We start from the raw sequence: 57,289 nt of genomic DNA, 5'->3' as shown, positions 1-57,289 counted from the left end.
CGAATCGGTTCAAATAAGCAAAAACAAATTTAAGGATAAGTTAGTGCGCACATCAGGCGTGTTATTGTTTATTGCTTACTTAGGATTTATCAGTTTAGGATTGCCGGATGCGGCCCATGGGATTAACTGGCCCTTTGTGCGAACGGCTTTTGCTGTCCCAATGGGGTGGTTAGGCTTGGTGATTGCCGCTGGAGGTATCGGTTATCTGATATCGAGTTTTTCGGTTGGTTATCTAATGAACCGCTTTGGTGTCGGTTGGTTGCTGGTGGTGAGCAGCTTGCTGGTGAGCAGTGGTTTATGCGGGTTTTATTTCAGCCCTGCTTTTTGGGTTTTTGCTTTGTTTTCTGTGGTGATTGGCATGGGGTCCGGTGCCATTGACGCAGGATTAAATGCCTATGCCGCAGAGCATTTCTCTACAAAACATATGAACTGGTTACACGCCGCATTTGGCGTAGGGGCGACCGCAGGCCCGGTTATTGTTACCAGTGTTTTAGTGAGTTTTTCGCAAAATTGGCGTCTCGGTTATGCTGTGATCGCTATCATCTTATTTACCATGACGCTGGTGTTTTTGTTTAGTCGCCACCTGTGGGAAAGTGACAAGCATGCGCCTAAAAAAGCCGAGGTTTCTTCAGAAGCTCTTGTACCTGTGACGCAACTCCAGGCTTTAAAACACCCAGTGATTCGCTTCCAGATTGTCTTTTTCTTTCTGTACTCAGGGGTAGAGGTCGGAGTGGGGCAATGGGCATTCACTGTGATGACAGAGTCTCGTGGTATTTCCCTTGCCAGCGCGGGTACTTGGGTGGCGGTATATTGGGGGGCTTTGGCATTTGGCCGCGCTATTTTTGGTTTCTTGGTTGAGCGTTTTTCGGTTGATCAGTTATTACGTCTTTGTTTGGCTGGTATGGCGTTCGGTGCGCTCTTCTTTACCTTCAGTATGACACCTTACGCTAGCTATTTGGGATTAGCGCTTATGGGATTTTGTGCCGCCCCCATCTTTCCTTGTATGATTTCGCAAACAGCTGCACGGGTTGGTAAACATTACTCAGTACACGCCATCGGTTTTCAGATGAGTGCCGCTGTCTTGGGGGCAATGACGCTACCATTTTTGAGTGGGCTAATAGGTGGACAGTTTGGGCTGACGTCATTGAGTATCAGCTTTTTAGCTTACGCTCTGGCTTTATTTGGTCTTTTTCATAGTATTTTGAAGCGTTCGCTTTCATCGTCAGTGTAGCAAGGTTACTCATTTGCTTTGTCTAAGGTGTGGCGCTTTAGCAAATCTGGAAACAGATACATCCACAGACCAACCACGGCAATCGTTCCGGCTCCACCAATAACAATGGCTGGAACCACGCCAAACCAAGCCGCTGTCACACCAGATTCGAATTCTCCTAATTGGTTTGAACTGCCAATAAACACAGAGTTGGCTGCGCTGACGCGCCCACGCATATCATCAGGTGTTTCTAATTGTACTAACGTGGAACGAATGACCACGCTGATCATGTCTGAAGCGCCTAAAAGGACCAGTGCTAGCATAGAGAGAATAAGGTTTTCAGATAAGCCAAAGATGATGGTCGCGACACCAAAGATTGCGACGGCAGCGAACATGATTTTTCCCACACTATGAGTCAAAGGGTGGCGTGCTAAATAGACGGACATTAATAACGCACCTAAAGCCGGAGCGCAGCGTAGTAAACCTAAGCCCCAAGGTCCTGTATGAAGAATGTCTTTTGCGACGATTGGCAACAATGCCGTGGCGCCACCCAGTAGCACAGCAAACATATCCAATGAGACTGATCCCAAGATGACTTTATTGCCACGTATAAAGGTTAATCCACCAAACAGATGTTCGATACTAATAGGGGATTTGCTTTTTACCGTAAAGTTATAACGTAAGAAAAACATGATAATGCAGGAGATGAGAAAACAACTCATGCTGGATAAATACAGTGTAGTCGGTCCTAAAAGATAAATGAGCTCCACCCAGTGCTGGACCCGCTATAACGGATATCTCGCGTGCTGAAGCCATGGCGCTAACAGCACGTGAAAGCAGAACATTTGGGATCAGGTTGGGTAAGATCGCTTGATTTGCAGGCATTTCGAAGGCCCTTGCGGTGCCAAGAAGCGCAGCACAGGCGTAAATCATATTGGCCGAAATCGTGGCTGTAATATTGCCATACGCTAGGATGGCCACCGTCATTGCCATCGTTAAGCGTGTGCAAACACAGATAAGCCTTCGATTATAGCGATCTGCAACGTGCCCTACGACTAAGGTCAATAATAATTGCGGGAGAAATTGACACAGTCCTACTAAGCCTAGTGCCATCGGACTGTTGGTTAAGTCGTACATTTGCCAGCCAATACCGACACTCAACATTTGGAAGGCGAAAGAAGAGGCTATTTGGCCGATCCAGAAATGAAGAAAATTCGGGTGTTGAAAGAGTGACGGCATGGTGTTTGGTCGATTTTGAGTAAAAATAAAATTTAAGCATTTTTATTTCTTTCTTGATAGTCATTATTTTTATCTAAATCGTCGTTTAGCTCTAAGCGTAACCAGAAAAATAGAGAGAACTATGTTAGATTATTGGCCTATTTGTCAGGATGATAACTAGCCTCCTAATACCGATTCCCCCGACGGTTTTTTGTCAGCCTGTTTACTGCATAAGCATAAGGCTATTTGATGATAAGGATTCACATTGACTTTTTCTGATACATATTCTTTGTTTCATGAGCGTTTGTCTCGCTGGCTATTGTTGTCTTGTTTAATGGCAGTGGGAATTGGGCAATCGTTTATTTTTACCTCTTTACCCCCTATCGGTCGTGAGATTGGTCTGGCGGATGTGCGAATTAGCACACTGATTACCGCTGGGGCGGCAACCTTTGTGGTGGCGGCATTTCTATGGGGAGGAATCATTAATCGAATTGGCCGCGTACGTTCGGTGATTATTGGCATGAGTAGCTATGCCATGACTATTGGGCTGACAGGCTTTGTACTGCAAGAAGCCTTGGTTAAGCATTTATCAGCAGAGCAAACCTATTATTTAGTATTTACTTTGCGCATTGTTTTTTCGCTTGGGATTGCTGGTGTTTTACCTTCTATTCAGACCTATTTAATCGCACACACCGACGTTAAGCATCGTAGTTCTACTATTGCGATGATCGGCGCTTCTTTTAGTATTGGTATGATTTTAGGTCCAGCTTTCGCGTCTTTATTGAGTAGTTTAGGATTGACTGCGCCTTTCTATATCATTGCTTTCTTGGCGGGTAGCATCGCTTTACTGGTGGTATTTTTTGTAAAAGATACTAAGCATGTGCGTCAATTTGTGAAACCACCTAAGATCAATTGGCTTACTCAGCCTGTGATGCCATTTTTATGTATGTCTTCGTTGTCGATTCTATCGATGACGGGGGTGCAACAAATTATGAGCTTTCTGATCCAAGATAGGTTTCAGCTAGATGTGGCGCAGACGACCCATCAGTTAGGCTTTGCCATGATGACCATGTCTTGTTTTAGTATTTTGGTGCAAATGATCTTGGTGCCTAGGTTTCAGTTGGGCGTGGTGACTTTAATCTTCAGCGGTGTTGGGGTAGGAGTGCTCGCTCAGTTTGCGTTTATTTTCTTAGATTCCTACGCAGGGGTGTTGTTGGCAATGGGGTTATTTGGGGCTGGATTTGGCTTTTTATTCCCTGGGATAGTGACGGCACAAACCTTATTGGTCAAAGACAGTCAGCAAAGCCGCTTAGCCAGTATCAATGCTTCTATGCAAGGGGTTGGTGCTGCAGTAGGGCCGGTGATTTTGGCGTCACTTTATCAACTTGGTCAATTGGTTCCATTCTTTGCTTTGATGTGCAGTTTGATTTTTATGCAGGGGGTGTTCATCTACTGCCACTCTAAATTAAGGCACGTGTTTTAGATCGTGATGAGTCGGCCTTTTTATGAATGGAGTTTGCTTTGAGCGATCTGACGAGGCGACACGCCAAAGTGTTGGTGAAAGCGTCGGCTAAAATGGCTCAAACTTAAATATCCCAGCTCGTAACTCACTTCGGTGACTGAGCATTTTTCTTGTAAACGTTGGTAGGCACGACTCATTCGACGTTGATGTTGATATTCCACCGGCGTACAGCCTAGCTGGCGTTTGAAGCTTTCAAAGAAACGGCTGCGGCTCATGCAAGCCATTTTAGCCAGCTGGCAGATGTCTAGTGGTTGCGCGAGATTGTGTTCTATCCATTGAATAACGCAAGTGAGGCCATTTGCATCGGGCGAATGTTGTGTAAAACGTAATAGGGCGTCTCGACCATGATGTCTTAGAATGCGCGTGACCAGTTCACTGACTCCAAAGTCAACCAGCAAGTCTCGATCTGGATCATTACGCAGAAAATCACTGGTGAGCCGATCTATGACTTGCTGTGTTGCCTGCGTATGCAAGGTGTGAAGGTGTTGATTTGGGTCCAGTACGACGCCTGAAGGCAAAGACTCGATCATAATATCATTCATGCGATCACAAATTTGCGCGACCCTTTCTTGCGAAATGGCAATGGTTAGACACGTCGTTGGATTGTGAAACTGAGCTTCAGGGAAGTCGATAAATACTTCTTCTTTGGGAGCCAATATAAAAGATTCATGTGGAAGAAAAGGGATGTTGTCATGATGTTTAGTGTGCATGACTTTGGCACCCGTTACCATACCGCAATACAGCAGTGAATCGGCTTTCAAACTGACTTTTTGGGCTTGTTCATAGGTATCGTAAATACTGAGGCTCAGAATTTGGGCCTGCAAAGCACACGCGATTTTCGACCAACTGAATGGGCGCGCGCTTATGTTTTAATAACGCTTTTTCTGTCGAGATTGAGCGACTCATTAACACACCTCTTTTGTTTTAATATTTTTATTTCAATAGTGTGGCGTGGTGAATTTTCTTTTCTCATCATCGCTCTTGCTTTACTACGGGTCAATATAAAAGCAAAACAGAAATGGATCGCGAGACAAGTTTCATGGACTCACAGGCAAGTTTTCTTCTCGCTTTCTTTCTACTCTTAATATCAATGTTAAAACCTGACATAAAAACAACAAGAATGGAGAAGCTTTATGATCTACGCTCAACCTGGTACGAACGGTAGTCTTATTACATTTGAGGCTCAGTATGGTAATTTCATTGGTGGTAAATGGGTTGCTCCAGTAAAGGGGCAATACTTTGATAACATTAGCCCTGTAAATGGCGAAGTTTTTTGCCAAATTCCTCGCTCTACTGAAGAAGATATCAACCTTGCTCTAGATGCAGCGCATGCTGCCCGCGCGGCTTGGGGTAAAACATCTGTCACTAATCGTTCCAACATATTGCTAAAAATTGCTGATCGCATTGAGCAAAACTTAGAAGCTCTTGCCGTGGCCGAAACTTGGGACAATGGTAAAGCGGTTCGTGAAACCTTAAATGCTGATATTCCTCTGGCTGCTGATCATTTTCGTTACTTTGCGGGCTGTTTGCGAGCGCAAGAAGGCAGTACCGCTGAGCTAGATGAGCATACTGTAGCTTATCATTTTCATGAGCCATTAGGGGTAGTTGGTCAAATCATTCCTTGGAACTTCCCCATCTTGATGGCAGCATGGAAACTCGCGCCAGCACTTGCTGCGGGCAACTGTGTGGTACTCAAACCGGCAGAACAAACGCCAGCGTCGATTCTAGAATTGGTTAAAGTGATTCAAGATCTGTTACCTCCAGGTGTACTGAATATTGTTAACGGCTACGGCAAAGAAGCCGGTGAAGCGCTGGCAACCAGTAAGCGCATTGCTAAGATTGCTTTTACTGGATCAACGCCAGTTGGCTCGCATATTTTAAAATGCGCGGCTGAGAACATTATTCCTTCAACTGTCGAATTAGGTGGCAAATCGCCCAATATTTATTTTGCTGACGTCATGCAGCAAGAAGACGCTTTTATCAGCAAATGTGTGGAAGGTTTGGTATTGGCTTTCTTCAACCAAGGTGAAGTCTGTACTTGTCCATCTCGGGCCTTGATTCACGAATCCATCTATGACGATTTTATGGCCTTGGTGATCGAGCGAACGAAGACCATTAAACGTGGTAATCCTTTGGATACAGATGTGCAAGTGGGAGCTCAAGCATCAAAACAACAGTTCGACAAAATTATGAGCTACATTGATATTGGTAAGAAAGAGGGCGCAGAGTTATTAATTGGAGGGGGGATTGAATCGGTTGATGGTTTAGGTAAAGGGTTTTATGTGCAGCCGACCTTATTCAAAGGCTCTAACGAAATGCGTATCTTCCAAGAAGAAATTTTTGGACCAGTCGTGAGTGTGACGACCTTTAAAGACGAAGCCGAAGCACTGGCGATTGCCAATGACAGTGAGTTTGGTTTGGGCGCTGGGGTTTGGACAAGGGATACGAACCTTGCTTATCGTATGGGGCGTAATCTTGAAGCAGGTCGTGTTTGGATGAACTGTTATCACCAGTATCCTGCCCACTCCGCTTTTGGTGGTTATAAAAAATCCGGTGTTGGTCGTGAGACGCATAAAATTGCGTTAGAGCACTATCAGCAAACGAAAAACATGTTAGTCAGCTATGATATTAATCCGCTCGGGTTCTTTTGATCTAACCTAAGACGCCGGTATAAAAGGGAAAAGCCAAAAGATACTATATGTCTTTTGGCTTTGTTTTATTGTGTAACTTGTTTAGATCTCAGCTTGGTACCAGCTGATTTGTAATGGTCCTGAAGCGCCAAAAAATTGCCTTTTTTCCGAAATTACGTACAAATATCTGCTTTCCTTCTTGTTTCCTATTGGAAACTTTGTCTCATAAGTGATAATTTCACTTTATAGAGATCTTGCGTTATATATTGTCAGGATCAATGGTCTTATCAGTATTCGTCACATAGGAAACGGTTATGGCAATCAGTTTATTTGACCTTTTTAAGGTAGGGATTGGACCTTCCAGTTCACACACTGTTGGTCCTATGGTCGCGGCCAACCAATTTGCTCATCAATTGCAAGATCGTCATTTATTATCCAAGGTCAAGCGTTTAAAGATTGATTTATATGGTTCCCTTGGCGCAACTGGAAAAGGGCACGGTACAGGAACGGCTGTGCTAATGGGGCTTGAAGGTGAGTTGCCAGACAGTATTGATCCCAGTAGTGTCAAAGAGCGAATTGAGCACATAGAAGCCTCATCTGAGCTGAATTTATTGTCAAAGCAGCCGCTTCACATTGAGGTTGCTACCGATTTAATTTATCACCGTATTGATCGTTTAGATTTTCATGCCAATGGCATGGTGTTGGTGGCGTTTGATGCCGATGAGCAGAGAGTTCATCAGGCGACCTTTTATTCGGTTGGCGGTGGTTTTATTGTGCAAGAGGACGAACAAGGGAACGTTTCGATAGTAGAAGACACAACGGAGCTTCCTTATGTCTTTCATAATGCCGAAACCCTCATTCAGCTTTGCCGCGAGCACGACAAGAGCATTGCGCAAATCATGATGGAAAACGAAAAGACATGGCGCACAGAAGAAGAAATTAAACAGGGTATTCTTTCTATTTGGGCTGTGATGCGGGCGTGTGTTCAGCAAGGTATTCGTAATGAAGGCATATTACCTGGTGGCTTAAAAGTAAAACGCAGAGCCGCCAGTTTGTATCGAGATCTTACCAGTAAAACGCGCATGGATATGATCACGCCGTCTTTAGGTGCGATGGACTGGGTTAATTTGTATGCGCTTGCAGTGAATGAAGAAAATGCCGCAGGCGGAAGAGTTGTGACGGCACCAACCAATGGTGCAGCAGGGATCATTCCAGCGGTATTACATTATTACTGGGAGTTTTGCCCTCGTTCTTGTGAGGAAGGAGTGATTAATTTTTTCCTTACAGCGGCGGCGATAGGCTTATTATTTAAAGAGAATGCGTCTATTTCTGGGGCCGAAGTGGGTTGTCAAGGTGAAGTCGGGTCAGCGTGTGCGATGGCGGCTGCTGGATTAGCCGCAGCGACAGGGGGAACGCCTGAGCAAATAGAAAATGCCGCAGAAATTGGTATGGAGCATAATTTAGGTTTGACCTGTGACCCGATTGGTGGCTTGGTTCAAGTGCCTTGTATTGAACGTAATGCAATGGCATCCATTAAAGCAATTAACTCTGCGAGTATGGCCCTACGTGGTGATGGCACCCACTATGTGTCTCTCGATAAGGTGATTCGCACTATGCGAGATACTGGGAGAGACATGAACGATAAGTACAAAGAAACATCTCGCGGTGGTTTGGCTGTTAATGTCATCGAGTGCTAATAAATAGCGGGTGTGAAAAAAACATCTTGTAATAAAACGGTCATATTTATGTAGTATTTTTGTCATCAGTGCCTTTTGGGGCACTTTTTTTAGCCTTGTCTAAGCAAAAGACACAGGGGTTTTTATCTGCACAAACCCAGTGTAGAATGGCGCCGATTTGATAGTTTACAGATATATGACAGGCATACCGTATTTGCCTTCATAAACAAGATGTTCGATAGGATGAATTGAGAGCCGAATTTATAACTGTGCTGGGAAGGCACCTTGTTGAATAACGTAAGGTTTACCTTAGTTTATCAAGAGTTTGGCATAGATTAATCATAAATGAAGAGCCCCATATGGATCTTACAAATAACCCGAAAGAAGAATCCACTTTATTGAGTGGTCATGAGTTTATTCGAGTATTGATCGCTTTAGCTTTTGTTTTAGCGTCTGGTTTTTATGCAACCAATAATGGTGTTGGTGTTTCTAACTTGTCAATATTAGCCATTGCTGCTGCAATAGGTGCCTACATGGCTGTCAATATTGGTGCCAACGATGTGGCGAACAACGTTGGTCCTGCGGTCGGGTCAAAAGCTCTGTCTATGACTGGTGCGATTTTGATCGCCGCTGTGTTTGAGGCCGCGGGGGCGCTAATTGCTGGTGGAACCGTGGTGGGGACCATTAAGAATGGCATCATTAATCCCAATGCCATCGGCAATGCAGAAACCTTTATATGGGTCATGATGGCGGCTTTGCTTGCAGGAGCTATTTGGCTTAATTTAGCGACATACCTTGGTGCGCCAGTATCAACGACGCATTCTATTGTTGGTGGTGTGCTTGGTGCCGGTATTGCGGCTGGTGGTTGGGATATTGCTAACTGGGATAAAATGATTGCCATTGTTGCCAGCTGGGTGATTTCTCCTCTTATGGGCGGCATAATTGCTGCGCTTTTCCTTATGTATATCAAACGCTCTATTACTTATAAAAGTGATATGATTGATGCTGCAAGAAAAGTGGTTCCTTTGTTAGTCGGTATCATGGTGTGGTCTTTTTCGACCTACTTAATTCTGAAAGGTCTTAGCAAACTTTGGAAACTCGATTTTATTACGGCGGCTATGATCGCTTTGGCGATTGCTTTAACCGTGTATTTTATCGTTCGTCCTATCGTAGATAAAGCAGCTGTAGCCTTAGCCAATGACAAAGATGCGGTAAACAGTTTGTTTACTATTCCGTTAATTGTTTCGGCTGCTTTATTAAGCTTTGCTCATGGTGCCAATGATGTCGCCAATGCCATTGGGCCTTTGGCAGCGATAAATGATGCTTTGTTGACGGGAGCTGTGTCAGGTTCTGCTGCTATTCCTTTGTGGATCATGATGGTTGGCGGTATTGGTATTGCAGTTGGTTTAGCGTTGTTTGGTCCTAAATTGATTAAAACGGTGGGCTCTGAAATCACCGAGCTGGATAAGACTAGAGCTTTTTGTGTCGCTATGGCGGCGGCTATTACGGTGATTATTGCTTCTCAACTTGGTTTGCCTGTTAGTTCTACTCATATTGCCGTAGGTGGTATTTTTGGTGTCGGGTTCTTGCGTGAATACCTGAAACAATCTTATGAGAAAAAGTTAGCTTCTATTATTTCTCACTCTGCGTCAGCGGGCCATAATGGTGAACAAACGAAAGAGTTTGTTAAGCGTTTCAAATTGGCGGATGTAGAAGAAAAGCGTATGATTCTAAAAGAGCTAAAAGCGGCACAGGCCTCTTCTCCAATCTCTTCTGAAGAGCGTAAAGGATTGAAGAAAGCGACGAAAAAAGAATTGGTCAAGCGTTCTGCTTTGTTACGTATTGCCGCGGCATGGGTTATAACTGTTCCTGCTTCAGCTTTACTCTCTGCATTGATTTTTTATATGTTACTTGGTTTTTCTATCTCCCGATAATGGAAGTGGCAACGCAACAAAAAAGATCAGTCTATCTGGTCTTTTTTTGTTTTTAATGTGCGGTCTGTGTTATATAGATAGGTTATGTGTATTTAGTGTTTTAATCTCTCGGGTAACTATTAACAAATGAAATCAAGTATGTTGGTCTTAGTGGCTGTTACCCTAATTGTTGTGTGCTGCTCTTTGCCGGCTTTGTTTCGATGGCGAAAACAGCAACGCGAGTTAAGAGAAAAACAGCTTGCTTCTTTATCTAATCGTAGTGATCGCTTACTTTATGCGTTAGAGACGCTTTCCGACCGTTACTTAGCGAAAGAAACGAAAGTATTTATCTTAGAGTATTTATTATCAGCGATAGAACAGCTCATCACAGCCAATTTTCAATCAAGTTTTGTGACTAAAAAAACGTATTTAATACGGTTATTAACAGAAGTGAAGCTTGGAAAGAGCGTTATGGTTAAAGATAGAGTGGCCAGTCAGCAGCAACTTGAACAAATCCAAAATGCGCTACAGGTAATGCTTAGGGAGTTGAGACACCTGACAGAGCAATATGGTGTGAGTCGAACCATAATTCGGCATCATATTGTACTCATACGATACGCACACGCTTTGGCTCATCGTGATTTGCTGGTTCGTCAAGCTAGGCACGATTTAGATAATGATAAAAAAGGCCGTGCACTTGAGAAATATCGTGCTGCACTGTCGGTAATTGAAAAAAATGCCACTGTTAGTGGGGCGCAAAGAGAGGCAGTTCGTCTACGAAATATGATACAAGATGTTGAAAAAGTTTTATTTGCTAAAAGAAATAAAACGGAATCCGAGCTAAAGTAAGTTGATGTATTTTACCGCTTACTTTACGAGAAAAACGGCTATTCAGCTACAACACGACTAAGGTAAATAACCTATTATATGACCGCTGTTACCATCACTGTGCTTTTGCTTGTTATCGGTGGATTTATCGCGTTTGCTATTTTTCTACAGTTGAAAGAGCAAGCTCGTATAGAAAAATTACGTAAAGTGGCCACACTGAATAATCAGTTGCGCCAAGTGCGTCGTTATTTAGATGATATGCCGCCACAATATCAACCTAAAGATATGCGTTTGTGGTTATTTTCTCGAATGATCGCTATTTATGACCAGTTACTATTACTACAACCAGACCCTAACTTATCTCGCCGACGAAATCATTTAGCTGAAGAAATGTCAGAGTTTCAGACGAGTAAACAAAATAGACGTGCTAAGCCAATAAATGATGAGTTATTGATCATTGAGGTAAAACGCTTGTTTGATTCTCTCAAATCCTTTTTGATTCAGTCTCAGAAAGAAAAAACAATCGATCAAGACAATGTTCATCGTTACAGTAAATTGTTGAACTTTTATCACTACAAGGTCAACGCGGACTACCATGGATACCTTGCCCGTAAAGCGTTTTTAAGTGGACAAATGCAATCTGCTATTGATATGTACAAGGAAGCTTTAACGCAACTCACTCCCATAAAAGATATGATAGAGGCACAGTCTACAGTACAAAAATATCAAGAGTTGTTGCAAGAGATTGAAGACGATATGGCATTGCAGAAAGCCGAAGAAGAAATTAACAAAAATATGTCTAGTGAGGCCGAAGAAGAGTTAGATGATGAATGGAGTAAATTTATAGAAGAATCCACATTTAAAAGCAAAAAGCGCTTTTAAATATTCTTTTTTAGATCTTCGTTGTGATAGATCGTGTATATCACGGTTGTTCATTTGTTCTTTTCGGCACATAAACATTTTTATTATATTCTCTTGCTAGTTATGATAAATAATGCGATTTTTCTCCTCCTCCATGCCATGTTTAATAAGGACTTTTTGTGAATTTAGCGCTGCTTTCGGCATTTGTGCCGACTTTCTTTTTTGTTTCTATTACACCAGGTATGTGCATGACATTAGCCATGACGCTGGGCATGACCATTGGTGTCAAACGAGCGCTCTGGATGATGTTGGGTGAACTTGTTGGCGTGGCAACGGTGGCTATTTTGTCAGCCATTGGGGTGGCGGCTTTGTTGCTGAACTATCCTAGTGTTTTTATGGCATTAAAGTACATTGGTGGTGCTTATTTGGCTTTTATTGGTCTGCAAATGTGGCTTTCTAAAGGCAAGATGGCGATCAAAATGGACGCTGTTGGGAGCAAGCCAGCATCACAGTTAGATTTAATATCACAAGGTTTTGTGACGGCTATTGCAAACCCGAAAGGATGGGCTTTTTTTGTCGCCTTGTTACCACCATTCTTGGATGCAAGTCGTCCATTAGCCAGTCAGCTGGCAGTGTTAATCGCCATTATTTTGACGCTTGAATTTATCTGTTTGTTAATTTATGCCGCTGGCGGTAGAACTCTAAAAGCCATACTTATGCAGAGTGGAAATGTGCGAATTATGAATCGTATTGCTGGTTCTTTGATGATTGGTGTCGGCGTTTGGCTTGCTATTGGCTAATACTGCTAATGGTTGATATCGCAAATGATTAGAGAGCTGATTGCGCCATTGTTATGATGAAGACGCCTTAGGGCGTCTTTTTGTTTGTGAGTGCGTTGTGTCTGATCCTTGGGATTTTCTTGCTCCTGTTGATTTTCTTGTCCCTGTACTTCTGCGTTTTGCAAAAGGCTTTTTGGTTGGTGCGGGTAAATGTTGTAGTGCGGAAATTGGCATTTCCCGTGATGCACTAAGCAGTTGATTTAAATTCACTTCTAAATTTGCCATAAATTCCTGATAGCTGGCTTCCCCTACGCTAATGCTATTCAGAGCTGATTCCCATTGGGCTGTCATATCAGGAGTGACCAGTTGCGCTGGTAGGCAGTCAATAAAGGCGCGTCCTGTCTGGCTAGCATGGATCTGCTTGCCTTGTCTTATCAAGAAATTTCTTTTGAAGAGTAGCTCAATGATACTTGCTCGAGTGGCTTCAGTTCCTACCCCATCGGTTTCTTTTAAAATCGCACGAATGTCTTTATTGGTAACAAAGCGACTAATGCCCGTCATGGCGGACAATAAAGTGGCGTCGGTAAATGCGGCCGGTGGTGTCGTCACTTTTGCTTGAACTTGACCTTGTGAACACCATAATTCGTCGCCTTTGGTCAGTTTGGGCAGTTCATTTTGGTTCTCATCATCAGGATCTTTTGTTCTGTTATGACTGGGCAACAATGTTTTCCAACCCAAAGCAATAGGTGTGTTGCCTTTGGCTTCAAATTGGCCTCCGGCAATGTCTAATTTGATGTAGGACGATAGGTAATCGTATTCTGGGTAAAATTGCATTAAGTATTGGCGAGCAATCAGGTTGAATACCAAAGCTTCCGTTTTCGAAAGAGATGATGCTTTATAAGCCAGAGTGGTTGGAATAATCGCATGATGAGCCGTGACTTGCTTGTCATTCCAAGCTTTGCTTTTTCGTGTCGCATCGGCTTTTTGGGCACCATCTTGCAGATCTCCTTCTGATCGTGCCAAGGCCGCAATAATAACAGGTGCATCTTTGTGCTGTTGAGTTGGCAAGTACCGACAATCTGATCGTGGATAAGTGATCATTTGATGGCGTTCATAAAGTGTTTGGCAAGTATCTAACACTTGTTGGGCGGACAATGAAAAAGCTTTTGCCGCGTCTATTTGTAGTGCTGACAGGCTGTAGGGGAGCGGTGCTGCTTGTTTTTTCTGCTTGTATTGAGCGTCTACAACAATAGCCGGTTTATTGGTAATGCGCTGGGCGACATTTTGTGCCAGAGGTAAACTGAGTACACGATTTTCTTCATCCATATAAGGCTGGCAAGCTTCGCTGGGCAGCCATTTTGCTTGGAACATAACGTTTTGCGGTGTTTGTATGCTGGCCCACACTTGATAGAAGTCTTTTGGGATGAAAGCTTCTCGCTCTTTATCTCTGGCGACAACAAGGCCCAACACAGGGGTTTGTACTCGTCCAATAGACAATACGCCTTGGTAGCCCGCTTGACGCCCCCTAATGGTGTAGGCTCGTGTTAAGTTCAAACCAAATAGCCAGTCTGCGCGTGCTCGTCCCAGCGCGGAGCGAGATAAGGCCGCGAACTCATTATTTAGGCGTAAATTATTCAATGCTTTTTTGATAGCTGAGGGCGTTAAGTCATTCACTAAAAGTCGTTGTGTGTTTTTAAGCTTTTGTGCGGGCACCTTGGTGTAGTGAAGCACTTCGTCGACGAGCAACTGTCCCTCGCGGTCAGGATCGCCAGCGTGAACTAGAGTGGTGGCTTTTTTGATTAGCTTTTTGAGTATACCAAGCTGCTTTTTAGTGTTGGTTTTTTCTTGCCACTGCCAGTCTGTGGGAATAATGGGTAAATGATCTAAATTCCATGTTTTATAAGCAGGATCATATTGGTGTGGTTCCGCTTGTTCAAGTAAATGTCCGATACACCAACTAATGCAGTCACCATTTGGTAGCCAAATACAGCCTTCTTCTTTTTTCTGCGGCGAAGGAAGGGCGGCGGCAATAGCGCGGGCAAGACTGGGTTTTTCGGCAATATAAAGGATCATAAATACACTTACTGTTTATATATACAGTAAGTGTATCGAACCGAGTTAAATGTGGCTAGAGCGAAACGATATTTTATCGTTCAAACGGTTATTTTATTGGTACAACAAGCACAGGTATTGAGCTGGTGTGAATAACCTTGTTCGCGGTTGAGCCAATGATCATTTGACTTAGGCGGCCATGTGTTCGGCTATTCATGACGATTAAGTCGGCATTTTTTTCTTTAGCAATACGCTGTATCGATTCGGCAGGAATGCCATTTACTATCATCGTTTCAGGTTTTTGCTCTAAGCTAGACAGTTCTTGTGAATATTTTTCCATAAACTCAGAAAGCAGTCTTTCCATACGCGTATCGATGTCTTTGATGGCGTCTTTGCGCATCGTGGCTCTTACTTCTTCAGACATGTAGTTATTAATCATATTGGCTGCTTGTGCATTAAGTGGTTCTACCGCGTGCATTAATATGACTTTTGCGCCATGAGTATTGGCTAAGCTTAATACGAGGCTCCATGGCCGCTTGTGTTTTGCCTTCTAGATCGCAAGCATAAATAATAGTGTTTATTTTAGGTAACATGGCAAGATCCTCTTTTTATGTACCTATAAGCTTAATCCTTTTAACTTTTGTTGCTCTGATCTGTGTCAATGATCGTGTTGCTTATTTTGTGGGCTGAATCCGACAAGCGGTTGGCTGCGTGTCGATCACTATGATTTGCAAATAAGAAACAGCTCATTGACGATAGAAATATAAAACCAATAAACAGCATTCCCCAATAATCCGTAGTTTTTTTACTGTTGGGACATTGTTTAGGGGATGGGATAAAGTTTTTGGATTTCATAACACGCTCCTCGTGAATCGCGATTTATTAGATGATAATGAATATCATTTAATAAATCTATGGGGATGATTAATAAATTTCTAAAGTGATGTTTTTGGTAGGTGATTGGTTTGAAAAACAAGCCCATGAGATCTGCTTATGTTATGATGTGCGTCCAATTTTTTAGTTAATTAATAAGAGAGAGTAAACATGTCAGAACTGTCGTTCGACTCTAACGAAGCTAAAATCGCTTACGGTATTGGTCGTCAAATTGGTGATCAACTCCGTGGTAGTGATCTTGGTGAATTGTCTCTAGCACATCTTTTCGCTGCGATTGAGGATGCCCTAAACGGCGCTGAAATGCGTGTTCCTGGTGCTGAGCTAGAAGCGGCTTTTGCTGAGTTACAGCAAAAAATGGAAGAAAAAAGCCGTGCAGCATCTGAAGAAAACGTAAAGGCCGGTGAAGACTTCCTTGCATCAAACAAGGCCAAAGACGGTGTTCAAACGACAGAGAGTGGTTTGCAATTTGAAGTACTTGAAGAAGGTACGGGGGCAACACCAAGCCGTGAATCAACTGTTCGTGTCCATTACGAAGGTCGTTTGATTGACGGACAAGTATTTGATAGTTCTATTGCTCGTGGAGAACCTATTGAGTTCCCTCTAACGGGTGTTATTGCAGGTTGGACCGAAGGTCTTCAGTTGATGAAAGAAGGCGCGAAGTACCGTCTTACTATTCCTGCTGAATTGGCTTACGGTGCTCAAGGCGCGGGCGCCATGATTCAACCTTTCTCTGTGTTGCAATTTGATGTTGAGCTGATTGCGGTTGTTTAATAAAACAGTTTAATAAAATGTAGGCCGGATGAGTCGAGGTACGAGGCGCTTACCTGTAAAAAATAGCGGCGAATGGTCTGAATCCAATGCCTGATTACGGTCGTTCCTCCCTCATCAGGCCTACAATTTAATGAATCACAACTAAATGTCGCGCTCCATGCGAATGTGCATTTTGCCGGCTTCTAAAAACACTTTGCCATCACTATGGAAATTTTGTTTTTCATAGAAGGTTTGTACATCAACTTGGGCATGCAAAAACACCTTACGAATGCCCATTTCTCTTGCCACTTTCACCGCTCGGGTTAATAGCATCTCGCCATATCCTTGGTGTCGATAGGCGGGCAATACTGCTAGTCGACCAATTTGACCATTCTCTGTTAAGCGACACGTTCCTGTGGGAACAGCGGTTGTACCAAAAGACACAAAGTGCACTGCGTCTTCATCAAGTTCGTCCCATTCATCCTTTGGCTCTATGCCTTGCTCGATGATAAAGACTTGTTTGCGTACAAAGGTGAGTTGATCTTTGCTACTGTTCCAGTCTGATGTTAAAACCTTCATGTGATTCCCTTAATAAATGTCCTTTTATTCTTCCGTCGCTGCTAATTCGATAAGTCCTTGCTGACGAATTAGAAAGCGTATAAGAGGCTCTAGATCTGTGTTTTGTGTCAAATCTAGCCCAGAAAAATCGAATTCAACTTGATGGCAAACCGCTTCAACAAAGCCTGTTAGTGCTGCGTCAACGAGTAGGTGTTCACCATTACAAAATACACGAATTTTGCCCTTATCTTCAGAGCCTTGTTGAACATAGTAGCAAAGGCGTGCATCGCCAGGGCGAATGAAAGCTTGGCCCTTTTTTGCACTATTAAAGGCGTTGTTTAGTTCTTTTTGATTCAGCGGCTCAAGGTATTCAGGGTATTTGCTCTCGCTCATGGTCTCACCAAGCCATTCCGCCAATACGTCTGGTTGATTAATCAGGCGTGCTAGCTGTGCTTGCAAATACTCAATATCGTCTTCGCTAATGTGCGCACTGTGCTGACGTTTTGGTGTTTCTGGTGCAGCGAAGCGGTCTTTGACGTTGTCGTTTTCACACAATTTATCACGCACACCCGTGAGAATGTCTTGCATGCTAGGTGCACGGAAGCCAATCGAGTAGGTCATACACTCATCGTCGAGGGCGCGTCCATTGTGAGCAAAGTTCGGTGGCAAATACAAAATATCGCCAGCTTCTAGTTCCCAATCCATGTCTGGATTAACCGGAAAGTTATCTAAAATATGTAATTTGATGTTCGGGATCGCCGAATCTTGGTATTCATTTGGCGCGAGAACTTGCCAGCGACGTTTGCCTGATACTTGCACTAAAAACACATCATATTGATCGTAATGAGGACCAACACTGCCGCCTTCAGTGGCGTAGCTGATCATGACATCGTCTAGGCGCCAGCTTGGTAAAAACTCAAATTGTTCTTTTAATGCTTGGACTTCAGGTACCCAATGATCCACGGCTTGAACCAGTAGCGTCCATTCTTTTTCAGGTAGGGTCGCAAAAGTATCTTCGGTAAAAGGACCTTGGCGCATTTCCCAAGGTCTGATTCCATTTTCGATGACAATACGAGATTCAATTTCTTCTTCCATTGCCATACCTGCGAGTTCATCTGCTTCTAATGGCAGAGTGAAATCAACAAGACCACCACGAATTAATAACGGTTTTTTTTGCCAATATTCGTCGATAAAGGTTTGGGCAGTCATGCCGCCAAGAATAGTCAATGGGGTGTTTAGGTCTGTCATAAATCGCTCATTAAAAGAACAAAAGAAGTGGTGATGATCTTAGAAGCTAATGGCTTAAAAGGCAAAAAGAGCCGATAAATCGGCCCTTTTAAATTTACTCATTAAATGTCTCAATGCTCGATTGAGATGTTTAACAGAGAAAATCAGTTACGAATCGCTTTTGCTTGTGCAACGGCATTACCGATATAAGTCGCAGGGGTTAGTTTTTTAAGGTCTGCTTTTGCTTGCTCAGGCATGTCTAGGGTGTCAACAAAGGCTTCAATTGTTGCTTGATCAATCGTTCGGCCACGAGTCAACTCTTTTAGCTTTTCGTATGGCGATTCAATGCCATAGCGGCGCATCACAGTTTGAATTGGCTCAGCCAATACTTCCCAAGCGGCATTCAAGTCTGCTTCAAGGCGAGGCGCGTTGATTTCTAACTTGCTGATGCCTTTTAGCGTAGCTTGGTAAGCGATTAAGCTGTGTGCTAGACCCACCCCTAGATTACGTAAAACGGTAGAGTCCGTTAGGTCACGTTGCCAGCGCGAGATAGGCAATTTAGCGCTCAAGTGCCCCATAATCGCATTGGCAATGCCCAAGTTACCTTCGGAGTTCTCGAAGTCGATTGGGTTAACCTTGTGCGGCATGGTGGAAGAGCCGATTTCGCCAGCAATGGTTTTTTGCTTAAAGAAGCCCATGGAAATGTAGCCCCACACATCACGGTCGAAGTCGATCAAAATGGTGTTGAAACGACAGATCGCATCGTACAACTCGGCAATGTAATCGTGTGGCTCAATTTGTGTTGTGTATGGGTTCCAAGTTAGACCCAAAGACGTCACAAAGGCTTCTGCGTGAGCTTGCCAGTCTACATCTGGGTAAGCCGAAAGGTGGGCATTGTAGTTACCCACTGCACCGTTGATTTTGCCTAAAAATTCAACGTTTTCGATTTGCTTTAATTGGCGCTTCAAACGTGCTGCCACGTTGGCCATTTCTTTACCAACGGTCGTAGGAGACGCTGTTTGGCCGTGCGTACGAGACAGCATGGACTGTTCAGCGTGCTCGATAGCTAAGTCTTCAATCGCCTTGATGACGTTTTTCAACTTTGGAGTAATGCCTTCTTCCAGCGCTTCACGCAACATCAAAGCATGAGATAAGTTGTTGATGTCCTCTGATGTACAAGCAAAGTGTACAAACTCAGAAATAGCGGCTAATTCAGCATTGTCGGCCATTTTGTTTTTAATGAAGTATTCAACGGCTTTGACATCGTGGTTCGTAGTTTTCTCAATGTCTTTAATCGCTTGAGCGTCAGCTTCACTGAAGTTGTCTGCTAACTGATCTAGAAAGGCGCTGGCGCCTTGGCTCAATGCGGGTACTTCAGTAATTTGTGGGTGCTTGGCAAGCGCCTGTAGCCAGCGAATTTCAACTATGACTCGCATACGCAGCAAACCATACTCGCTCACAGAGCGACGCAGTACGTTTGTTTTCGATCCGTAACGACCGTCGATAGGGGAAATTGCATTTAAGCTAGTTAATTCCATTGAGATAACGCCTCGGACATGGTTTTCAGGGAGCGCCTATTATAGGCAAAAGGGGGGCGTACTTCTATGGCGGTCTGAACATTTGCGAGTATTAGATAATTTTTATTAGTGTGGATGAGTTTGTGTTGATTGCAATGTAGGGGCATACACTTTCGTGTTTTTTTGTTAACCGGTCCGTTTATTTGTTAATTGGCAATGTTTTTATATTTTTTCATTTGTATGATGGTGGCCGGTGATGGGAATAGTCTTTTAATAAACTGTTTAGGAAAGTGCTGCACATGAAGATCAGTCGTATCATGAATTTGGTTATTGCAATTGTATTGATAGCGTTATCCGTTCTGTATTTTATTACCCAGAGAAGTTTGAGCCTTAATAAAGAGGTAATAAGTCATCAGGTTGTTATGTCAGGTGCTGTGTCTGTGATGAAAGATGCTCGCTATCATGTTGTACAAGTTCAGCAGTTTTTAACAGATATGGGAGCAACTCGTAGTAATGAGGCCTTACCTGAGGCGGAAGAAAGCCTCAATCAGGCGATGGAAAAACTTAAAGAGTTAGCCATTATCGTTCCAGCTTATAAAGATCGAGTGCTTCAGCTGGAAAGACAGTTAAAGCAGGTATATAAAGTCGGCCGAGAGATGGCTTCTTCCTATATAAATAGTGGTACAGAAGCGGGAAATGCGTTAATGAAAGGCGCTGGAGGGTTAGATGAGGAATCAGCGAATTTAGCTGCTTCATTAGAGAAAATAGCGGATGAGTTAACGACTGAGTTTGATAATAGTGCCAGCAGTTCAATTAAAACTCTTGAAGAGTCAGAGTTTTTATCGCTTATTAGTAGTTTGATATCAGGTGTTGTTATTGTCGGAGCAATCCTGATTTTGCGTCGACGTATACTTCCAGATTTAAATTCATTGCAGTCATCTTTGCATAATATATCTGTTGGCGCCCGTGATTTGACTGTTCGTCTTGATGCAGATGGTAAAGATGAACTTGCTTCCGTGGCACACAGCTTCAACGTATTTATTAAGGGAATTCAAGATCTTGTTATTACACAGCAAGGTCAGTCTTCACTATTATCCGTTGCTGGAGAACAAATGTTAGTGGCTTCGCATAAGACGAGTACAGGTATGCAGGAGTTACAGCGTGAGACTTCTGGTATTGCTGATGTCGTTGCTGAGATGCAAGAAACGGTTCGTCATGTTGCTAGTAGCGCTGATGCGGCAGCACAAGCGGCAAAACAGTCTGATAGTGTAGCGAAAGAGGTAGATGTTGTTGTTAACAATAGTGTTATGTCGATTCAGCAATTATCAGACGGTGTCGAAAAAACCTCAATGGTACTTCAGGCATTAGAAAAAGAAACATCGGATGTGGGAAGTATCTTAGACTCGATTCGTGGTATTGCAGACCAAACTAATTTACTTGCATTAAATGCGGCGATCGAGGCAGCACGAGCCGGAGAGCAAGGACGTGGTTTTGCCGTGGTGGCTGATGAAGTACGGACTCTTGCGCAGCGAACTCAAGACTCAACTGAACAGATTCAGGTAATGATTACACAGTTACAAAAAGGCTCTCATGATGCGGTACAAGTAATGGCGGCGAGCAAACAGCAAGCTGAGCAAAGTGTGATGCAATCATTAAAGGCAAAAGAAGCTTTGAACACCATTACTTCATCTATGGGAAGGATTTCTTCTATGGCGACTGAGATAGCTTCAGCGATGGAGTTGCAAACAGCGGCTGCCGAAAATATTGATATGCGTATTCGTTCTATTCGTGATGAGGCTGAGCTAACGAATGAAAATGCAGGGCAGTCGAATGTGGCTGCTAAGCAAGTTTTGGGACAATCGAAGGCGTTGTCTGATCTTATCTCTAGCTTTAAGGTTTAGTTTTAAGACTGGGTATGATTTGATGAAGAAATATGAGGGTTTATAAATAGGAGATAAGTCGCAATTAGGCAGTAAAGCAAATCAAATCAAATTGACAAAGAAAAGCCCGAGTAACTAAGTTACTCGGGCTTTTCTATCATTTACTTGGCTTTAACAAATAGATTTAAAGCGACGCTAACGCTTGGTTGAAGGTAGCGCTAGGACGCATGATCTTAGCGACTTCTTCTAGGTTAATGTGGTAATAACCTGTCAGACCTGCTGGTTTACCTTGAACCGCTGTCAGTTCCGCAACGATCGTCGCTTCTTTCTCAGTCAGTTCTTTCGCCAATGGCGCAAACTTCGCCGCCATTTCCGCATTGTCTGTTTGCACAGCAAGTTCTTGAGTCCCAGTACATTGCTAGGTAGAAGTGACTACCACGGTTATCGATTTCGCCAACTTTACGAGAAGGGGACTTGTTGGTGTCGAGCAATTTGCCAGTGGCTTTGTCTAGACATTTAGCAAGAGTTTTTGCTTTCTCGTTGTTTTGCTTGATGCCAAGCTCTTCGAAAGATACCGCTACTGCCAAGAATTCACCTAGAGAGTCCCAGCGAAGGTAGTTTTCTTCCATAAGCTGTTGAACGTGTTTAGGAGCAGAACCACCCGCGCCAGTTTCATACATGCCACCGCCATTTAGCATTGGGACGATGGACAACATTTTTGCAGATGTCCCCAATTCTAAGATGGGGAACAAGTCAGTTAGGTAATCACGTAAAATATTACCAGTAACAGAAATTGTATCTTTACCGCGAATAATGCGTTCCATAGAGAAACGGATCGCTTCGTTGTAAGACATAATGCGAATATCTAAACCGCTTGTGTCGTGATCTTTTAGGTAAGTTTCTACTTTTTTACGAAGCTCGTTATCGTGCGGACGAGCATCTTCTAACCAGAATACCGCTGGAGTATCAGATTGACGAGCACGAGTCACGCCTAGTTTTACCCAATCTTTAATAGCCGCGTCTTTGGTTTGACAAGCGCGCCAGATGTCGCCTTTCTCAACGTTGTGTTGCATTAGGATGTTGCCGTTTGCATCCACAACGCGCATCACGCCATCCGCTTTCATTTCGTATGTTTTGTCATGAGAGCCGTATTCTTCTGCTTTCTGAGCCATTAGGCCAACGTTTGGTACAGTACCCATTGTTACTGGGTTAAATGCACCATTGGTTTTGCAGAAGTTGATCGTTTCTTGGTAAATGCGAGCGTAAGTGCTGTCTGGAATAACGGCTTTTGCGTCGTGCGCTTTGCCATCACGGCCCCACATTTTGCCAGAGTTACGGATCATTGCAGGCATAGAAGCATCAACGATAACGTCGCTTGGCACGTGTAGGTTAGTGATACCTTTATCGGAGTCAACCATCGCTAATTCAGGACGAGTTTTGTAAACGTCTTGGATGGCTTGTTTGATTTCTTCTTGTTTCGCTTCAGGAAGGCTTTGGATCTTGTCGTATACGCTACCTAAACCGTTGTTTGGGTTAACGCCAATTTCTTTGAAAAGTTCGCCGTATTTTTCGAAAACGTCTTTATAGAAAACGGTTACTGCGTGACCAAATACGATTGGGTGAGAGACTTTCATCATGGTGGCTTTTAAATGCACAGACCACATGATGTTGTCTTCTTTCGCTTCTTGTAATGTTGCTTCAAAGAAAGCGCGAAGCTTTTTAGTGCTGATATTCATGCTGTCGATGATCTCGCCAGCAAGAAGCGGAAGTGATTTTTTCACTTCGACAGAACCGTCTTGACCAACAAACTCAATTTTAACGGTTTGAGCGGAATCCATAGTAACGGACTGCTCGGAAGAGTAAAAATCGCCTTCACGCATGTAATCAACGTGAGAAACAGAGGTCTTGCTCCATTTGCCCATTGAGTGAGGGTTTTTGCGAGCGAAGCCTTTAACAGCCGCTGGTGCTCGACGGTCAGAGTTGCCTTGACGTAGAACAGGGTTTACTGCGCTACCAAGTACTTTTGAGTAGCGTGCTTGAATGTCTTTTTCTTCGTCGGTTTGTGGGTTTTCAGGGTATTCTGGAAGACCGTAGCCTTCAGCGTTAAGTTCTTTGATTGCGGCGTTAAGTTGTGGCAAAGACGCACTAATGTTAGGCAGTTTTACGATGTTCGCTTGTGGGTCGGCGGTGAGATCCCCTAAAAACTTTAGGCCGTCTTCTGCTTGTTTGTCTGCAGGCAAACGATCCGAAAACGCAGAAATAATGCGGCTTGCTAAAGAAATATCGGTAAGTTTTAGTTCAATATCCGCTTCTTTTGCAAACGCGCCAAAGATTGGCAGCAAAGATGCTGTCGCAAGTGCTGGTGCTTCATCGGTCAACGTGTAATAGATGGTTTGTTTCGACATATAATTCCCCTAACATTTAAGGCTAGTTGCCTATTTGAATCGAAGATGACTTTTCGCCGCCATTCCCTTATTTAAATCTTCTCAACAGAAAACTGGTTTACAGATTTAAAAATTTGTGCCGTATAGTAACTTAAAAAACCACTTTTAAGATATTGGCCTTGAGATATACTCAAAATTGATTTCAGTTATCCTATGTTTGACTAAGATTTCCAATGTCTTGTCGGCCTAAAGGTGCGATCGACAAAACCAAAGAAAATCTATTGTGTATTCTGCGAAGGTTAATTCCGTGCGTCTAAGGCGTTTAATAAGGCTTTTCTCTTAAAGATTAAATGCCAGCGTTTGCCGCCCAGTTGTCGCCATAGCATGGCGGCACGGATGCCTGCCATGAGGATGGCTCGAACTTGATTGGCCACATGCGGCTGCTGCAAAAATCGACTGTCGCCTTGCACTTGGATTCGAAAAGGCAGTTTGCTTAATGTGTCTTGGTATAGGCCTGATATGGAGGCCAGCATATTTTCGTGTAAAACGCTTTCGTAGTGAGTTTTCTTTTGTTCTATCTGGGGGATACGTTGACCAATGATAGAGAGCATCTCAGGGGCTTTAGAAAGCTTGTTTTCAAGATGAATGAGGCTAAGAGCGTACCGTAGCGTATCTGGATTAACGCTGCTGCGTTCTTTTCCTAGCGCCTGTCGGGTAATTTTCCGGCCTAGTCCAAGGTTGCTTGAGCAATCCCATTGCCCACCATATATGTCTTCTGTAGAGGCAGCGCTAACCATTAAAATGCTGTCTAGTAATGGTTGTAAACTGGCGTTATCGACTTGCCCGGTTCTTGCTAAAATGGACACCAATTCCGCTGCCTGAAACACAGCGGACAGGGCGATGGTTTGCTCTTTTTCTCTACTACTCACGTTTTTTCTCTCAATAGTTACTTGTTAAAAGCGACATTGATGATGCCACCACCAAGACACACATCATTTAGGTAAAACACCACAGACTGACCTGGTGTGATGGCGCGTTGCGGCTCGACAAACGACACTTCAACACGACCATCGGCAAGCTCGGTGATGGTACAATCTTGGTCTGATTGGCGATAGCGGCACTTGGCTTTACAGGTGAGAGGGAAGGTGGGTTTTACCCTTGCAACCCAATCAAAATTATCGGCAATTAAGTGTGTTTTAAACAAGGATTCGTGTTGTCCACCTTGTGTCACTTTCAACACATTGCGCTCCAAGTCTTTTTCCACCACATACCAAGGATCGTCAGAATACTTCGCGAGACCACCAATACCCAAGCCTTGACGTTGTCCAATAGTGTGATACATCAAACCATGATGGCGGCCAATTTTATCCCCATCGAGGGTTTCTATATCACCAGGTTGAGCAGGCAGATATTGCTCTAGGAAGTCTTTGAAGCGGCGCTCGCCAATAAAACAAATGCCAGTACTGTCTTTTTTGTTGTGAGTCACTAGACCAAATTCTTCGGCTAAACGACGCACTTCAGGTTTTTCAAGTTCACCAACGGGAAAGAGGGTTTTGGCAATTTCATCTTTCCCAACAGCGTATAAAAAGTAGCTTTGATCTTTATTGCCATCTAAGCCCTTTAATAATAAAGGTTCGCCGTTTTTTTCGCCGCGGCGAACATAGTGGCCTGTGGCTATGTAGTCAGCGCCCAATGCTAAGGCGTATTCTAAAAAGGCTTTAAATTTAATTTCTTTGTTGCATAAAATATCTGGATTGGGTGTACGGCCAGCTTTGTACTCAGCAAGAAAGTGCTCGAAAACATTGTCCCAATATTCTGCGGCAAAGTTGGCCGTGTGCAGTTTGATGCCTAATTTATCCGATACCGCTTGTGCATCTGCAAGATCGTCTTTTGCGGTGCAATATTCTGTACCATCGTCTTCGTCCCAGTTCTTCATGAACAGACCTTCAACCTGATAGCCCTGCTGCATCAAGATAAGTGCAGACACAGAGGAATCAACACCGCCAGACATACCGACGATGACTTTTTTTGAATGGTTTGCGATGTTCGCAGTAGGGCTCTCTTTCATGCGTTGTTGTGTCTCGACTGTAATTTCGTAAGGCGAAGAGGCGTTGCCTCAAATGAATATAATATTTGCTATTGTATCACTTTCTTTGTGTCGGCATAGGCCGAAGAAACTGATCGGACAAAAAGCTTAAAGGAATAATGGGGTTATTCAATGAATCTTCAATGCAGGCGCGAATTAACGGACTACGATGAGGTAACTCGAGTATTTCTTCATAGCTGAACCAGTGGCTGGAAACGATGTCTTCATCAAGCGGCTCATTGCTTTCACTTACGGCTTCACAGACAAAGCACAGGCGATGAAAAGTGTCGGCCCCTTCATAAGGGGTGAAGGCATAAATACCCAGTAAGCCGATGGGTTTTACTAGCCAGCCAGACTCTTCTTTTGTCTCACGAATCACGGCGTCGATGACGCTCTCATTATTTTCGACGTGGCCCGCTGGTTGGTTTAGGACGAGTTGACCGTCTTGCCACTCTTTCACCATGAGAAAACGCTGGTCTTTTTTCACTAAGGCGGCGACGGTTAGATGAGGCAGCCTTTCTCTTTCTTTGTTCTTCAAAATGAGTCACCTCTTTCAATAAACTATCGGTTGGTGCTATGTAATTCCATTGGCCTACGGGAGTGTTTTCTAGGGTATAAGGACCAATAGCATAGCGAATGAGTCTAAGTGTAGGAAAGCCGACAGCGGCTGTCATTCGGCGGACTTGTCGGTTTTTTCCTTCGCGAATTTGCAATGACAACCAGCTAGTGGGAATGTTTTCCCTGTGTCTGACTGCTGGTATTCTTTCCCAAACATTAGGTTCCGCTATGCGTTCAGCATGAGCTGGTTTCGTCAGCCCATCTTTCAGTTCGACACCTTGTTTTAGTTTGTCTAACGCGTCGTCTGATATTTCTCCTTCCACTTGAACCCAGTAAGTTTTGGGCAGTTTGAAGTCTGGGGAGGCGATAATATGCTGCAGTGTCCCTTGATTCGTGAGCAGTAATAATCCTTCCGAGTCAAAGTCTAGCCGCCCAGCAGGGTAAAACTCTGGTATGTCGATATAGTCGGCTAGGGTAGATTTATCGCCTTCAGCAGAAAACTGGCTGAGTACTCGAAAGGGTTTGTTAAATAAAATTAAGTTGGAAGACATGGGTTCTATGTGTGTTTAAGGCGAACGGAAAGCGTAAAAAAAACGCGAAAAAACACGTATCTTACTCCTCAGGGTTAAGGAGTAAGATAGCAAATCCGTACGAGGATAGCGATGACGTTTTGTTTTAAGCTGGCTGCGCTTTTTTGTCGATGGAATGAGTATCCTCTTGTTTCGTTGTGATGGGATTAATCTCTATAGCGTGCAGACCCCTTTCTCCAGGCTCAACATTAAACGTTACTGTCTGTCCTGCTTTGAGGGTTTTATAGCCTTCGACATTGATTGCCGAATAATGAATAAATAAATCTTCATTAAAATCCTCTGAGACAATAAATCCGTAGCCTTTTGCGTTGTTAAACCACTTCACTGATCCGTGATGCATGAGTTACTCCTTACGACTCTGATCGTTGTAAAACGTCTAACCATATAGTTGCCTGCATCATCAAAAATGCGCCATGATGTTGCTGGACACCTTAAAAATTCAACTCGAATAGCGTAGATTTCTAAATAGGTGCAACTTGTTTGTGTTGGATCAATGCTAGAATTTTACCCATAAACATTGATTACACATTTAGTTACCCCAATAAAGAGCGTAGAAGCCCTTTTAGGATTTGTAAAATCCAAGTAGCTAAGTGTTGCGTATATAAGTCGTAATGCGTCAAGTTTGGCAAATTACGTAAAAAATTGTAGCCTCAGAGGCATGGGATGATTGTAGATCAACAAATTAGACTAATATCAGAAGACGAGCAGCACGGACACTCCAATATCGCGATTGCTCCTGAAGAAACAGAATTAAAACCGCCTTCCATGTATCAGGTGGTGTTGTTTAATGATGACTATACGCCAATGGATTTTGTCGTGTTTGTATTACAACGTTTTTTTCTATGGATGGGGAGAAGGCCAAGCAGGTAATGTTAGAAGTGCATACAAAAGGCAAGGGTGTTTGTGGTATTTACCCTTTTGATATTGCCGAAACTAAAGTCGCAATGGTACAACAGTTCGTGGAACAAAATGAGCACCCCTTAATGTGTGACCTACAAAAGGTCGACTGATTCAGAGTGAGGGAATAGCAATGTTAGATAAAGAACTAGAACAAACCCTGAATATGGCTTTTAAAGCGGCGCGTGACAAACGCCATGAATTTATGACGGTGGAGCATTTATTACTCGCTCTTATTCACAACGGCGCTGCTTCAAGCGTCCTAAAAGCGTGCGGTGTTAATTTAGAGACTTTAAGTCGGGAGCTTGAGGAATTTGTCAACAGTACAACACCTCTGATTCCAGAAAATGATGAAGAGCGTGAAGTACAGCCTACGCTAGGCTTTCAGCGTGTATTGCAGCGTGCCGTTTTTCATGTTCAATCATCAGGCAAACGAGAAGTCACTGGTGCTAACGTATTAGTGGCTATTTTTAGTGAACAAGAAAGCCAAACGGTTTATTTATTAAAACGCCACGGTGTGGCGCGTATTGATGTGGTTAACTACGTTGCTCATGGTATTTCTAAGTTAGGTGATTCTTCCTCGCATGAAGCGGAGCACGATGATGAAGCAGACGATTCTGTCGCGGCGCCGTTGCAAAAATTTGCGACCAACCTAAACGAAGAGGCGAAAGCAGGTAAAATCGATAAGCTAATTGGTCGAGAATATGAAGTCGAGCGGGTGATACAAACCCTTTCACGTCGCCGTAAAAATAACCCCTTGCTTGTTGGCGAATCCGGAGTCGGTAAAACAGCCATTGCTGAGGGGCTAGCAAAACGAATTGTAGATGGACAGGTTCCTGATGTGATTGCAGATGGCGTTGTTTATTCGCTTGATTTAGGCGCTTTACTCGCTGGCACAAAATATCGCGGAGATTTTGAAAAGCGTCTAAAGCAATTGCTAGGCGATTTGAAAAAACTGCCCAACGCTATTTTGTTTATCGACGAAATTCACACCATTATTGGTGCGGGGGCAGCCTCTGGTGGCGTGATGGATGCCTCCAATTTGCTTAAACCCGTGCTCAGCTCCGGTGGTTTGCGCTGTATTGGTTCCACCACTTTCCAAGAGTTTCGCGGTGTGTTTGAAAAAGATCACGCTTTGGCTCGTCGTTTTCAGAAAATCGATGTCAATGAGCCAAGCGTAGACGATACCTATCAAATTTTGAAAGGCATTATTGGGGCCTTTGAAGAGCATCATAAGGTGAAATATGAAGAGCCTGCTTTGTTGGCGGCGGCTGAATTGGCGCAGCGTTATGTGACAGATCGCCACATGCCAGACAAAGCCATTGATGTTATTGATGAGGCTGGGGCTTATCAGCGTTTGCAACCAGAAGGCAAGCGTAAGGCCATTATCACGGTTGCCGATATTGAAGACATTGTTTCTAAGATTGCTCGGGTGCCTGTAAGGGCGGTTAACTCTGATGATAGACAAGTATTGTCTAATTTAGAGCGTAACTTGAAAATGGTGGTGTTTGGACAAGATAAAGCCATTGATTCTTTGTCTTCAGCGATCAAGTTGTCGCGTGCGGGATTGAAAGCAGAGCAAAAACCAATTGGTTCTTTCCTTATGGCCGGGCCTACGGGTGTCGGTAAAACCGAAGTCACCAAGCAACTTGCTAAGCAGTTGGGCTTGGAGTTAATTCGTTTTGATATGTCGGAGTACATGGAGCGACATGCGGTGTCTCGATTGATTGGCGCGCCTCCAGGTTATGTGGGGTTTGATCAAGGCGGTTTGTTAACGGAAGCCGTAACTAAGAACCCACACAGTGTTGTGCTGTTGGATGAAATCGAAAAAGCGCATCCAGAAGTCTTTAACTTGCTATTGCAGGTAATGGATCACGGTACTTTGACCGACAATAATGGGCGTAAGGCGGATTTCCGCAATGTGATCTTGGTGATGACATCGAATGCGGGAGCAGAAGAATTAGCCCGACGTTCGATAGGCTTCTCTAGTCAAGATAACTCTACTGATGGTATGGAAGTGATTAATCGTACTTTTACGCCAGAATTTAGAAACCGTCTTGATGCGGTGATTCAGTTCCAGCAGTTAGATGAACGCATTATCTTTAATGTCGTGGATAAGTTCTTGGTGGAGCTACAGGCTCAGTTGGACCCTAAAGGTGTCTTGTTGGAGGTCTCAGACACCGCCAGAGGCTGGTTGGCAAACAAAGGCTACGATCGTCAAATGGGCGCACGTCCAATGGCTAGGGTCATTCAAGAGCATCTGAAAAAGCCGTTAGCGGATAAGATACTGTTTGGTGACCTACATGACGGCGGTCATGTTAAAGTGGCTCTGGATGAGAAAAGTGATGAACTGAAATTCGAAGTGATCAAAGAGGAAGTGGTTCATTAAACGGTCACAAAACGAATTCTGTTGATCTTGTAGATACCATCTCTCCTGACCAGCCTCAAGTTTTTATTTAACTAACTTGAGGCTGATATTCTGTTTGATTCTTAACAACGCCAAAACATATTTGTGACAGCTTTCTCATCGCTGCACCTAGCGCCTGCATTTTTGTTTTGCCTTGCTTTAGTAGTCTCGTCTTCTGCGCTTTTATATCGGTATTGTGTTGACCAGCTACGATTGCGGCCATATACAATTTCGCTCTGATATAGCCTGGCCCTTCCTTACTCAAGGTTGTTTTTCCTGCCCGTTTACCAGATTCGTTGTGCTTGGGGATCAAGCCTAAATAAGAAGCCAGCTGTTTCGCGCTCTTAAACCGCTTACACGCCAGCAAACAAACCATTATTCGGGATGTTACTTCACCAACACCATTTATGCTTTCAAGTAATTGGCGGTTCTTCTTCAATTGAGGATGCCTGTCAATATGCTCATCGATTTCATTTTTGAGTTTATCAATTTCAGCCTTTAACACTGCTATCATATCTTTGAGAGATTGAGCGACCCGAGCGGATGCGCCTGAAAATCCTACCGCTTCATAACGGTTTTCTTCACGCTGTAAATCTTGCTCTAGCGCTTCAAGTCTACGCATCATTGCCTTTAGTTCTCTTGCTTCTACCGGCTCTGGCTGCCAGCTTGAAAGTGAATGTTGTTGGTCATGACCATAGCGAGCTAGCATTGTGGCGTCTGATTTATCAGTCTTATGAACTAGCCCTAATGATTTTGCATATTGTTTTGCTTTTCCAGGGTTTACATGTAAAAGAGTAAATCCTTGAACATATAAAAAATACATCAAAGGTTCGCTATAAATACCAGTAGGCTCTGTCGTAATAACAATATTCTGAGCTTCTAGCCCTGTATTCTTTAGCACCCAGTCAACTAATTCTTGATAGCCTTGTTTTGTGTTCTTTAAGACCTTGGTTTTCTGCTTATTTTTGACCAAGTCGCGTAACCAACTAACATCTAACTTTTCTTTACCAACATCAATGCCAATAAAAGCCTTCATCTCTATCTACTCCCCTTGTACATGCAGCATCACCCTTACTTGGGGTGCTAGGATACCATTCAGTTTAATGGAGGTTAGGAAATCAGGACTCAATCTACAAAACAGCATCTTTGTGCTCAGGTCGCGCACGAGCCTCACCGATTTCCCGATGCGATAAGTGCTAGCTAAACACTCATCAAGAAGAGATACAAGGTCGTGCTTTAGCGCGTCAAGGTTTTTGGTTTGGTGTTATCGGGCTTTTGGCGGCCTAAAGGCCGACCTACAGGTATTAGAGACATAAAAAAACCGGACTCAGTCCGGTTTTTTTATGTCATCGATTTAAGTAGACCGATTGAGGGTTACTTAACATTAACGAGCGCGGTACACGATACGGCCTTTTGAAAGATCGTATGGTGTTAACTCAACTTTTACCTTATCGCCAGTTAAAATACGGATATAGTTTTTACGCATTTTTCCAGAGATATGAGCAATTACAACGTGTCCGTTTTCTAATTCGACACGGAACATGGTATTAGGCAACGTATCAATGATAGTGCCCTCCATTTCTAAGCCTTCTTCTTTTGCCACAATAAGTGTCCTATGGTGTTAATACTTACATTTAGAGAGCTTTGCACGACTTAACGTCCTGCAAAGCTCTCATTTAGTAGGCGCTGCTGTTACAGTGTGTCGCGCTACTTTTGTCAGTTTAGTGCTGCTCTATATCGGTTAGGCACTAATTATCACGTGCATTAAGCAACGCCTGAATTTTGATCGAGCGTATTTTGCCTAAAAACACAGCGTAAGGCAAACCTAGTTGTGCGCTTATCGCCTCTATTTTTAGTGATTCTCTTACTTAAATGCGTTGTTTTTGTGTTTTTTGCCCCAGTTGAATGAGTACCGGGTTGGTTGTTGTGGCGGGTATGAGTTGCTCTAATTGTTTTGAAAACACTTCTCGCTCGGTTAATTTTGCACCCAGTGAAAGCAAATGCTTCGATTCGACTTGGCAATCGATGAGTTCGATATGGCATTTTTGTGCGAGTTCGCAAAAGAGCTGTAGTGCCACTTTTGATGCGTTGGGAGCCAGCGAAAACATAGATTCGCCAAAGAACATATTCCCCATCGCGATGCCGTAAAAACCACCGATAAGTGTTTCATTTTGCCATATTTCAATGGAGTGGGCGTAACCCAATTTATGCAACTTTTGATATGCTGTTTTGATATCTTTTGATATCCACGTTCCTTCTTTGTTGACCCTTAACCCCGCGCAGTTGTTGATCACGGCAGAGAAATCTTGGTTTATTGAAAAAAACCATTGCGCATCTTTTGGCTCGGCTTGTTTTATTTTTTTAAGGGCTTTTTTGAGTGATTTTGAAAGATGGAAATCGGCTGGTTTTAGCACGCATCGTTGTTTAGGATGCCACCATAAAATAGGGTCTGGATCACTGAACCATGGGAAAAAACCTTTGCTGTATAAATGGATTAGTCTCGTCGTGGATAGGTCTCCCCCAATAGCTGATAAGCCCTCAGGGTCCTGTAATGCTTTGCTTGGGTTTGGTGTGTCGTAGGGGGATTCGGTGAGTAAAACGAGCCTCTTGTGTGTCATCGGTATCTGAATCGGTGGTAGCGGTTTGCATAGGGGGAGTATTGTCCTGATGAATCTCATTTTACAACATTGCGTTATGAGTATTTATTAAAACGACCGATGAAAAAAATGTCTATGAAAAAAAACTTGAAAGCGCATAAAAAAAATTAAAGAAATAGCTTTTCGATCCGTTAAATAGTTTAAGCGAGTCGAATTAAGTAAAAAAAAATATTAGACTTGCGACTTGCTGACACAATCTCATGCTCAATTGATTGAACTGTGCATGAATAAACGAAAAAAATTGTTCGTCATTGTCTTTGTTGACTGTTTTTTGTTCAAAAAAGGCTTCAAGATGAAAAAAAAAGAAAAAAGTGCAAGGAATGCTTGACCGATAATGGAAAACTTGGTTTTAATCAATGCAGTCCAGAACGGTAATTCGAAAGCATAATCGAATGCAGTGTTGGGAAATAAGATAACTTGCTTTTTTGGCAATTGTCACAAAAGTGAAATCGATCGGTTTTAAGATACATGAGTCGTTGATTTAGCAACGTTTCTTGGTTTGACGAAAATCTATCAATGGGTCTACAAGGCCACACAATATAATATAAAGGGGAATCTTGAATGAAAGCGATTAAACTTGCTTCTGTGTTTGCAGTATCTGCTGTTGCGGCTGCTGTTTCTACTGCCACTTTCGCTGCTGATGCTATCATTACTGGTGAAGCTGGTGTTGAATATACCACATACAATGGTGAATCTAAGGACACTCCAGACCTAGCTGATGGTACAGATCTTGGTGAGCTAGAGCTTCATGTTGATACAGGTATTGTGTACGCTGAGCTTGAATTTGCTACTACAGGAGCTAATGAAGCGACTAAAATCGGCATGGAAAAACTGTATGTGAAACAAGGTGCCGTATCTTTTGGTCGCTTTGACGGTACAGTAGCGACTGGTTCTTTCATGGGTATGGACGAGCTTTTCGGTGGTGTTGATTTGGTTACTGCAGCTAGCGATACTGATAACACTGGCGTTCGTTACAAGGTAACTCCTGAGTTGACAGTTGCATTAGAAGCGACTGAATCTACTGATGATGAAGATTCTGATATCGGTTTCGCTCTTTCTTACGTTAAAGACTTCGGATTTATCAAAGCGGGTATTTCTGGTGGTTCTGTAGGCGATGCTAACGCAGTAAACGTTGGTTTCCAAACTGTGTCTGGTCCTATCACTGTGTCTTTGAACTACGGTGTGGGTGAGAAAGGTACTGGTACAACTACTGACCGTGAGCAAATGACGTCTTCTATCGCTTTTGCAGCGACTGATGCTTTGACTTTGACTCTTGAATACTCTAATGAGCTAGAAAAAGAAATGGATGGTACTTACTTCATCGGTGAGTATGTATCTGGTGACTTGACTTACTACGTGAAAAACTACGCTGGTGACCTAGCTGCTGATTCTTCTACAAATGGCGCAGAGCAAACTACTGTTGGTGTAAAAACTTTCTTCTAAGATTTTTCTTTATAAAGAAAGCCTTTCTTAGTAAAAGCGAAAGCCAGCCCTTTGGGTTGGCTTTTTTTATGGTAAGCTTAGCCAACTTGTGGCTCCGCTGGATGGAGTGTGGTTTGTTTTGATTAACATAAGATAGGAAGGCACGTTTTGTCAGAAGAAATGAGTGAGTCGGTACGATCACCAATTTGGGAATTGTTTGCCAAGCAAGCAGCGTTTATTGCCGCTTTGCTAATGTTGTTTTTTTTCGCTTTGGCAACGTATTCTTATAGCCCTGAAGATGCTGGTTGGTTTTATTCTGGTAGTGGTGGTGCTATTCAAAATTCGATGGGGCCAATCGGCGCTATTATTGCGGATTTGGCGTCGGGGTTTTTTGGTTCTTTGTTTTATTCTTTACCACCGTTATTTTTTTGGGTGGCCATTATTTTATGGCGTAACCCCCATTCCTTGTTGCCGTTAAATAATGCGTTGCTTTGCACTATTGGTAGTATTCTGTATTTATCCTTTGGTTCTGTATTGTGTTTTTTGCACACGGTGGGGGAATACTCATTGCAATATGGACCGGGTGGTATATTGGGGCGCGGGCTAGGGACATTGCTCTATGGTTTTATAGGTTACGACGGCGCCACGTTGGTAAGTTTAGCCTTAGTCGTTTTATCTTTTACCCTGTTGGCTCAATTGCATTGGTTGCATTTAATGGATAGCCTTGGTGAGCGTGCTTATAAATTTGTGATGTTTGTTCGCCATAAATGGGCTGACCGTCAAGAGGCAAAGTCGACTCAACGTACCGAAATGGCCGATTTGTTTGTCGATGAGACTGAAGCTGAAGAGCCTGCTATTGTTCGTAAACGAAGAAAGGCGGCGACAGAACCGTCAAAAAATACTGTACCGTCCGATGGGCATGCCAAAACGGATCCCTTGTTTGAGGATGCTCGTATTGAGAACGAGCATTATGACGATGGCGGGCAAGATAAAAAATTCAAGTTTCGTCTGCCTGCGTTGTTTTCGCGCTCAAAAGCCGCTAATACAGAAGATGCCCCAAGTGATGCGGTGACCGTTCATGAAGAGCCAGAATTTAGTGGGCTAGATGATTTATCTATTCATGACGATGATATTCAGTTTGGTGACACGCTGTATATTGAGGAGTCGTGGGAGGATCCTAGAGAAAGTACAGCGCAACACAAGGCAATGGCTCCCAAGCAGCCAGCCGTGAGCAAGCCAGTTGCATGGGAAGATGAACAAGATGAGATGACGTTTGGTATTTCGAAAGAACAAGCTGATGCCAAGTTGTTTCAGCACGATAGTGAAGACATGATTCCGCCAGCCCATAAACCAGCGTTTCGTACGCTATCTGAAGCTAAGCAGCTGGACTCGCTGGGTGGGCCTTATGCGGATGAAGTGGAAAACAAAAGAAAGGTGGAAACCTATTCGTTGCCAGATCGTTCGGTATTGACTACGCCTAAGCCCAAGCAGGGTGGTTACTCAGAAGATGAGCTGTTGGCTTTGTCCGAACTGTTGGAGCAGCGCCTTCAGGACTTTGGGGTGAAAGCTGATGTGGTTGAAGTGAACCCAGGCCCGGTGATTACACGTTTTGAAATCCAGCCTGCACCGGGTGTAAAGGTTTCTCGTATCACCAATTTAGCGAAAGATCTTGCTCGTTCTCTGAGTGTGATGAGTGTGCGCGTGGTTGAAGTGATTGCGGGTAAATCCACCATAGGCATAGAGATTCCGAATCAGGTTCGCGACACCGTTTATTTTTCAGAGGTGATTAATTGTGAGGCCTATGATAGATCCTCCTCGCCCCTGACATTGTCATTAGGTCACGATATTTCTGGTGAAGCTCGTTGTGGTGGATCTTGCCAAAATGCCCCATGTGCTGGTTGCTGGTACGACAGGGTCAGGTAAATCGGTTGGTGTGAACGCCATGATTCTGAGTATGCTACTCAAATCCACTCCGGATGAAGTGCGTATGATCATGGTGGATCCGAAAATGTTGGAATTGTCCATTTACGAAGGCATTCCTCATCTTTTGACCCCTGTTATCACAGACATGAAAGACGCCGCTAATGGGTTGCGCTGGTCTGTCGATGAGATGGAGCGTCGTTATAAGCTGATGTCCAAGTTAGGGGTGCGAAATATTGCGGGTTATAACAAGAAGGTCCGTGATGCGATTGAAGCGGGTAAACCCATTCAAGACCCATTATGGCAGCCTGAGATGGCCATGTTTTCAGAAGACGGTGTAGCGCGTACCGTGCCCCATTTAGAGCCTTTGCCTTACATTGTTATCATCGTTGATGAGTTTGCTGACATGATGATGATAGTGGGCAAAAAAGTGGAAGAGTTGATTGCGCGGATTGCTCAAAAAGCCCGTGCGGCAGGTATTCATTTAATCTTGGCGACTCAGCGCCCTTCGGTAGATGTTATTACTGGTTTGATTAAAGCCAACATTCCAACTCGTATGGCGTTTCAGGTGTCGTCAAAAATAGACTCACGAACCATTCTTGATCAGGGTGGGGCGGATCAGCTGCTGGGTATGGGTGATATGTTGTATCTTCCTGCTGGCTTGCCAACGCCAATTCGAGTGCATGGTGCCTTTGTTTCCGATGACGAGGTGCATGCGGTTGTTGAAGAGTGGAAACAGCGAGGGGAGCCAGACTACATTCAAGATGTGGTGGTGAACCCAGAAGATCTGATGTCAGGAGAGGATAGTGAAGATAAAGACGCACTTTATGACGAAGCCGTGAAAATTGTCATTGAAACGCGTAAAGCCTCTATTTCCTCTATTCAACGTCGTCTTAAAATAGGGTACAACAGAGCGGCTAATTTGGTTGAGTCCATGGAGGCGGCGGGCTTAGTTGGACCAATGGGAACCAATGGTCAGCGTGATATTTTGATTCCAGAATAAAAGCGTCAATTTGGTGTTCTTGTATTGCGGGGTATTACCTTTTTAATGTGTTAGTGGAGAGTCATTTTGTTAAATAAAATCGTCACTGTGATTATGTTTGTTGTCATCATCGCAGCTCAAGTGGCAAGCGCTCAAGCGGAAGAGGTTGGCTCAATAGAAAGTTTGTTAGAGTCAAATCGAAACATTGAGGGTGAGTTTCGACAGGTTACTTATGATGAGAAAGGCAAGCAATTACAAGTAAGTGAAGGTGTCTTCCTGCTTGCGCAACCTAATCAATTTGTTTGGGACAGTGTCACGCCTTTTGCACAGCGTATCATCTCTGACGGTAAAACAGTTACGGTTTGGGATGTGGATTTAGAGCAGGCAACCAAGAAACCGCTATCGGGTACTGTAGGGAATTCTCCTGCAGCGCTGCTAGGACAGCCCGCAGCAGATGTTCTTCCTCATTACAATGTGACGGCGTTGGGGGATGAAAAGTTTCGTTTAACGCCAAAAGAGAATCAGGATCTCTTTCAGACACTGACTTTATCTTTTCGAAATAAAGTCATTAGTGCCATGAGTATTTTGGATTCCTTGGGTCAGACAACGGTGATTGAGTTTAAAAATGTTGAGACTCATGAAGGCGTTGCAAAAGAGAATTTCATTTTAGATTTGCCTGACAATGTGGATGTGATAGTAGAAGGCCAGTAATGAAAGATCTTTTTTCGGACATACCTGCCGAGGCATATCAGCCTTTGGCAGCGAGAATGCGACCTGTCAGTCTTGATGATTACATTGGCCAGTCGCATTTGGTCGGTCCGGGAAAGCCATTGCGAAGAATGGTTGAAACAGGTCATTGCCATTCTTTTATTCTATGGGGACCGCCTGGGGTGGGGAAAACCACCTTTGCTCAGTTGTTGTCCCACGCCCTTGATGCTCAGTTTATTGAGATTTCAGCGGTCATGTCTGGGGTCAAAGACATTCGTGCGGCGGTAGATCAGGCGAAGCAACTGCGCATGATGAACGGCACTCAAACGGTTTTATTTGTTGACGAAGTGCACCGTTTTAATAAATCCCAACAAGACGCTTTTTTGCCTTTTATTGAAGATGGCACCTTTTTGTTTATTGGTGCCACCACGGAAAATCCCGCTTTTGAATTAAATTCAGCGTTATTGTCGAGAGCACGAGTGTATCGTTTAAAAACGCCGAGTGTCGACGAAGTCAAGTGCGCTCTCCTGCGGGCGTTACAAGATCATCAGAAAGGTCTGGCTGCCAATGCTTTCTCTGGTGGCTTGCAAATAGACGATTACTTTCTGTCTGTGTTGGCTCAAGCGGCGGATGGGGATATTCGACGTGGGCTGAATTTCTTAGAGATATTGTCTGATCTTGTGGAGCTCGGAAGCAAGGTCACTCAAGAGCAGCTAGAAGATGTATTAGGCGGCAGTGTGCGTCGTTTTGATCGTAAAGGGGATGTGTTTTACGATCAAATTTCTGCTTTTCATAAGTCGGTTCGTGGCTCTTCACCAGATGGTGCTTTATATTGGATGGCACGCATGCTGGATGGCGGCTGTGACCCTTTGTATATCGCACGGCGTTTATTGGCGATCGCCTCAGAAGATATTGGCAATGCGGATCCTCGAGCCTTGCAAATTGGTTTAAATGCTTGGGCTGTTTTTGAGCGTGTGGGACCGGGTGAGGGGAATCGTGCCATTGCCCAAGCGGCGGTGTATATGGCTTGTGCTCCTAAAAGTAATGCTGTTTATAAAGCCTTTAATCAGGCCATGGCGGACGTCGCTGCGCAACCCAGTTACGAGGTGCCTGTGCATTTGCGTAATGCGCCGACCTCATTGGCAAAAAGCATGGGGCATGGTGATGAATATCGCTATGCCCATAACGAAGAGCATGCGTATGCGGCGGGTGAGAATTATTTGCCAGAGGAGTTGGCCGAGATGCGTTATTATCAACCAACTGACCGTGGTTTGGAGAAAAAAATCTCTGATAAATTGACTTGGTTGGAGGATCTAGACGCTCAAAGCCCACTGCGACGTTACGAATCTTAAGGTTTGTAGTGATCTGATTTGTTCTGATAAAAGACACGCGAGAGAGATGCACATGATGTATTTTATGATTGCTTTTGGTGGTGCTTTTGGTGCCTTGAGCCGTTATGGTATGACAAAATGGGTGAATACCTATTGGCATCATCATTTTCCCTTTGCCACCATGCTGATTAATGTATTGGGCAGTGTGCTAATGGGTGTGGCGTTTGTTCTGATAAGCGAGCGCATGCCATCACTTGAACCTTATCGACCGCTTGTTATGGTCGGATTTTTAGGGGCGTTTACGACTTTTTCGACTTTTTCGTTGGAAATTGTGTCACTTATTAATATGCAGGCTTGGCTAAGTGCCGTAAGCTATTTATTATTAAGCTGCATTTTAGGTGTGGCTGGTTTGGCGATTGGAATGACGTTAACTCGTGCATTCTGATTTCTATGGTAGATTGAAGACACCCTAATTTATTTTTATAGACTGTTTGAAGGATATTGTTGCCGAGATGTTAGACATTAAAGCCTTGCGCATTGACCCAGATGCCATTGCGGCTCAACTTAAAAAGAAAGGCTACGAGTTGGACGTGGCGACCTTTTCTTCCCTAGAGGAGCGTCGTAAAGCCATTCAAGTAGAAACGGAACAGCTGCAGCAAGCTCGCAACTCGGTATCCAAAGAAATTGGTCAGGCGATGAAGTCTGGCGACAAAGATAAGGCCGCAGAGCTAAAAGCACAAACCGCTACCTTAGGTGATGACCTTGAAGCGGCTAAGATTCAGCTGACACAGATACAAGATGCGATGGAAAGCTTCCTAGAAGGCATTCCGAATATTCCTCATGCTTCTGTGCCAGAAGGTAAGTCTGAAGACGACAACGTAGAGATTCGTCGTTGGGGTGAGCCGAAGCAGTTTGAGTTTGAGCCTAAGGATCATGTGGATCTTGGCGAAGCTATGGAAATGTTAGATTTCGAAGCGGCTGTAAAAATTACCGGTTCTCGTTTTGCTGTGATGCATTCTGATTTGGCGCGTCTACATCGTGCCTTAACACAATTCATGATCAATACTCATGTTGATCTTCATGGGTATTCAGAAGTGTATGTGCCTTATTTGGTAAATGCAGCGTCGCTAAAAGGAACAGGGCAACTGCCTAAGTTTGAAGCCGATCTGTTTAAGGTGCCCGTGGATAAAGACAGTGGGAACAATGATTTTTATTTGATCCCAACGGCAGAAGTGCCGGTCACCAATTTGGTGCGTGATGAAATTCTTAATGATGCGGATTTACACAAAAAATTTGTCGCCCATACGCCTTGTTTCCGTAGTGAGGCTGGCAGCTATGGTCGTGACACGCGTGGCATGATTCGTCAACATCAGTTTGAAAAAGTAGAGTTGGTGCACGTTTGCCGTCCAGATATGTCCGAGCAGGTGCTTGAAGAGTTGGTGGGGCATGCGGAAGTGATTTTGAAGAAGCTGGAGCTTCCTTATCGTACCGTGATTTTGTGCGGTGGTGACCTTGGTTTCTCTGCACATAAAACCTATGACATTGAAGTGTGGTTGCCCGGTCAGGGCAAGTACCGTGAAATTTCTTCTTGCTCTAATATGTGGGATTTCCAAGCACGTCGCATGCAAGCGCGCTGGCGTAACCCTGAAACCGGTAAGCCAGAATTGGCACATACCTTGAATGGTTCAGGTTTGGCGGTGGGTCGTACACTGGTTGCCGTGCTTGAAAATTACCAAAATGCCGACGGTAGCGTGCGTGTTCCTGATGTATTGGTGCCATATATGGGCGGAAAAACACTGTTAAAGAAAGCCTAATGCTTTTGTTTTAAAGTGTTTTTGTGCAGACGTGCGATCGGTTTTAAATGAAAAAGCCTCTTAGAGGCTTTTTTTATATGAAGTGGAAAACAGAAAACTATGACGGGCAAGGTCTATTTGATTGGTGCGGGTCCAGGCGATCCAGAGTTATTGACGCTGAAAGCGTATCGATTATTAAAACAAGCGGACGTGGTGCTATATGATCGCTTGGTTGGTAAAGAAATTATCGAGCCTCATTCCTGAATCTGCAGAAAAAATGTATGTTGGAAAGGCCAAGTCTTTGCACAGTCTTCCGCAAGAAGAAATTAATAGCCTACTTGCTGCTAAGGCGAAAGAAGGCCACATGGTAGTGCGTCTCAAAGGGGGTGACCCTTTTATATTTGGGCGTGGTGGTGAGGAGCTTGAGGAGTTAATTGAAGAGGGTGTGCCTTTTGAGGTAGTGCCAGGTGTGACTGCTGCGGCCGGATGCGCGGCTTACGCAGGTATTCCTTTGACTCATCGTGACTACGCGCAATCTGTGCGTTTTTTAACGGGGCATTTAAAAGACGGTACAACGGATTTGCCTTGGGAAGAATTGGTTCACCCTGCACAGACCTTGGTTATTTACATGGGCTTAACGGGCTTAAAAGACATCAGTCAATCATTGATTCGTTTTGGTATGAGTCCATCGATGCCAGTCGCGATTGTTGAGAAAGGCACGACGAGTGAGCAGCGTGTTTTTACTTCCACGATCCAAGATGTGTATGACGTATCTATAGAGAATGAAGCCAAATCTCCCGCTTTGTTGATTATCGGTGAGGTGGTGACCTTGCAGAAAAAATTAGAGTGGTACGGAAAATATTAATAGTGGCTTGATGGATTGTTGTGGGTTTTTGTAGATACCATCTCTCCTGACCAGCCTCAAGTTTTTATTTAACTAACTTGAGGCTGATATTCTGTTTGATTCTTAACAACGCCAAAACATATTTGTGACAGCTTTCTCATCGCTGCACCTAGCGCCTGCATTTTTGTTTTGCCTTGCTTTAGTAGTCTCGTCTTCTGCGCTTTTATATCGGTATTGTGTTGACCAGCTACGATTGCGGCCATATACAATTTCGCTCTGATATAGCCTGGCCCTTCCTTACTCAAGGTTGTTTTTCCTGCCCGTTTACCAGATTCGTTGTGCTTGGGGATCAAGCCTAAATAAGAAGCCAGCTGTTTCGCGCTCTTAAACCGCTTACACGCCAGTAAACAAACCATTATTCGGGATGTTACTTCACCAACACCATTTATACTTTCAAGTAACTGGCGGTTCTTCTTCAATTGAGGATGCCTGTCAATATGCTCATCGATTTCATTTTTGAGTTTATCAATTTCAGCCTTTAACACTGCTATCATATCTTTGAGAGATTGAGCGACCCGAGCGGATGCGCCTGAAAATCCTACCGCTTCATAACGGTTTTCTTCACGCTGTAAATCTTGCTCTAGCGCTTCAAGTCTACGCATCATTGCCTTTAGTTCTCTTGCTTCTACCGGCTCTGGCTGCCAGCTTGAAAGTGAATGTTGTTGGTCATGACCATAGCGAGCTAGCATTGTGGCGTCTGATTTATCAGTCTTATGAACTAGCCCTAATGATTTTGCATATTGTTTTGCTTTTCCAGGGTTTACATGTAAAAGAGTAAATCCTTGGGCATATAAAAAATACATCAACGGTTCGCTATAAATACCAGTAGGCTCTGTCGTAATAACAATATTCTGAGCTTCTAACCCTGTATTCTTTAGTACCCAATCAACTAATTCTTGATAGCCTTGTTTTGTGTTCTTTAAGACCTTGGTTTTCTGCTTATTTTTGACCACGTCGCGTAACCAACTAACATCTAACTTTTCTTTACCAACATCAATGCCAATAAAAGCCTTCATCTCTATTTACTCCCCTTGTACATGCAGCATCACCCTTACTTGGGGTGCTAGGATACCATTCAGTTTAATGGAGGTTAGGAAATCAGAGCCTCAATCTACAAAACAGCATCTTTGTGCTCAGGTCGCGCACGAGCCTCACCGATTTCCCGATGCGATAAGTGCTAGCTAAACACTCATCAAGAAGAGATACAAGGTCGTGCTTTAGCGCGTCAAGGTTTTTGGTTTGATGTCATCCGGCTTTTGACGGCCTAAAGGCTAACCTACATGGTTTTTTGTCGGCATAAATGCGGATCTACAAGCAATTCGCAGGTTTTGGGAGACCGGCAATTTTGGCGGCTAGCTTAGGAGGGCTGCCGGGAAATAAGGTCATTAGATAAATGCTTCGACCTTTTTCGGCCCCAAGTTTTTTGCTCACGGCTTTGACCAATGGGCGCATAGCTGGTGATACTTCATATTCTTGGTAAAAATCACGTAATACGTGAATGATTTCCCAATGGGCTTCCGTTAGTGCAATGTCAACGTCTTGTGCTAATTGATGAGCAAGTTCTGGCGTCCAATCTTGTAGATTGAGCAAGTAACCTTCTTCATCTAAAACAGCGGTTGTGTCTGTCATATTGGTTACCAACTAATGTTTGCTTCGGAGGCAAAGGTTAAATCTACCCATTCTTGATCCGATAACCCAATGCCAATCTTTGGCGATATTCCATACGCCACAGCATCACTTTGCAAATAGTAGAGTTGAGTGTTTTTTGTTTCAATGAGTGTTTGTAGGGTTGCGGTATTCTGGACAGTACGCAAAATCCCACTCTCTATTAGTAATACCTGATCATTGGCCTGTAAGCTGTTTTGCCATGTGCTTTCCAGTGGTTCAGGGTAGGTAAGTTGATTGATTTGGTGAAGTCGCATGATTAAAACCGGAAAACTTGTTGATAGTGGGAGAACATTGCTTGCCATTCTGCGTGATTAAGTGGCTGAACGCCTTGCCAAGTCTTGGTGTTGTCGGTTCTCGAATTGGCCTCGATGAAGACGTTTTCGATGTCGTAAAACTCTAGTCCTGCCAGTAGTTTGTGAAGGTTTTTGCCATGCTCTGCGGTCGGTTGTTGGTTGTCTGTTAAGAGGGCTAAAGCGGCGCCAGATAGACACAAGTCGACAGGTTGTTCAAAGGTGGCCAATACCAAGGCGAGATCAAGGCCTTCTTTGCACGCTAAGCTAGAATAAGGGCTGGTATTTAGGTGAATCAGAGTGTGTTTCATAGGTTTACCTAAATTGGATGACTTTATTGGTGGTGTTCATCAGGTCAACGAATGTGCCCAAGCCTTCCAGCTGGAAACCTTTGGCTAGGGTGTGCTGCTCTAGTTCATAACGACGGCTTTCAGTGTCGTTAATTATGCCGCGTCTTACCGCCGCGGCGATGCATAAATACAGCGGAATGTTGTGTTGCTGTGCGATGTCTTGCCAAGCTTGAGTGATATTGATTTCGTCCCTTGGTGGCTGTGCTATTTGGTTGCCAATGAGTACGGCATCTTCATAAAAAAATACACCCTTAATGCTGTTGGGATATTCTAACAAGGCGGCTTTTATAAAGCGCAGAGCGCTATGGCACGCTTTAGTTTGATAGGGGGAGCCTGTGATAAGCAGGGTGTATTGCATTAAAAAATGACCTTTTGAGTAAACTGTAAAAGCGAATTAACAGATTTTACACAGAAAAAAGGCCGCAGTCAGCGGCCTTTTCGAATGGCTCAATAGAATTACTCGTCGCGAGCCATACCAAGTAGCGACAGAATACTTAAGAACATGTTGTATAAAGACACATACAAGTTCACTGTTGCCATGATGTAGTTGGTTTCACCGCCGCGAACAATTTGGCTAGTTTGCAGCAAAATAACCGCCGCTGAGAAAAGTGCGAAACCCGCAGAAATGAAGATCTGCAGAGCAGGCATTTTTACAAAGATACCGGCGATAACAGCAAACAAGAGAACAAAGAAACCAACAGTAATGAATCCATTTAGGAAGCTAAAATCTTTCTTTGACACCAGTGCATAAGCAGATAGGCCAAGGAATGATAGTCCTGTGATGCCCAATGCACTCATGATTAAGCTAGCGCCATTAGACAAACTCAGGTAAGCGCTTAATATTGGGCCAAGAGTAAGGCCCATAAAACCAGTCAAAGCGAACACACAAAGAATACCAGCAGAGCTGTTCTTAAATTTATGTGTTAGGAAAAGCAAACCATAAAAGCCTACAAGTGTGATAATGAGGCCTGGATGGGGTAAGTTGAAAGCCATGCTCATGCCCGCAGTGAAGGCGCTGAACAAAAGGGTAAGCGACAACAGTCCGTAAGTATTGCGGAGCGTTTTGTTGGCCGCTTGTGACGAGTGTGTCGAAAGGGCTTCAGTATAACGCATGGAATTACTCCTTTAGGGTTTAAGACAATCAATAGACTTAATATGCAGCCGAAAGTTCCAAACTTCAAGCGTGATTGTTTTTTTAGAGGGTAAATACCAAAAAACACCGCAACATGGCGGTGTTTTCCAGTATTTAAAGTGACAAAGCACTTAAATGAGTATTAACAGGTCGTGTCTTACCGTATTAGTGCGTTATTGGCATTTTGTGAGTAATGCTTGATTGCTTGGTTTTGTGTTTATCAATTTGTTTTGCCAATTTATCGACCATTTCGTCTATGGCGTAAAATAATCTCTCTTCAGAAGAGGCGGCAGCAAAAATTTCTTTGCCAGGAATGTGTACTCTCGCTTCCGCTTTTTGACTCTTACTGTCTTTAAGTAAGGTAACATTAACCGAGGTTATTTGGTCGGTAAGCTTTGAGATTTTACTGAGCTTGTCATGAATATGCTCTTTTATTGCAGGGGTTACATCAACGTGGTGACCAGAAATTTTGGTAGTGTGCATACTACATTCCTCCTGAGTAACATTTGCAAAACAAATAACAGATAGGATCTAGAACGCGTGCTCTAGAACAGGTATAGCATGGTTTAATTGCTAATCTGTTATTGTCAGCATAGGCTTGCTTTTAGTTTGTGTCAAAGCTTTTCAATAGGCTGATAATGGCAATATATTAGAGTTAAGCCTAATCATTTTTAGGGATGCTTGATCACAGTTCATTGAAGGTTCTCGTGCTTATGGGAACGGCTTTTGATAGACTGTTGCGTTAGGTATGTAAAGCAAAGCGCAAAGCGAGATTTATGTTGGATAACGACTATTCATTACCGATATCATTTTCAATTGCAGCCAAGATCGGCTTAGAGGAAACGGTATTGCTGACTTTTTTGAATCAGCAAGCGTACCTAGTCAGTTCCCATGTTCTACGAATTGAAATGAGTCGACTTAGTGCCCAGTTGTCATTTTGGACTGTGCCAATGCTGATGCGTTTGCTGACTAATTTACAAATCAGTCAGCTGTTAAGTTTTCAGCGACAAGAGGAAATATTGGAAATTCATTTATCCTCGCCTCAAAAAGCCGCTCAAACGATTAAGCCAGCAGAGCCAATGGTAGAAAAAGACGATTCATTGATGAATAAAATGGACCGTTTGCACAGAGCGGCTCGAGAAAAAAGCGAAGAGTTTACACCGCAGCCTAAGAGCTATCCACCGAAGCAGCCAGTTCGGCAATATGATGCTCCATCTTCTCCGCCAGTGGTGAATGATCGTCGAGGTGTGACGGATTTTGATTTGTATTTGGAGCAGAAAGAGCGTGCTCGGCAACCAGATCAATGGCAACCTGAAGAAGCAACGTTAGAGCAAATCGGGCAGGCCGGTATTGCTCGTGAGTTTGCGCTGTCTCTGCAAACAGAGTTTTTGTTAAGGATCAAAGAGCAGCGAAAAAACGTTAGAACTTGGAACAGTGAATTTTTTAAATACGTAAAACGTCAGTGGCAATACAAACAATCGGATCGGTCTTCATATGAAGGAACCTCAGGCAGTTCAGCATTTACTAAAACCTCTCGAGAACAAGTTAGCGACGCCCTCAACAACATCCACGACACAGACTGGTGAGTACGGCTCAAGCGCCTATGCTAATAGTGGTCAAACGGCCCGCGAACCAGGTCCAACCGAGGCAGATCAGCAAACGCGAGTGTTAGTAAACATGTTGTTTGCACGCTTTAAAGCAATTTACACTCATAAATTTGCCTCTGCTTATAGCACTACAGATGAAGTGAAGTTGGCAAAGCGTGAATGGGCTATTGCCTTAAAAGGCTTTCAAGAGCCCTTGTTGGCGTATGCGGTAGAACGAACGAAAGAAGTTCACTCTTGGCCACCGACCATTGCGGATTTTTTAAAGCTGATTAATACAGCCTATAAAGCCTATGGTTTGGTTGATCCTCGTTCTGCGTACCTTGAAGCATGTGCTTGTCGTACCGATCCTTTACAGTATAAATGGAGCCATCCTGCGGTTTTTTTTGCTGGTTCAGAGGTGGGCTGGTACAAAATCAAATCTGAAGAAGAGCGCATTAGTTGGCCGCTCTTTGAGCAAAGTTATTTGAAGGTGGTTGATCGTGTGATTGCTGGGGAGCGCCTAGTGGTGCCAAAAGTCATTATGATTGAAAATCAGCAACCACTTGCAGTGAAGGATTTGGCCAGTAAAATTGCTAAGGTTTTGTCTGTCGATGAAGCGCAAATCGCGCCGTTACTGTATTACACTCAAAAAACGTATGGATCTGGTGTGCGCAATCGTTATCGTGACATCAGTCAGAAAAAGCTGTTAGAAATGGGCTATACAGAAAAGTTGCCAGAATAACGGTGCGTTTTTTCTATTTCTTATATAACATAATTTTTTATTAGCAGGATGCTATAGGCGGTTTCATTCTCGGTAAGATGGAAATCGACACAAGGCGTAGGAAAGTTTGGTGAGGTTGTTATGTTGAAGGTATTGATTGTTGACGACCATGATGTGGTGAGCCAAGGCATTAGTCGTGTATTACAGGATGTAAAGGGTGTTGAAGTGGTTGGTGTGGTGCATTGTGGTGAAGAGGCCATTATTCATGCCAAAAAATGGTTGCCAGACATCGTCTTAATGGACGTGCATATGCCGGGAATTGGCGGCTTAGGGGCGACAAAAGAGATAAAGCGTCTTCTGCCTAAAACCAAGATCATTGCGTTGTCCGCATTGGATGACAACTTATACCCCGTAAAATTACTTGAAGCTGGGGCCTCTGGCTATTTAACGAAAGGTACCAACACCTCCGAGTTGCTCGAAGCCATTCAAATTGTGTCCAGAGGTGAGCACTATATTTCCAAGGGTATCGCCCAAAAAATGGCGTTGTCTAAATTCTCGATCGATGGTCAAGGGTCTCCTTTGGGGCAGCTATCAGACAGAGAGTTGCAGGTGGCGCAAATGATTGTGGATTGCAAAAAATCCAATGAAATCGCTGAGCATTTAAACGTGAGTCCTAAAACCGTAAGTACCTACCGTACTCGTATTTTTGCAAAGCTGAATATTGAAAGCGATGTTGAACTGATTCATTTAGCAGTACGTTATAATGTGCTTGGTATGGGCTAGGCGAAAACGAGGTTTGTTTGAGCCATTCAGAATTTGATCCTAAACACTTTGTCAGCAATTTAACCACTCGGCCAGGCGTGTATCGCATGTACGATGTAAAAGGTGAGTTGCTTTATGTTGGCAAAGCTAAAAATCTTAAGAACCGTGTGGCGAGCTATTTTCGCGTGACGGGGTTAACCACCAAAACCATGGCTCTGGTGAGTCGTATCCACACCATTGAGATAGCGGTTACCAAAAGCGAAACGGAAGCGTTGTTGCTTGAGCAAACGCTGATTAAACAGCATCGTCCACCGTACAACATTTTACTCCGTGACGATAAATCTTATCCCTATATTCTGCTATCCAATCATCCTCATCCGGCGTTGTTGTTTCGGCGCGGCGATAAAACGGATAAAGGAACGTTATTTGGTCCCTTTCCGAGCGGCAGTGCGGTAAAAGAAAGTTTGATCACCATGCAAAAGGTGTTCAAGGTGCGTCAGTGCGAGGACAGTACTTACTCGAATCGATCTCGGCCATGTCTACAGTATCAAATTAAGCGTTGCTCCGGACCTTGTGTTGGGTTAATCAGTGATGAAGAGTATGAGCTGGACGTGCGTCACGCTCGCATGTTTTTGCAGGGAAAAGACCAAGAGTTAACGGCAGAAATTTCTACCCAGATGAGTGCGGCTGCAGCCGACATGGAGTTCGAACGCGCCGCTGAGCTACGTGACCAAATCATTCAGCTTAAACACATTCAAGAGCAGCAGCATGTCTATGGACAAACGGGCGAGGCTGACGTGATTGCTTCGATTATTCAGCCGGGTGGTTTGTGTGTTCATGTGATGATGGTGCGCAAAGGTAAAGTGGTTGGGAGTAAAAGTTATTACCCCAAAATGCCCATTGAAATCACCGAAGGCGAATTATTGTCGTCTTTTATTGCACAATTTTATCTTGGTGGTATTCAAGAGTTACCGAAGACGCTTATCATAAGCCATGAGTTAGAGGATGGTGATGCGTTGGTAGAAGGCATTTTTGAAACCACGCAGAAAAAAATCGAAGTGTTAAGCAATGTCAGAGGGCAGCGTGCTCGTTGGTTGGATTTGGCGAAGCTGAATGCCGAGCAAGGCTTGCAAGCTCGATTGTCGGATAAGCGTAATCATTTTAGCCGTATTACGGCGTTGCAAAAGCTATTGGGCTTTTCCGAACCGCCAAAACACATGGAATGCTTTGATATTAGTCACTCTAGTGGTGAGGCAACGGTGGCATCTTGTGTCGTGTTTGGGCCAGATGGGCCGGACAAAAAGCGATATCGCTCCTTTAACATCGAAGGGGTTGAGCCAGGTGATGATTATGGCGCGATGAAACAAGCCTTAACTCGTCGTTACAAACGAGTGAAGACTGGTGAGCTTGAAGCGCCAGATGTCTTGCTTATCGACGGTGGTAAAGGTCAGTTGACGCAAGCAGAAAATGTATTGAAAGAGTTGGGTTTGGTGAACATATTTTTGTTGGGTGTCGCCAAAGGAGACACTCGCAAGCCAGGCCTTGAAACCTTGTATATTGGTTCAAAAGAGGATGAGGTGGTTTTGCCGCCTGATTCAGCGGCGCTGCATTTGATTCAGCATATACGTGATGAAGCGCATCGGTTTGCTGTAAAAAGTCATCGTCGTAGGCGAGATAAGAAACGTCGTCACTCGGTGTTGGAGGATATTCCTGGTATTGGGCCAAATCGCCGTAAAGAGCTGCTGACGGCGTTTGGGGGGTATCAAGAATTGTTATCGGCAAGTCAGGAAGATATTGCTAAGGTGAAAGGGATTAGTGTCAAAAAAGCAGAAGAAATTTACCTCCATCTTCATAAAAGTTAGGGGGTGCTAAAATAATTAGGAATAAGATGAACATACCGAATATATTAACGTCCGTGCGGATCTTTATGATTCCGATTCTTGTGGTAATTTATTATTTGCCGTGGGAAGGGCGCTATTACACCTGCGCGATGATTTTTGCCTTGGCAGCTATTACGGATTGGTTAGACGGTTACCTAGCAAGAAAACTGGATCAAACCACCGCGTTTGGCGCTTTTTTTGACCCCGTTGCCGATAAACTTATGGTATCCATTGCCTTAGTTCTGCTGGTGGCAAGCTATTCTAATCCCTTATTAACCTTAGCCAGTGCTGTCATTGTTGGTCGTGAGATTGTGATCTCGGCACTGCGTGAATGGATGGCGGAAATGGGTAAGCGTGCCAGTGTCGCCGTGTCGTATATCGGTAAGCTAAAAACCACCATGCAAATGTTGGCCATTTTCATTTTATTGGGCAGCAGGCCAGATACACTAGAAGCCCACGTAGGGGAGGCGGTCTTAATTGCGGCTGCGTTATTAACGCTTTGGTCTATGTATGTCTACTTAAAAGCCGCTTGGCCTGAGCTAATGTCTAAAGAGTCGAACAAAAACTAAACAGATTTAAAAAAAGTGCCTAAGTTAGCTATTTATTTGGATTTTTTCCTTGACGTGAAAGCTCAAATACATAGAATAGGCACCGTCTTTTGAGACGCGGGAATAGCTCAGTGGTAGAGCACAACCTTGCCAAGGTTGGGGTCGCGAGTTCGAGCCTCGTTTCCCGCTCCAATCAAAAGATGTATCTGATATGAGGCCGGATGGCAGAGTGGTCATGCAGCGGACTGCAACTCCGTGTACGCCGGTTCGATTCCGACTCCGGCCTCCAAAATCAGATATGCCCGGGTGGTGAAATAGGTAGACACACAAGACTTAAAATCTTGCGATAGAAATATCGTACCGGTTCGATTCCGGTCCCGGGCACCATTTATGGTGCCTTTTTTTATGCCTGCACTTTATTATCTTGCTCAATCCCTTTAAATATCTACTCTCCAGCATTTTCTTAGTGTTACTTCAAATTGTAAGCTTTTCCGCTTATATGCTATCTTTTCTGAAATTCTGCACCGAAACTGCACCGCACATTGCACCGGAGAATATTCAGTGGCGTTTATTTTTAAAACTGCGCTCAGGTGAATTTGAACAACCAATGATCGCCACGCAATACAACATAGACGTACCGCCAGAATCAAAAAGCGAACGAATTGGTGCGGCCATAGTCTTTGCTATTGAAACCGCTATGCGAGCTGGTGAGATTTGCGGCATTACTTGGGAAGACGTGAATTTAGAAAGACGAACCGTTTATCTACCCAAAACAAATAACGGTAACCCTCGAACTGTGCCATTATCTACCGCTGCAGTGAAAGTATTGGAAAAACTCAAGACACTGGTTGATTGCAAGCTAAAGGCCTTTAACCTAAAGTTAGGCATCCCTTGATGTGAATTTCAGGAAGATTCGTAACAAGTGCCTAATAGACGATCTGCACTTTCATGATCTCAGGCGGGGAGCACTCACGCGACTAGCCACCAAAGTGGACGTACTGAACCTAGCGAAAATATCAGGTCATACAGACCTAAGAATCCTGCAGCGGGTTTACTGCGCACCAGATATGGGTGATATTGCTTTGATGCTAGATTAGACTCATTTGGGGTGAGTCATCTTTTGGGCTGTCTATATCTTCTTTCGTGTAGTTTTCTGCTTTGAATGGCCTAGCAGATATAATTTGATCCAATCTTATGTAAGTAGGTAACTCTTCTCTAATGTGTTTAGGGTAAATTTTGTTTAATCTGTTTTTGAGTGTTTTTTGGCAAATATACCCGCTAGCAATTGGAAAAATTGTAATTTCTGGGCCTAGTCCATCTTTTTCATTTGGTTCTCCAATCGATAGAACACCGCCAATGAAAATCGTATTAGAGTTGGTTGTGATCTCTACAGGTTCGGTTTTTGTGTATGCATTATAGAAAAAGCTATCTAGAGGGTTTCCTAAAACGATTCTTTTAACTTCATATATTCGTGTTAGCTCTTTGATTTCTTCTTTATTTTGTTTGGCTATACGTAGATTTGATTTAAAAGAGCCTGAAAAGATATCGACAGTACACTCCAATATTTGGTCTATGGACTTATTGTAGGCATCTTTGTTATCTCCAAATAAGTACATGCCTAAATTGCTTAGTATTGCTAGTAGCCAAGAAACAAAAGGAATAAGTATGGACGTTGTGTATGTGAAGAGAGGGAGCTGACTTATATTTTGCTCTGTAATGTCTGGAAATGCTTTATTGATGATATTTTCTAATGACCACCTAATGAAATTGGGATATGACTGAGTAACCAAGAATAGTAATAAAAATGCTAACAGAAAGGAAATCAGTAAAGGTAGTAGTCCGCAAAGGGCAGCTTGAAGATAAAGGTGTTGATCGTTATATCTATGAAATTTTATAAACTGGCGATAGGAGACTTTACAATATAGGAAGCCTCCTAAAAGTGTAATAGGTATTAAAATTGCTAATTCCATTTAAATACCCATGAATTATTTACTTAAGAAAACGAGAAAAGAGCCTCGACTTTTTCTGTAGTTGTCTGGATTTTTTTAGATTTAGCTAAGTCGTTAGGGACTCATGGATAGACCACCGGCTCCTATAACGTTCATTCTAATGCCATTTTTTCTAGCTCTGTGTAGTGCAACTAGAGTTTTTTTGTCATCTCGTTTAGTTGTTGATTCAAAGTTAGACATGTTTGCCTCCTACCCGATGTACTTTGACGGCCTAGTCAAATTCATAATAATATTAATGTATAGAGAGCGATGTAACTAATCGGAAAAAACTATCAGCTGGTGGTAAAAGATAGGAAGAATTAGAAAGAGATAGAAAGAGAAGTTTTTGTTCTGCATTTTTTCAGTCCTAGCCCGTCTATTCTAAAGATTTTACAACTGTAACAGCTAGGAATGCCTTATTTTGCTTCTTCTAGCACAAGCGGCCTTGATATTAGATAGTCACCCCATCGTCACTAATCAACCGCCCAAGTGGCGGTTTTTTGGTATCTAAACTATTCTTATTTTTCTAACTAGGGTCGCAAAAATAAGGAAAATTGATGGCTAAGAAGCGTAAAGTGGTTGACGCAAAACGTGATAAAAATGGCAATATTACTGATGTATTGCTGGAAGGTAACAAAAACTTTACTTCCACTGAAAAAGCTCTTGGGATGACTAAAAGTGGATTGATAGATTTGGTTGTAGTGAAGAGGAAGGATAAGGAACATTTAAGGACACGGCCGGACGGTAAGAAAGGTAATAACTTAGATGAAATGGCTGATGACTAAGGGTAGGACATTAACTCAATGCGTCATTTTCTGAGCCAGTGCCCAGGACATTACGTCGCTTGCGACCCAACGCCAGTTGGTACGGTTTTCTGACCCTCTGACGTTTCTTGCTTGTGGGAAGGTGTGTTTGCACGCTACGTCACCCATGGATTTCTTCAATCAATACGTCTCATTTTCCGAGTAGACGGAAACCGAGGTGGAGCCGTCGAAGGCGGTGTCGATGTTGAAGGTGATGGGGCGGCAGCAGACTTGACAATCTTCTATGTATTCTTGGCTTTCATCTAATACTTCGATTACGACGTCGATGTTTTCGCCGCAGTAAGGGCATGAAATGTCGGTTTCCATTAGCTCGCTCATTTTTACCTCTCATGTTACTTTCTGTGCTTGTTGTTTTTATGATAGGCGATAATCGGCTTGCTCGCTTGCAGGATATTGTGTTTGTTTGTATCTCCTCGGTAGTCGAAAATTCACAGTTTTGTCGATCTGCTTTCACGCTCTTTGTGCAACACTGTTATGATTTAGCGTTTCAATGTAAGAGGTTGGTGTGATGATGACGTATCTAAAGTGCTTATTTGTTTTGGCGTTACCTGCTTTGCTGTTTGGTTGTGCTTCTGGTTCCCATGTGGTGACAGGGCAGCAGATGCCAGAGCTTGAGGTGGATCAAGTGACGGTATTTGATCAGGCGCCTACGTTTGCCTACGAGGTGGTTGGGACTGTCTATGCGTCAAGTGACAATGGTTTTACCGAGGCGTCTCGAAAAGAGAAAGCGACTCTAGAGTTAAAAGAGCAGGCAGCGAAAATTGGCGCTAACGGTGTCATTTTGGATGAGGTAACACAGTTGTCGTTTAGACGCTTGGGTACGGGGGTTGGCGTTAGTGCTGGCAGTGGTGGCGGGATAGGTACTTCGATTGGTTCGAGTTTTTCGTTCCCAACAACAGAGGCCAAAGGAACCGCTATTTATTATGAAGCAGACTCAATCAAGTAAGCTTGGGTTTGTGTGTGTCGTTATGCGTTTTTAAAATGTCTGAGATATTATTTTGTTGTTACTCTCTGTCTGTATAAACGGATACACTTGCGCTTAGTGAGTGGGAAAAACTGATTGAGAGAGCGTTATGTCAGAGTTTGAAGAAAAGGCAAAAGGTCGTCTTACGACAAGAACCGTGGCTATGCCTGGCGACACGAATCCAGCGGGTGATATTTTTGGTGGTTGGGTGGTATCGCAAATGGATATCGCGGCGGGCATATGTGCAGGTCAGCGTGCTCAGTCTCGGGTAGTGACGGTCGCGCTGGATGGTATGAGTTTTATTCGCCCAGTAAAAGTGGGGGATATTTTAGGGGTGTATACCCGAGTAGAGTCGGTTGGCCGTACATCAATGAATATTCTTGTGGAGGCTTGGGTTCGCCGTGGGCGCATTGGACGACGAGAAAAAGTCACAGAAGGGATGTTTAAGTTTGTGGCGATAGACGAAACTGGGCGGTCGACGCCGATTCCAAAAGAAGAAGATCTACCCGATTACGTATTGCATGGTTTTGACGATCATTGATTGTTCTGACTCTTTGAAGGCACTTGTTTAGTCGAGTGCTGTTCTTTGGTGGCAAGTTGAATGCAAAAAAAGCGCTTACCGAAGTAAGCGCTTTTTTTATGTTGGTACCAGTAGGCGGACTCGAACCGCCACACCCGAAGGCAACGGATTTTGAATCCGTCGTGTCTACCAATTCCACCACACTGGCCTTGAAAAAGGTGAAGCGTATTCTATGGTTTTTTATTGGGGTGTCAATCATTTAACGTAAAAAAATACATTTATTTTGTATTTAATTAATTTATTGATCGGACGACGTCATCAGCCCATAGCATGGCGTCTAAAAAGGCTCTGTTGAGTGTTGTTCTTTCGGCCGGTGTCATTGACTGGATTTTGTTCCAGTCTTGCTCTTCACAGCTTAATGTTTGTTTCAGATAACCGCCAAGTTCTCCCGATTGTTTGAGGATGGCAGCGAGTAAGCTTTTATCTAAAGCAATCTGTTCTAACACAATGGATTTTTCTAAGTTGAACACGGCGTCTATGCCAGACATCATTCCAACCATAAAAGCAGAATCAGCAAGAGTTGATTGTTTGCTTTCTGCTAATAATTGGCAGCAACGCCCGCGGGTTAATAGGATTTTGAGCAGTGATTGCGGTTGTTTTGTTGATGAGGTGATGGTGATCAGTAGTGCCCATTTTTTTAACTGTACCAAGCCCAAAAAGATAATGGCTTCTTTGATGGAGGTGACGGTTTTAGATACGCCGCAAACCGGGCTGTTAAGAATGCGCAGCAATTGATAGGACAGCTTGGGATTTTTAGCGACTAGGTCGGTCAATGCTTCAATGCTGATGTCTTTGTTTTGCAAGGCGTTAACCAACTCGATTGCGCCGTGCGTGGCCGAATCGATTCTTTTGCCTTTGATAAGCTCGGGGCGTTGTAAAAAATAGCCTTGGAACAAATCAAAACCGAGCTGCTTGCAGAGCCTCAAACATGGCGGCATTTTCTACTTTTTCCGCCAGTAAAATAAGGCCTCTCGATTTTAACTCTTTAATTTGTTCTATGTGCTCGCTGGGTGGTGTAAGAAGCACATCTATTTTTACGATGGATACCCAGGGGAGCAGTGCCTGATAGTTTTCATCAAATTGGTAATCGTCGAGGGCGAATCGATAGCCCGCTGCTCGCCAATTTTTTAAAGCGGTAAAGAATTCTGGTGTCAGTTTTTGGCTTTCAAGAATCTCAATATAGACCGTATCTGGGTCGATAGGAAAGAAAGCGTCCGACAACATGAGTTCGGTTGTCATATTGATAAAAAAAGGTTTTCTGAGCTGAGATTCCAGTTTAGTGATGCCAATGCAAAGATTGACCAACACTTGGCTTGTTGCCGCTTCACCGTCAGAGATGTTGGCGTTTAGGGAGTCTTTTCCACGGAATAGCAGTTCATACCCAAAAATTTCTTTTGTTCTTTTGAGTATCGGCTGTTGGGCCATCATTAAATCGTCTAAGACCGTTGGAAATTCGATCATTGCGCTTCTCTTTTTATTGAAGTTGAGTTTGAAACGGTTGCTCTCATGCTGTTAGAACAAGGAGTTATAAAAACACAAAAAGGCGGATCATCACAATGATGAAAGTGTTCGATTTTGTGTTGATTTGGTAAAAATATCCGATTAGAGCTTGGTAAAAAGGTTGACAGTATTAGCAAGCGCCCATAAAATCCTCGCCAGTTTTTAGGGGCTATAGCTCAGCTGGGAGAGCGCTTGCATGGCATGCAAGAGGTCAGCGGTTCGATCCCGCTTAGCTCCACCATTTATTGCTAAATAAGTGGTCTATAAAAACATCACCCAGGACACACTGTCCACTTACGCTACGCGTTTTGTGGGGCTATAGCTCAGCTGGGAGAGCGCTTG

52 protein-coding genes, 6 tRNA genes and 5 pseudogenes (1 of these 63 running past the window's edge) are annotated in these 57,289 nt (G+C 43.7%); 34 read left to right on the top strand and 29 right to left on the bottom strand.

What is annotated here, in order from left to right:
- Positions 1–43 precede the first annotated feature (43 nt).
- Entirely contained in the window at positions 44–1,231 is a 1,188-nt protein-coding gene (locus tag AC0L6V_RS10730; RefSeq protein WP_265218741.1) for an MFS transporter, read from the top strand.
- Positions 1,232–1,236: 5 nt separating this feature from the next.
- On the opposite strand, the pseudogene AC0L6V_RS10725 reads toward AC0L6V_RS10730, so the two are convergent.
- Positions 1,237–2,449 (bottom strand): annotated as a pseudogene (locus tag AC0L6V_RS10725) (MFS transporter).
- Positions 2,450–2,693: 244 nt separating this feature from the next.
- Between AC0L6V_RS10725 and AC0L6V_RS10720 the strand changes: the two are divergent.
- Positions 2,694–3,911, top strand: coding sequence for an MFS transporter (locus tag AC0L6V_RS10720; protein ID WP_265218743.1), 1,218 nt, complete (start codon positions 2,694–2,696; stop codon positions 3,909–3,911).
- 20 nt (positions 3,912–3,931) lie between these two features.
- Here AC0L6V_RS10720 and AC0L6V_RS10715 read toward each other — a convergent pair whose 3' ends face one another.
- Positions 3,932–4,774, bottom strand: a complete 843-nt coding sequence (locus tag AC0L6V_RS10715) for a helix-turn-helix domain-containing protein (protein WP_265218744.1) — start codon at positions 4,772–4,774, stop codon at positions 3,932–3,934.
- A 309-nt stretch (positions 4,775–5,083) separates the two neighbouring features.
- Here AC0L6V_RS10715 and exaC point away from each other — a divergent pair, with 309 nt between their 5' ends.
- The 6 genes from exaC (at position 5,084) to AC0L6V_RS10685 (ending at position 12,658) form a co-directional block, all read left to right on the top strand.
- Positions 5,084–6,601, top strand: a complete 1,518-nt coding sequence (exaC, locus tag AC0L6V_RS10710) for an acetaldehyde dehydrogenase ExaC (protein ID WP_409419784.1) — start codon at positions 5,084–5,086, stop codon at positions 6,599–6,601.
- A gap of 293 nt (positions 6,602–6,894) precedes the next feature.
- Positions 6,895–8,277 carry an L-serine ammonia-lyase gene (locus AC0L6V_RS10705; RefSeq protein WP_265218745.1) on the top strand — a complete coding sequence of 461 codons (1,383 nt, stop codon included), beginning with the start codon at positions 6,895–6,897 and terminating at the stop codon, positions 8,275–8,277.
- Between the two features lie 338 nt (positions 8,278–8,615).
- The gene (locus tag AC0L6V_RS10700) at positions 8,616–10,190 is read left to right on the top strand and encodes an inorganic phosphate transporter (RefSeq protein WP_409419783.1); all 1,575 of its coding nucleotides are present in this window, start codon (positions 8,616–8,618) and stop codon (positions 10,188–10,190) included.
- A gap of 183 nt (positions 10,191–10,373) precedes the next feature.
- Positions 10,374–11,018 (top strand): hypothetical protein, encoded by a 645-nt coding sequence (locus AC0L6V_RS10695; protein WP_418139013.1) that lies wholly within the window; start codon positions 10,374–10,376, stop codon positions 11,016–11,018.
- 78 nt (positions 11,019–11,096) lie between these two features.
- Positions 11,097–11,879, top strand: a complete 783-nt coding sequence (locus AC0L6V_RS10690) for a hypothetical protein (protein WP_265218747.1) — start codon at positions 11,097–11,099, stop codon at positions 11,877–11,879.
- A gap of 158 nt (positions 11,880–12,037) precedes the next feature.
- Positions 12,038–12,658: a LysE family translocator gene (locus tag AC0L6V_RS10685; protein WP_265218749.1), complete on the top strand. Its 621-nt coding sequence runs from the start codon at positions 12,038–12,040 to the stop codon at positions 12,656–12,658.
- 51 nt (positions 12,659–12,709) lie between these two features.
- Here AC0L6V_RS10685 and AC0L6V_RS10680 read toward each other — a convergent pair whose 3' ends face one another.
- The 3 genes from AC0L6V_RS10680 to AC0L6V_RS10670 form a co-directional block, all read right to left on the bottom strand.
- Positions 12,710–14,710: a DNA topoisomerase III gene (locus AC0L6V_RS10680; RefSeq protein WP_265218750.1), complete on the bottom strand. Its 2,001-nt coding sequence runs from the start codon at positions 14,708–14,710 to the stop codon at positions 12,710–12,712.
- A gap of 88 nt (positions 14,711–14,798) precedes the next feature.
- Positions 14,799–15,167, bottom strand: coding sequence for a universal stress protein (locus AC0L6V_RS10675; protein WP_265218751.1), 369 nt, complete (start codon positions 15,165–15,167; stop codon positions 14,799–14,801).
- On the bottom strand, positions 15,145–15,282 hold the full coding sequence (locus AC0L6V_RS10670) for a hypothetical protein (RefSeq protein WP_265218753.1): 138 nt from the start codon (positions 15,280–15,282) through the stop codon (positions 15,145–15,147). Before AC0L6V_RS10670 ends, AC0L6V_RS10675 begins: the two co-directional genes overlap by 23 nt.
- Before the next feature lie 451 nt (positions 15,283–15,733).
- On the opposite strand from AC0L6V_RS10670, the gene AC0L6V_RS10665 reads away from it, so the two are divergent.
- Positions 15,734–16,354 (top strand): FKBP-type peptidyl-prolyl cis-trans isomerase, encoded by a 621-nt coding sequence (locus AC0L6V_RS10665; protein WP_265218755.1) that lies wholly within the window; start codon positions 15,734–15,736, stop codon positions 16,352–16,354.
- A gap of 141 nt (positions 16,355–16,495) precedes the next feature.
- Here AC0L6V_RS10665 and AC0L6V_RS10660 read toward each other — a convergent pair whose 3' ends face one another.
- The 3 genes from AC0L6V_RS10660 to purB all read right to left on the bottom strand — a co-directional run bounded on the left by AC0L6V_RS10660 (position 16,496) and on the right by purB (position 19,656).
- Positions 16,496–16,912: a GNAT family N-acetyltransferase gene (locus AC0L6V_RS10660; RefSeq protein ID WP_265218756.1), complete on the bottom strand. Its 417-nt coding sequence runs from the start codon at positions 16,910–16,912 to the stop codon at positions 16,496–16,498.
- A gap of 24 nt (positions 16,913–16,936) precedes the next feature.
- The gene (locus AC0L6V_RS10655; protein ID WP_265218757.1) at positions 16,937–18,139 is read right to left on the bottom strand and encodes a cupin domain-containing protein; all 1,203 of its coding nucleotides are present in this window, start codon (positions 18,137–18,139) and stop codon (positions 16,937–16,939) included.
- 143 nt (positions 18,140–18,282) lie between these two features.
- Positions 18,283–19,656, bottom strand: a complete 1,374-nt coding sequence (gene purB, locus AC0L6V_RS10650; protein ID WP_265218760.1) for an adenylosuccinate lyase — start codon at positions 19,654–19,656, stop codon at positions 18,283–18,285.
- Positions 19,657–19,934: 278 nt separating this feature from the next.
- Here purB and AC0L6V_RS10645 point away from each other — a divergent pair, with 278 nt between their 5' ends.
- The gene (locus AC0L6V_RS10645; RefSeq protein ID WP_265218761.1) at positions 19,935–21,536 is read left to right on the top strand and encodes a methyl-accepting chemotaxis protein; all 1,602 of its coding nucleotides are present in this window, start codon (positions 19,935–19,937) and stop codon (positions 21,534–21,536) included.
- Between the two features lie 163 nt (positions 21,537–21,699).
- On the opposite strand, the pseudogene AC0L6V_RS10640 reads toward AC0L6V_RS10645, so the two are convergent.
- The 6 genes and pseudogenes from AC0L6V_RS10640 to AC0L6V_RS10615 all read right to left on the bottom strand — a co-directional run bounded on the left by AC0L6V_RS10640 (position 21,700) and on the right by AC0L6V_RS10615 (position 27,473).
- Positions 21,700–23,920: pseudogene (locus AC0L6V_RS10640) on the bottom strand (NADP-dependent isocitrate dehydrogenase).
- A gap of 278 nt (positions 23,921–24,198) precedes the next feature.
- Entirely contained in the window at positions 24,199–24,828 is a 630-nt protein-coding gene (gene hflD / locus AC0L6V_RS10635) for a high frequency lysogenization protein HflD (protein ID WP_265218762.1), read from the bottom strand.
- A 17-nt stretch (positions 24,829–24,845) separates the two neighbouring features.
- Positions 24,846–25,967 carry a tRNA 2-thiouridine(34) synthase MnmA gene (gene mnmA / locus AC0L6V_RS10630; RefSeq protein ID WP_409419779.1) on the bottom strand — a complete coding sequence of 374 codons (1,122 nt, stop codon included), beginning with the start codon at positions 25,965–25,967 and terminating at the stop codon, positions 24,846–24,848.
- Positions 25,968–26,043: 76 nt separating this feature from the next.
- Complete coding sequence (locus tag AC0L6V_RS10625) at positions 26,044–26,448, bottom strand: NUDIX domain-containing protein (RefSeq protein ID WP_265218763.1); 405 nt, start codon at positions 26,446–26,448, stop codon at positions 26,044–26,046.
- Positions 26,384–27,094 (bottom strand): pseudouridine synthase, encoded by a 711-nt coding sequence (locus tag AC0L6V_RS10620; RefSeq protein WP_265218764.1) that lies wholly within the window; start codon positions 27,092–27,094, stop codon positions 26,384–26,386. Before AC0L6V_RS10620 ends, AC0L6V_RS10625 begins: the two co-directional genes overlap by 65 nt.
- A 124-nt stretch (positions 27,095–27,218) precedes the next feature.
- Positions 27,219–27,473, bottom strand: coding sequence for a cold shock domain-containing protein (locus AC0L6V_RS10615; RefSeq protein WP_265218766.1), 255 nt, complete (start codon positions 27,471–27,473; stop codon positions 27,219–27,221).
- Between the two features lie 323 nt (positions 27,474–27,796).
- Here AC0L6V_RS10615 and clpS point away from each other — a divergent pair.
- Positions 27,797–28,143, top strand: a pseudogene (gene clpS / locus AC0L6V_RS10610) (ATP-dependent Clp protease adapter ClpS).
- A gap of 20 nt (positions 28,144–28,163) precedes the next feature.
- Positions 28,164–30,419 (top strand): ATP-dependent Clp protease ATP-binding subunit ClpA, encoded by a 2,256-nt coding sequence (clpA, locus tag AC0L6V_RS10605; protein WP_409419777.1) that lies wholly within the window; start codon positions 28,164–28,166, stop codon positions 30,417–30,419.
- A 67-nt stretch (positions 30,420–30,486) separates the two neighbouring features.
- On the opposite strand, the gene AC0L6V_RS10600 is transcribed toward clpA, so the two are convergent.
- From AC0L6V_RS10600 to aat, 3 genes are all read right to left on the bottom strand, one after another.
- The gene (locus AC0L6V_RS10600; RefSeq protein WP_265218770.1) at positions 30,487–31,473 is read right to left on the bottom strand and encodes an IS110 family RNA-guided transposase; all 987 of its coding nucleotides are present in this window, start codon (positions 31,471–31,473) and stop codon (positions 30,487–30,489) included.
- 348 nt (positions 31,474–31,821) lie between these two features.
- Positions 31,822–32,040: a translation initiation factor IF-1 gene (gene infA / locus AC0L6V_RS10595; RefSeq protein ID WP_012070936.1), complete on the bottom strand. Its 219-nt coding sequence runs from the start codon at positions 32,038–32,040 to the stop codon at positions 31,822–31,824.
- Positions 32,041–32,305: 265 nt separating this feature from the next.
- The gene (gene aat, locus AC0L6V_RS10590) at positions 32,306–33,055 is read right to left on the bottom strand and encodes a leucyl/phenylalanyl-tRNA--protein transferase (protein ID WP_265218772.1); all 750 of its coding nucleotides are present in this window, start codon (positions 33,053–33,055) and stop codon (positions 32,306–32,308) included.
- A gap of 600 nt (positions 33,056–33,655) precedes the next feature.
- On the opposite strand from aat, the gene AC0L6V_RS10585 reads away from it, so the two are divergent.
- The 7 genes and pseudogenes from AC0L6V_RS10585 to cobA all read left to right on the top strand — a co-directional run bounded on the left by AC0L6V_RS10585 (position 33,656) and on the right by cobA (position 42,115).
- Entirely contained in the window at positions 33,656–34,537 is an 882-nt protein-coding gene (locus AC0L6V_RS10585) for a hypothetical protein (RefSeq protein ID WP_265218773.1), read from the top strand.
- 159 nt (positions 34,538–34,696) lie between these two features.
- A pseudogene (locus AC0L6V_RS10580) lies at positions 34,697–37,439 on the top strand (DNA translocase FtsK).
- 66 nt (positions 37,440–37,505) lie between these two features.
- Positions 37,506–38,129 (top strand): outer membrane lipoprotein periplasmic chaperone LolA, encoded by a 624-nt coding sequence (lolA, locus tag AC0L6V_RS10575; protein ID WP_265218774.1) that lies wholly within the window; start codon positions 37,506–37,508, stop codon positions 38,127–38,129.
- Positions 38,129–39,478 carry a replication-associated recombination protein A gene (locus tag AC0L6V_RS10570; RefSeq protein WP_265218775.1) on the top strand — a complete coding sequence of 450 codons (1,350 nt, stop codon included), beginning with the start codon at positions 38,129–38,131 and terminating at the stop codon, positions 39,476–39,478. Before lolA ends, AC0L6V_RS10570 begins: the two co-directional genes overlap by 1 nt.
- A gap of 52 nt (positions 39,479–39,530) precedes the next feature.
- Complete coding sequence (gene crcB, locus AC0L6V_RS10565) at positions 39,531–39,902, top strand: fluoride efflux transporter CrcB (RefSeq protein WP_265218776.1); 372 nt, start codon at positions 39,531–39,533, stop codon at positions 39,900–39,902.
- A gap of 67 nt (positions 39,903–39,969) precedes the next feature.
- A complete protein-coding gene (gene serS / locus AC0L6V_RS10560) occupies positions 39,970–41,271 on the top strand; it encodes a serine--tRNA ligase (RefSeq protein ID WP_265218777.1) in 1,302 nt (433 codons plus the stop codon).
- Positions 41,272–41,370: 99 nt separating this feature from the next.
- A pseudogene (cobA, locus tag AC0L6V_RS10555) lies at positions 41,371–42,115 on the top strand (uroporphyrinogen-III C-methyltransferase).
- Between the two features lie 68 nt (positions 42,116–42,183).
- Here the strand turns inward: cobA and AC0L6V_RS10550 are convergent.
- The 7 genes from AC0L6V_RS10550 to hpf all read right to left on the bottom strand — a co-directional run bounded on the left by AC0L6V_RS10550 (position 42,184) and on the right by hpf (position 46,077).
- Positions 42,184–43,170: an IS110 family RNA-guided transposase gene (locus AC0L6V_RS10550; protein WP_100188761.1), complete on the bottom strand. Its 987-nt coding sequence runs from the start codon at positions 43,168–43,170 to the stop codon at positions 42,184–42,186.
- Positions 43,171–43,462: 292 nt separating this feature from the next.
- Positions 43,463–43,783 carry a TusE/DsrC/DsvC family sulfur relay protein gene (locus AC0L6V_RS10545; RefSeq protein ID WP_265218780.1) on the bottom strand — a complete coding sequence of 107 codons (321 nt, stop codon included), beginning with the start codon at positions 43,781–43,783 and terminating at the stop codon, positions 43,463–43,465.
- Positions 43,784–43,788: 5 nt separating this feature from the next.
- The gene (locus AC0L6V_RS10540; RefSeq protein ID WP_265218781.1) at positions 43,789–44,076 is read right to left on the bottom strand and encodes a DsrH/TusB family sulfur metabolism protein; all 288 of its coding nucleotides are present in this window, start codon (positions 44,074–44,076) and stop codon (positions 43,789–43,791) included.
- Positions 44,077–44,078: 2 nt separating this feature from the next.
- Positions 44,079–44,423: a DsrE family protein gene (locus AC0L6V_RS10535; protein WP_418139012.1), complete on the bottom strand. Its 345-nt coding sequence runs from the start codon at positions 44,421–44,423 to the stop codon at positions 44,079–44,081.
- A gap of 4 nt (positions 44,424–44,427) precedes the next feature.
- Positions 44,428–44,820: a sulfurtransferase complex subunit TusD gene (gene tusD, locus AC0L6V_RS10530; RefSeq protein ID WP_265218784.1), complete on the bottom strand. Its 393-nt coding sequence runs from the start codon at positions 44,818–44,820 to the stop codon at positions 44,428–44,430.
- 98 nt (positions 44,821–44,918) lie between these two features.
- Positions 44,919–45,575 (bottom strand): Bax inhibitor-1/YccA family protein, encoded by a 657-nt coding sequence (locus AC0L6V_RS10525; protein ID WP_111606872.1) that lies wholly within the window; start codon positions 45,573–45,575, stop codon positions 44,919–44,921.
- 184 nt (positions 45,576–45,759) lie between these two features.
- A complete protein-coding gene (gene hpf, locus AC0L6V_RS10520) occupies positions 45,760–46,077 on the bottom strand; it encodes a ribosome hibernation-promoting factor, HPF/YfiA family (protein ID WP_265218787.1) in 318 nt (105 codons plus the stop codon).
- 293 nt (positions 46,078–46,370) lie between these two features.
- Here hpf and AC0L6V_RS10515 point away from each other — a divergent pair, with 293 nt between their 5' ends.
- The 10 genes from AC0L6V_RS10515 (at position 46,371) to AC0L6V_RS10470 (ending at position 52,188) form a co-directional block, all read left to right on the top strand.
- Positions 46,371–47,180, top strand: coding sequence for a DnaT-like ssDNA-binding domain-containing protein (locus AC0L6V_RS10515; RefSeq protein ID WP_265218789.1), 810 nt, complete (start codon positions 46,371–46,373; stop codon positions 47,178–47,180).
- Positions 47,089–47,922 carry a replication protein P gene (locus tag AC0L6V_RS10510; RefSeq protein ID WP_409419772.1) on the top strand — a complete coding sequence of 278 codons (834 nt, stop codon included), beginning with the start codon at positions 47,089–47,091 and terminating at the stop codon, positions 47,920–47,922. Before AC0L6V_RS10515 ends, AC0L6V_RS10510 begins: the two co-directional genes overlap by 92 nt.
- Positions 47,923–48,042: 120 nt before the next feature.
- Positions 48,043–48,684 (top strand): response regulator, encoded by a 642-nt coding sequence (locus tag AC0L6V_RS10505; protein ID WP_111606876.1) that lies wholly within the window; start codon positions 48,043–48,045, stop codon positions 48,682–48,684.
- A 17-nt stretch (positions 48,685–48,701) separates the two neighbouring features.
- Positions 48,702–50,525 (top strand): excinuclease ABC subunit UvrC, encoded by a 1,824-nt coding sequence (gene uvrC / locus AC0L6V_RS10500; protein WP_265218793.1) that lies wholly within the window; start codon positions 48,702–48,704, stop codon positions 50,523–50,525.
- Positions 50,526–50,551: 26 nt separating this feature from the next.
- A complete protein-coding gene (pgsA, locus tag AC0L6V_RS10495) occupies positions 50,552–51,112 on the top strand; it encodes a CDP-diacylglycerol--glycerol-3-phosphate 3-phosphatidyltransferase (RefSeq protein ID WP_265218794.1) in 561 nt (186 codons plus the stop codon).
- A gap of 96 nt (positions 51,113–51,208) precedes the next feature.
- A tRNA-Gly gene (locus AC0L6V_RS10490) sits at positions 51,209–51,283 on the top strand.
- Positions 51,284–51,306: 23 nt separating this feature from the next.
- Positions 51,307–51,380, top strand: a tRNA-Cys gene (locus AC0L6V_RS10485).
- A gap of 11 nt (positions 51,381–51,391) precedes the next feature.
- Positions 51,392–51,478: transfer RNA gene (locus AC0L6V_RS10480), tRNA-Leu, on the top strand.
- Between the two features lie 112 nt (positions 51,479–51,590).
- Entirely contained in the window at positions 51,591–51,986 is a 396-nt protein-coding gene (locus AC0L6V_RS10475; protein ID WP_265218795.1) for a tyrosine-type recombinase/integrase, read from the top strand.
- A gap of 1 nt (position 51,987) precedes the next feature.
- Positions 51,988–52,188 (top strand): tyrosine-type recombinase/integrase, encoded by a 201-nt coding sequence (locus AC0L6V_RS10470; RefSeq protein ID WP_409419771.1) that lies wholly within the window; start codon positions 51,988–51,990, stop codon positions 52,186–52,188.
- On the opposite strand, the gene AC0L6V_RS10465 is transcribed toward AC0L6V_RS10470, so the two are convergent.
- Positions 52,180–53,061, bottom strand: a complete 882-nt coding sequence (locus AC0L6V_RS10465) for a hypothetical protein (RefSeq protein WP_265218797.1) — start codon at positions 53,059–53,061, stop codon at positions 52,180–52,182. The two genes, AC0L6V_RS10470 and AC0L6V_RS10465, sit on opposite strands and share 9 nt — an antisense overlap.
- A gap of 575 nt (positions 53,062–53,636) precedes the next feature.
- Between AC0L6V_RS10465 and AC0L6V_RS10460 the strand changes: the two genes are divergently transcribed.
- The gene (locus AC0L6V_RS10460; protein WP_265218798.1) at positions 53,637–53,864 is read left to right on the top strand and encodes a DUF3892 domain-containing protein; all 228 of its coding nucleotides are present in this window, start codon (positions 53,637–53,639) and stop codon (positions 53,862–53,864) included.
- Between the two features lie 159 nt (positions 53,865–54,023).
- On the opposite strand, the gene AC0L6V_RS10455 is transcribed toward AC0L6V_RS10460, so the two are convergent.
- Positions 54,024–54,209, bottom strand: a complete 186-nt coding sequence (locus AC0L6V_RS10455; RefSeq protein ID WP_265218799.1) for a CPXCG motif-containing cysteine-rich protein — start codon at positions 54,207–54,209, stop codon at positions 54,024–54,026.
- Between the two features lie 202 nt (positions 54,210–54,411).
- Here AC0L6V_RS10455 and AC0L6V_RS10450 point away from each other — a divergent pair, with 202 nt between their 5' ends.
- Complete coding sequence (locus AC0L6V_RS10450) at positions 54,412–54,849, top strand: hypothetical protein (RefSeq protein WP_265218800.1); 438 nt, start codon at positions 54,412–54,414, stop codon at positions 54,847–54,849.
- Positions 54,850–54,976: 127 nt separating this feature from the next.
- A complete protein-coding gene (locus tag AC0L6V_RS10445; protein ID WP_111606297.1) occupies positions 54,977–55,408 on the top strand; it encodes an acyl-CoA thioesterase in 432 nt (143 codons plus the stop codon).
- Between the two features lie 102 nt (positions 55,409–55,510).
- Here the strand turns inward: AC0L6V_RS10445 and AC0L6V_RS10440 are convergent.
- From AC0L6V_RS10440 to AC0L6V_RS10430, 3 genes are all read right to left on the bottom strand, one after another.
- A tRNA-Leu gene (locus AC0L6V_RS10440) sits at positions 55,511–55,595 on the bottom strand.
- A gap of 85 nt (positions 55,596–55,680) precedes the next feature.
- A complete protein-coding gene (locus tag AC0L6V_RS10435) occupies positions 55,681–56,385 on the bottom strand; it encodes an EAL and HDOD domain-containing protein (protein ID WP_418139010.1) in 705 nt (234 codons plus the stop codon).
- Positions 56,345–56,908 carry an EAL and HDOD domain-containing protein gene (locus AC0L6V_RS10430; RefSeq protein ID WP_418139009.1) on the bottom strand — a complete coding sequence of 188 codons (564 nt, stop codon included), beginning with the start codon at positions 56,906–56,908 and terminating at the stop codon, positions 56,345–56,347. The genes AC0L6V_RS10435 and AC0L6V_RS10430 overlap by 41 nt, the downstream gene beginning before the upstream one ends.
- A 204-nt stretch (positions 56,909–57,112) precedes the next feature.
- Between AC0L6V_RS10430 and AC0L6V_RS10425 the strand changes: the two genes are divergently transcribed.
- Both AC0L6V_RS10425 and AC0L6V_RS10420 read left to right on the top strand, forming a co-directional pair.
- Positions 57,113–57,188 (top strand) — tRNA-Ala (locus tag AC0L6V_RS10425).
- Between the two features lie 71 nt (positions 57,189–57,259).
- Positions 57,260–57,289 (top strand) — tRNA-Ala (locus tag AC0L6V_RS10420) (it continues 46 nt past the right edge of the window).

This window comes from Marinomonas sp. G8-14 (genome assembly GCF_055808935.1).
This window is presented reverse-complemented; position numbering and strand designations above follow the sequence as displayed.

Excerpts from the sequence above, each read along its gene's own strand:
- exaC (WP_409419784.1), top strand. The coding sequence starts at position 5,084 with ATGATCTACGCTCAACCTGGTACGAACGGTAGTCTTATTACATTTGAG.
- AC0L6V_RS10545 (WP_265218780.1), bottom strand. The coding sequence starts at position 43,783 with ATGACAGACACAACCGCTGTTTTAGATGAAGAAGGTTACTTGCTCAAT.
- AC0L6V_RS10540 (WP_265218781.1), bottom strand. The coding sequence starts at position 44,076 with ATGCGACTTCACCAAATCAATCAACTTACCTACCCTGAACCACTGGAA.
- AC0L6V_RS10430 (WP_418139009.1), bottom strand. The coding sequence starts at position 56,908 with ATGATCGAATTTCCAACGGTCTTAGACGATTTAATGATGGCCCAACAG.
- AC0L6V_RS10675 (WP_265218751.1), bottom strand. The coding sequence starts at position 15,167 with ATGCACGCGGTAGAACCACTTAATGCACAAGCAGCCAATATGATTAAT.
- purB (WP_265218760.1), bottom strand. The coding sequence starts at position 19,656 with ATGGAATTAACTAGCTTAAATGCAATTTCCCCTATCGACGGTCGTTAC.
- clpA (WP_409419777.1), top strand. The coding sequence starts at position 28,164 with ATGTTAGATAAAGAACTAGAACAAACCCTGAATATGGCTTTTAAAGCG.
- AC0L6V_RS10505 (WP_111606876.1), top strand. The coding sequence starts at position 48,043 with ATGTTGAAGGTATTGATTGTTGACGACCATGATGTGGTGAGCCAAGGC.
- AC0L6V_RS10550 (WP_100188761.1), bottom strand. The coding sequence starts at position 43,170 with ATGAAGGCTTTTATTGGCATTGATGTTGGTAAAGAAAAGTTAGATGTT.
- AC0L6V_RS10680 (WP_265218750.1), bottom strand. The coding sequence starts at position 14,710 with ATGATCCTTTATATTGCCGAAAAACCCAGTCTTGCCCGCGCTATTGCC.
- AC0L6V_RS10475 (WP_265218795.1), top strand. The coding sequence starts at position 51,591 with ATGCTATCTTTTCTGAAATTCTGCACCGAAACTGCACCGCACATTGCA.
- AC0L6V_RS10665 (WP_265218755.1), top strand. The coding sequence starts at position 15,734 with ATGTCAGAACTGTCGTTCGACTCTAACGAAGCTAAAATCGCTTACGGT.
- AC0L6V_RS10600 (WP_265218770.1), bottom strand. The coding sequence starts at position 31,473 with ATGAAGGCTTTTATTGGCATTGATGTTGGTAAAGAAAAGTTAGATGTT.
- AC0L6V_RS10620 (WP_265218764.1), bottom strand. The coding sequence starts at position 27,094 with ATGTCTTCCAACTTAATTTTATTTAACAAACCCTTTCGAGTACTCAGC.
- AC0L6V_RS10465 (WP_265218797.1), bottom strand. The coding sequence starts at position 53,061 with ATGGAATTAGCAATTTTAATACCTATTACACTTTTAGGAGGCTTCCTA.
- tusD (WP_265218784.1), bottom strand. The coding sequence starts at position 44,820 with ATGCAATACACCCTGCTTATCACAGGCTCCCCCTATCAAACTAAAGCG.
- hpf (WP_265218787.1), bottom strand. The coding sequence starts at position 46,077 with ATGCACACTACCAAAATTTCTGGTCACCACGTTGATGTAACCCCTGCA.
- AC0L6V_RS10435 (WP_418139010.1), bottom strand. The coding sequence starts at position 56,385 with ATGCCGCCATGTTTGAGGCTCTGCAAGCAGCTCGGTTTTGATTTGTTC.
- mnmA (WP_409419779.1), bottom strand. The coding sequence starts at position 25,967 with ATGAAAGAGAGCCCTACTGCGAACATCGCAAACCATTCAAAAAAAGTC.
- aat (WP_265218772.1), bottom strand. The coding sequence starts at position 33,055 with ATGACACACAAGAGGCTCGTTTTACTCACCGAATCCCCCTACGACACA.
- AC0L6V_RS10510 (WP_409419772.1), top strand. The coding sequence starts at position 47,089 with ATGAAGGAACCTCAGGCAGTTCAGCATTTACTAAAACCTCTCGAGAAC.
- AC0L6V_RS10615 (WP_265218766.1), bottom strand. The coding sequence starts at position 27,473 with ATGCATCACGGATCAGTGAAGTGGTTTAACAACGCAAAAGGCTACGGA.
- AC0L6V_RS10515 (WP_265218789.1), top strand. The coding sequence starts at position 46,371 with ATGTTGGATAACGACTATTCATTACCGATATCATTTTCAATTGCAGCC.
- AC0L6V_RS10535 (WP_418139012.1), bottom strand. The coding sequence starts at position 44,423 with ATGAAACACACTCTGATTCACCTAAATACCAGCCCTTATTCTAGCTTA.
- AC0L6V_RS10445 (WP_111606297.1), top strand. The coding sequence starts at position 54,977 with ATGTCAGAGTTTGAAGAAAAGGCAAAAGGTCGTCTTACGACAAGAACC.
- AC0L6V_RS10670 (WP_265218753.1), bottom strand. The coding sequence starts at position 15,282 with ATGTTACCTAAAATAAACACTATTATTTATGCTTGCGATCTAGAAGGC.
- AC0L6V_RS10660 (WP_265218756.1), bottom strand. The coding sequence starts at position 16,912 with ATGAAGGTTTTAACATCAGACTGGAACAGTAGCAAAGATCAACTCACC.
- crcB (WP_265218776.1), top strand. The coding sequence starts at position 39,531 with ATGATGTATTTTATGATTGCTTTTGGTGGTGCTTTTGGTGCCTTGAGC.
- AC0L6V_RS10690 (WP_265218747.1), top strand. The coding sequence starts at position 11,097 with ATGACCGCTGTTACCATCACTGTGCTTTTGCTTGTTATCGGTGGATTT.
- AC0L6V_RS10645 (WP_265218761.1), top strand. The coding sequence starts at position 19,935 with ATGAAGATCAGTCGTATCATGAATTTGGTTATTGCAATTGTATTGATA.
- AC0L6V_RS10655 (WP_265218757.1), bottom strand. The coding sequence starts at position 18,139 with ATGACAGACCTAAACACCCCATTGACTATTCTTGGCGGCATGACTGCC.
- serS (WP_265218777.1), top strand. The coding sequence starts at position 39,970 with ATGTTAGACATTAAAGCCTTGCGCATTGACCCAGATGCCATTGCGGCT.
- AC0L6V_RS10570 (WP_265218775.1), top strand. The coding sequence starts at position 38,129 with ATGAAAGATCTTTTTTCGGACATACCTGCCGAGGCATATCAGCCTTTG.
- AC0L6V_RS10460 (WP_265218798.1), top strand. The coding sequence starts at position 53,637 with ATGGCTAAGAAGCGTAAAGTGGTTGACGCAAAACGTGATAAAAATGGC.
- AC0L6V_RS10450 (WP_265218800.1), top strand. The coding sequence starts at position 54,412 with ATGATGACGTATCTAAAGTGCTTATTTGTTTTGGCGTTACCTGCTTTG.
- AC0L6V_RS10455 (WP_265218799.1), bottom strand. The coding sequence starts at position 54,209 with ATGGAAACCGACATTTCATGCCCTTACTGCGGCGAAAACATCGACGTC.
- AC0L6V_RS10585 (WP_265218773.1), top strand. The coding sequence starts at position 33,656 with ATGAAAGCGATTAAACTTGCTTCTGTGTTTGCAGTATCTGCTGTTGCG.
- pgsA (WP_265218794.1), top strand. The coding sequence starts at position 50,552 with ATGAACATACCGAATATATTAACGTCCGTGCGGATCTTTATGATTCCG.
- AC0L6V_RS10705 (WP_265218745.1), top strand. The coding sequence starts at position 6,895 with ATGGCAATCAGTTTATTTGACCTTTTTAAGGTAGGGATTGGACCTTCC.
- AC0L6V_RS10625 (WP_265218763.1), bottom strand. The coding sequence starts at position 26,448 with ATGGTGAAAGAGTGGCAAGACGGTCAACTCGTCCTAAACCAACCAGCG.
- AC0L6V_RS10525 (WP_111606872.1), bottom strand. The coding sequence starts at position 45,575 with ATGCGTTATACTGAAGCCCTTTCGACACACTCGTCACAAGCGGCCAAC.
- AC0L6V_RS10700 (WP_409419783.1), top strand. The coding sequence starts at position 8,616 with ATGGATCTTACAAATAACCCGAAAGAAGAATCCACTTTATTGAGTGGT.